This window comes from Paenibacillus sp. CB74 (assembly GCF_055687625.1).
In genome coordinates, this window is the sequence record NZ_CM146009.1 from 3,978,074 (window position 1) to 4,035,744 (window position 57,671).

General features: G+C 47.8%; 52 protein-coding genes (2 of these 52 running past the window's edge). 20 read left to right on the plus strand and 32 right to left on the minus strand.

Annotated elements, in window-relative coordinates:
* Together ACX9NY_RS17735 and ACX9NY_RS17740 are read right to left on the minus strand one after the other, a co-directional pair.
* Positions 1–24 carry the start of a hypothetical protein gene (locus ACX9NY_RS17735; protein ID WP_339240112.1) on the minus strand. 108 nt of this gene lie to the left of the window's left edge, so the window shows 24 of its 132 coding nt (coding positions 1–24); it begins with the start codon at positions 22–24; its stop codon lies off the left edge, out of view.
* A gap of 172 nt (positions 25–196) precedes the next feature.
* Positions 197–1,867 carry a PucR family transcriptional regulator gene (locus ACX9NY_RS17740; RefSeq protein WP_339240111.1) on the minus strand — a complete coding sequence of 557 codons (1,671 nt, stop codon included), beginning with the start codon at positions 1,865–1,867 and terminating at the stop codon, positions 197–199.
* 189 nt (positions 1,868–2,056) lie between these two features.
* Between ACX9NY_RS17740 and ald the strand changes: the two genes are divergently transcribed.
* Entirely contained in the window at positions 2,057–3,190 is a 1,134-nt protein-coding gene (ald, locus tag ACX9NY_RS17745; RefSeq protein WP_472474090.1) for an alanine dehydrogenase, read from the plus strand.
* A gap of 170 nt (positions 3,191–3,360) precedes the next feature.
* Here the strand turns inward: ald and ACX9NY_RS17750 are convergent, their stop codons facing one another.
* Positions 3,361–4,278: a PD-(D/E)XK nuclease family protein gene (locus ACX9NY_RS17750; protein ID WP_472474092.1), complete on the minus strand. Its 918-nt coding sequence runs from the start codon at positions 4,276–4,278 to the stop codon at positions 3,361–3,363.
* 722 nt (positions 4,279–5,000) lie between these two features.
* Between ACX9NY_RS17750 and ACX9NY_RS17755 the strand changes: the two genes are divergently transcribed.
* Complete coding sequence (locus tag ACX9NY_RS17755; protein WP_192132923.1) at positions 5,001–5,684, plus strand: serine/threonine protein kinase; 684 nt, start codon at positions 5,001–5,003, stop codon at positions 5,682–5,684.
* 270 nt (positions 5,685–5,954) lie between these two features.
* On the opposite strand, the gene ACX9NY_RS17760 is transcribed toward ACX9NY_RS17755, so the two are convergent.
* The gene (locus ACX9NY_RS17760; RefSeq protein WP_339259257.1) at positions 5,955–6,851 is read right to left on the minus strand and encodes an AraC family transcriptional regulator; all 897 of its coding nucleotides are present in this window, start codon (positions 6,849–6,851) and stop codon (positions 5,955–5,957) included.
* A 129-nt stretch (positions 6,852–6,980) separates the two neighbouring features.
* Here ACX9NY_RS17760 and ACX9NY_RS17765 point away from each other — a divergent pair, with 129 nt between their 5' ends.
* Both ACX9NY_RS17765 and ACX9NY_RS17770 read left to right on the plus strand, forming a co-directional pair.
* Positions 6,981–7,868 (plus strand): sugar phosphate isomerase/epimerase family protein, encoded by an 888-nt coding sequence (locus ACX9NY_RS17765; protein ID WP_472474095.1) that lies wholly within the window; start codon positions 6,981–6,983, stop codon positions 7,866–7,868.
* 39 nt (positions 7,869–7,907) lie between these two features.
* Positions 7,908–8,963 (plus strand): Gfo/Idh/MocA family protein, encoded by a 1,056-nt coding sequence (locus tag ACX9NY_RS17770; RefSeq protein ID WP_472474097.1) that lies wholly within the window; start codon positions 7,908–7,910, stop codon positions 8,961–8,963.
* Between the two features lie 296 nt (positions 8,964–9,259).
* On the opposite strand, the gene ACX9NY_RS17775 is transcribed toward ACX9NY_RS17770, so the two are convergent.
* A complete protein-coding gene (locus ACX9NY_RS17775; protein WP_472474099.1) occupies positions 9,260–10,579 on the minus strand; it encodes a glycoside hydrolase family 125 protein in 1,320 nt (439 codons plus the stop codon).
* A 196-nt stretch (positions 10,580–10,775) separates the two neighbouring features.
* Here ACX9NY_RS17775 and ACX9NY_RS17780 point away from each other — a divergent pair, with 196 nt between their 5' ends.
* On the plus strand, positions 10,776–11,837 hold the full coding sequence (locus ACX9NY_RS17780) for a LacI family DNA-binding transcriptional regulator (protein WP_472474101.1): 1,062 nt from the start codon (positions 10,776–10,778) through the stop codon (positions 11,835–11,837).
* Positions 11,838–12,067: 230 nt separating this feature from the next.
* Here ACX9NY_RS17780 and ACX9NY_RS17785 read toward each other — a convergent pair whose 3' ends face one another.
* The 3 genes from ACX9NY_RS17785 to ACX9NY_RS17795 form a co-directional block, all read right to left on the minus strand.
* Positions 12,068–13,687 carry a hypothetical protein gene (locus tag ACX9NY_RS17785; protein ID WP_472474103.1) on the minus strand — a complete coding sequence of 540 codons (1,620 nt, stop codon included), beginning with the start codon at positions 13,685–13,687 and terminating at the stop codon, positions 12,068–12,070.
* Positions 13,665–14,240, minus strand: coding sequence for an RNA polymerase sigma factor (locus ACX9NY_RS17790; RefSeq protein WP_472474105.1), 576 nt, complete (start codon positions 14,238–14,240; stop codon positions 13,665–13,667). Before ACX9NY_RS17790 ends, ACX9NY_RS17785 begins: the two co-directional genes overlap by 23 nt.
* A gap of 225 nt (positions 14,241–14,465) precedes the next feature.
* Positions 14,466–14,981, minus strand: a complete 516-nt coding sequence (locus tag ACX9NY_RS17795; RefSeq protein ID WP_124117162.1) for a mismatch-specific DNA-glycosylase — start codon at positions 14,979–14,981, stop codon at positions 14,466–14,468.
* Between the two features lie 120 nt (positions 14,982–15,101).
* Here ACX9NY_RS17795 and ACX9NY_RS17800 point away from each other — a divergent pair, with 120 nt between their 5' ends.
* From ACX9NY_RS17800 to ACX9NY_RS17815, 4 genes are all read left to right on the plus strand, one after another.
* Positions 15,102–16,022 carry an AEC family transporter gene (locus ACX9NY_RS17800; RefSeq protein ID WP_339242935.1) on the plus strand — a complete coding sequence of 307 codons (921 nt, stop codon included), beginning with the start codon at positions 15,102–15,104 and terminating at the stop codon, positions 16,020–16,022.
* Between the two features lie 305 nt (positions 16,023–16,327).
* Positions 16,328–17,395 carry a WXG100 family type VII secretion target gene (locus ACX9NY_RS17805; RefSeq protein ID WP_339240092.1) on the plus strand — a complete coding sequence of 356 codons (1,068 nt, stop codon included), beginning with the start codon at positions 16,328–16,330 and terminating at the stop codon, positions 17,393–17,395.
* Positions 17,396–17,411: 16 nt separating this feature from the next.
* Positions 17,412–17,870, plus strand: coding sequence for a hypothetical protein (locus tag ACX9NY_RS17810; RefSeq protein ID WP_339259241.1), 459 nt, complete (start codon positions 17,412–17,414; stop codon positions 17,868–17,870).
* Between the two features lie 59 nt (positions 17,871–17,929).
* Entirely contained in the window at positions 17,930–18,766 is an 837-nt protein-coding gene (locus ACX9NY_RS17815; RefSeq protein WP_472474108.1) for a hypothetical protein, read from the plus strand.
* Between the two features lie 124 nt (positions 18,767–18,890).
* Here the strand turns inward: ACX9NY_RS17815 and ACX9NY_RS17820 are convergent, their stop codons facing one another.
* Positions 18,891–19,142: a hypothetical protein gene (locus ACX9NY_RS17820; RefSeq protein WP_472474110.1), complete on the minus strand. Its 252-nt coding sequence runs from the start codon at positions 19,140–19,142 to the stop codon at positions 18,891–18,893.
* A 277-nt stretch (positions 19,143–19,419) separates the two neighbouring features.
* Between ACX9NY_RS17820 and ACX9NY_RS17825 the strand changes: the two genes are divergently transcribed.
* Positions 19,420–19,812 (plus strand): RidA family protein, encoded by a 393-nt coding sequence (locus ACX9NY_RS17825; RefSeq protein WP_472474112.1) that lies wholly within the window; start codon positions 19,420–19,422, stop codon positions 19,810–19,812.
* A gap of 158 nt (positions 19,813–19,970) precedes the next feature.
* On the opposite strand, the gene ACX9NY_RS17830 is transcribed toward ACX9NY_RS17825, so the two are convergent.
* Entirely contained in the window at positions 19,971–20,774 is an 804-nt protein-coding gene (locus tag ACX9NY_RS17830; RefSeq protein WP_472474114.1) for a nucleotidyltransferase domain-containing protein, read from the minus strand.
* Positions 20,775–20,799: 25 nt separating this feature from the next.
* On the minus strand, positions 20,800–22,293 hold the full coding sequence (locus tag ACX9NY_RS17835; protein WP_472474116.1) for a TROVE domain-containing protein: 1,494 nt from the start codon (positions 22,291–22,293) through the stop codon (positions 20,800–20,802).
* Positions 22,294–22,752: 459 nt separating this feature from the next.
* On the opposite strand from ACX9NY_RS17835, the gene ACX9NY_RS17840 reads away from it, so the two are divergent.
* Positions 22,753–24,108 (plus strand): helix-turn-helix transcriptional regulator, encoded by a 1,356-nt coding sequence (locus ACX9NY_RS17840; protein ID WP_472474118.1) that lies wholly within the window; start codon positions 22,753–22,755, stop codon positions 24,106–24,108.
* Positions 24,056–24,940, plus strand: a complete 885-nt coding sequence (locus ACX9NY_RS17845) for a WYL domain-containing protein (protein WP_472474120.1) — start codon at positions 24,056–24,058, stop codon at positions 24,938–24,940. Before ACX9NY_RS17840 ends, ACX9NY_RS17845 begins: the two co-directional genes overlap by 53 nt.
* Before the next feature lie 104 nt (positions 24,941–25,044).
* On the opposite strand, the gene ACX9NY_RS17850 is transcribed toward ACX9NY_RS17845, so the two are convergent.
* The 6 genes from ACX9NY_RS17850 to ACX9NY_RS17875 all read right to left on the minus strand — a co-directional run bounded on the left by ACX9NY_RS17850 (position 25,045) and on the right by ACX9NY_RS17875 (position 29,407).
* Positions 25,045–25,494, minus strand: coding sequence for an LURP-one-related/scramblase family protein (locus ACX9NY_RS17850; protein WP_472474122.1), 450 nt, complete (start codon positions 25,492–25,494; stop codon positions 25,045–25,047).
* Between the two features lie 409 nt (positions 25,495–25,903).
* Positions 25,904–26,644: a hypothetical protein gene (locus ACX9NY_RS17855; RefSeq protein WP_339259226.1), complete on the minus strand. Its 741-nt coding sequence runs from the start codon at positions 26,642–26,644 to the stop codon at positions 25,904–25,906.
* Positions 26,641–27,339 carry an ABC transporter ATP-binding protein gene (locus ACX9NY_RS17860; RefSeq protein WP_339259224.1) on the minus strand — a complete coding sequence of 233 codons (699 nt, stop codon included), beginning with the start codon at positions 27,337–27,339 and terminating at the stop codon, positions 26,641–26,643. Before ACX9NY_RS17860 ends, ACX9NY_RS17855 begins: the two co-directional genes overlap by 4 nt.
* A complete protein-coding gene (locus tag ACX9NY_RS17865) occupies positions 27,332–27,718 on the minus strand; it encodes a GntR family transcriptional regulator (protein ID WP_076331852.1) in 387 nt (128 codons plus the stop codon). The genes ACX9NY_RS17860 and ACX9NY_RS17865 overlap by 8 nt, the downstream gene beginning before the upstream one ends.
* Positions 27,719–27,938: 220 nt before the next feature.
* Positions 27,939–28,805 (minus strand): aldo/keto reductase, encoded by an 867-nt coding sequence (locus tag ACX9NY_RS17870; RefSeq protein WP_472474125.1) that lies wholly within the window; start codon positions 28,803–28,805, stop codon positions 27,939–27,941.
* Between the two features lie 44 nt (positions 28,806–28,849).
* Positions 28,850–29,407 carry an STM3941 family protein gene (locus tag ACX9NY_RS17875; protein WP_342572053.1) on the minus strand — a complete coding sequence of 186 codons (558 nt, stop codon included), beginning with the start codon at positions 29,405–29,407 and terminating at the stop codon, positions 28,850–28,852.
* 393 nt (positions 29,408–29,800) lie between these two features.
* On the opposite strand from ACX9NY_RS17875, the gene ACX9NY_RS17880 reads away from it, so the two are divergent.
* Positions 29,801–31,810: a S9 family peptidase gene (locus ACX9NY_RS17880; RefSeq protein ID WP_472474127.1), complete on the plus strand. Its 2,010-nt coding sequence runs from the start codon at positions 29,801–29,803 to the stop codon at positions 31,808–31,810.
* Between the two features lie 183 nt (positions 31,811–31,993).
* Here ACX9NY_RS17880 and ACX9NY_RS17885 read toward each other — a convergent pair whose 3' ends face one another.
* Positions 31,994–32,683 carry a stalk domain-containing protein gene (locus ACX9NY_RS17885; RefSeq protein ID WP_472474129.1) on the minus strand — a complete coding sequence of 230 codons (690 nt, stop codon included), beginning with the start codon at positions 32,681–32,683 and terminating at the stop codon, positions 31,994–31,996.
* 411 nt (positions 32,684–33,094) lie between these two features.
* On the opposite strand from ACX9NY_RS17885, the gene ACX9NY_RS17890 reads away from it, so the two are divergent.
* A complete protein-coding gene (locus ACX9NY_RS17890; protein ID WP_472474131.1) occupies positions 33,095–34,285 on the plus strand; it encodes a MalY/PatB family protein in 1,191 nt (396 codons plus the stop codon).
* A 208-nt stretch (positions 34,286–34,493) separates the two neighbouring features.
* Here the strand turns inward: ACX9NY_RS17890 and ACX9NY_RS17895 are convergent, their stop codons facing one another.
* From ACX9NY_RS17895 to ACX9NY_RS17945, 11 genes are all read right to left on the minus strand, one after another.
* The gene (locus ACX9NY_RS17895) at positions 34,494–35,105 is read right to left on the minus strand and encodes an ABC transporter ATP-binding protein (RefSeq protein ID WP_472474133.1); all 612 of its coding nucleotides are present in this window, start codon (positions 35,103–35,105) and stop codon (positions 34,494–34,496) included.
* Entirely contained in the window at positions 35,095–36,051 is a 957-nt protein-coding gene (locus ACX9NY_RS17900; RefSeq protein WP_472474135.1) for an ABC transporter ATP-binding protein, read from the minus strand. Before ACX9NY_RS17900 ends, ACX9NY_RS17895 begins: the two co-directional genes overlap by 11 nt.
* A 2-nt stretch (positions 36,052–36,053) precedes the next feature.
* Entirely contained in the window at positions 36,054–37,055 is a 1,002-nt protein-coding gene (locus tag ACX9NY_RS17905; protein WP_342572047.1) for an ABC transporter permease, read from the minus strand.
* Entirely contained in the window at positions 37,052–38,047 is a 996-nt protein-coding gene (locus tag ACX9NY_RS17910; protein WP_472474137.1) for an ABC transporter permease, read from the minus strand. The genes ACX9NY_RS17905 and ACX9NY_RS17910 overlap by 4 nt, the downstream gene beginning before the upstream one ends.
* 42 nt (positions 38,048–38,089) lie before the next feature.
* Complete coding sequence (locus ACX9NY_RS17915) at positions 38,090–39,751, minus strand: ABC transporter substrate-binding protein (protein WP_472474139.1); 1,662 nt, start codon at positions 39,749–39,751, stop codon at positions 38,090–38,092.
* A gap of 289 nt (positions 39,752–40,040) precedes the next feature.
* Positions 40,041–40,577, minus strand: coding sequence for a nickel-responsive transcriptional regulator NikR (nikR, locus tag ACX9NY_RS17920; protein ID WP_472474140.1), 537 nt, complete (start codon positions 40,575–40,577; stop codon positions 40,041–40,043).
* Between the two features lie 52 nt (positions 40,578–40,629).
* A complete protein-coding gene (locus ACX9NY_RS17925; protein WP_472474142.1) occupies positions 40,630–41,655 on the minus strand; it encodes an alpha/beta hydrolase in 1,026 nt (341 codons plus the stop codon).
* An 80-nt stretch (positions 41,656–41,735) separates the two neighbouring features.
* The gene (locus ACX9NY_RS17930; protein WP_472474144.1) at positions 41,736–42,851 is read right to left on the minus strand and encodes a hypothetical protein; all 1,116 of its coding nucleotides are present in this window, start codon (positions 42,849–42,851) and stop codon (positions 41,736–41,738) included.
* Between the two features lie 479 nt (positions 42,852–43,330).
* Positions 43,331–45,358 carry a hypothetical protein gene (locus tag ACX9NY_RS17935; RefSeq protein WP_472474146.1) on the minus strand — a complete coding sequence of 676 codons (2,028 nt, stop codon included), beginning with the start codon at positions 45,356–45,358 and terminating at the stop codon, positions 43,331–43,333.
* On the minus strand, positions 45,333–46,235 hold the full coding sequence (locus ACX9NY_RS17940; RefSeq protein WP_339240048.1) for an ABC transporter ATP-binding protein: 903 nt from the start codon (positions 46,233–46,235) through the stop codon (positions 45,333–45,335). Before ACX9NY_RS17940 ends, ACX9NY_RS17935 begins: the two co-directional genes overlap by 26 nt.
* A complete protein-coding gene (locus ACX9NY_RS17945; protein ID WP_472474148.1) occupies positions 46,228–46,617 on the minus strand; it encodes a GntR family transcriptional regulator in 390 nt (129 codons plus the stop codon). The genes ACX9NY_RS17940 and ACX9NY_RS17945 overlap by 8 nt, the downstream gene beginning before the upstream one ends.
* A 1,209-nt stretch (positions 46,618–47,826) precedes the next feature.
* Here ACX9NY_RS17945 and ACX9NY_RS17950 point away from each other — a divergent pair.
* On the plus strand, positions 47,827–48,642 hold the full coding sequence (locus tag ACX9NY_RS17950; protein WP_472479341.1) for a futalosine hydrolase: 816 nt from the start codon (positions 47,827–47,829) through the stop codon (positions 48,640–48,642).
* Positions 48,639–49,481: a 1,4-dihydroxy-6-naphthoate synthase gene (locus ACX9NY_RS17955; protein WP_339303764.1), complete on the plus strand. Its 843-nt coding sequence runs from the start codon at positions 48,639–48,641 to the stop codon at positions 49,479–49,481. Before ACX9NY_RS17950 ends, ACX9NY_RS17955 begins: the two co-directional genes overlap by 4 nt.
* Before the next feature lie 643 nt (positions 49,482–50,124).
* Here ACX9NY_RS17955 and ACX9NY_RS17960 read toward each other — a convergent pair.
* Complete coding sequence (locus ACX9NY_RS17960; protein WP_472474150.1) at positions 50,125–50,748, minus strand: pyroglutamyl-peptidase I; 624 nt, start codon at positions 50,746–50,748, stop codon at positions 50,125–50,127.
* 21 nt (positions 50,749–50,769) lie between these two features.
* Complete coding sequence (locus tag ACX9NY_RS17965) at positions 50,770–51,771, minus strand: Gfo/Idh/MocA family protein (RefSeq protein ID WP_472474152.1); 1,002 nt, start codon at positions 51,769–51,771, stop codon at positions 50,770–50,772.
* 650 nt (positions 51,772–52,421) lie between these two features.
* Here ACX9NY_RS17965 and ACX9NY_RS17970 point away from each other — a divergent pair.
* The 4 genes from ACX9NY_RS17970 to ACX9NY_RS17985 all read left to right on the plus strand — a co-directional run bounded on the left by ACX9NY_RS17970 (position 52,422) and on the right by ACX9NY_RS17985 (position 57,365).
* Positions 52,422–54,158 carry an AraC family transcriptional regulator gene (locus ACX9NY_RS17970; RefSeq protein WP_339259191.1) on the plus strand — a complete coding sequence of 579 codons (1,737 nt, stop codon included), beginning with the start codon at positions 52,422–52,424 and terminating at the stop codon, positions 54,156–54,158.
* Positions 54,159–54,257: 99 nt separating this feature from the next.
* A complete protein-coding gene (locus ACX9NY_RS17975) occupies positions 54,258–55,331 on the plus strand; it encodes a FecCD family ABC transporter permease (protein ID WP_339259190.1) in 1,074 nt (357 codons plus the stop codon).
* 2 nt (positions 55,332–55,333) lie between these two features.
* Positions 55,334–56,356: a FecCD family ABC transporter permease gene (locus ACX9NY_RS17980; RefSeq protein WP_339240037.1), complete on the plus strand. Its 1,023-nt coding sequence runs from the start codon at positions 55,334–55,336 to the stop codon at positions 56,354–56,356.
* A 61-nt stretch (positions 56,357–56,417) separates the two neighbouring features.
* Positions 56,418–57,365: an iron-hydroxamate ABC transporter substrate-binding protein gene (locus ACX9NY_RS17985; protein ID WP_339259189.1), complete on the plus strand. Its 948-nt coding sequence runs from the start codon at positions 56,418–56,420 to the stop codon at positions 57,363–57,365.
* 133 nt (positions 57,366–57,498) lie between these two features.
* On the opposite strand, the gene ACX9NY_RS17990 is transcribed toward ACX9NY_RS17985, so the two are convergent.
* A protein-coding gene (locus tag ACX9NY_RS17990; protein WP_472474155.1) for a macro domain-containing protein crosses the window boundary here: on the minus strand, positions 57,499–57,671 show its final stretch. The gene runs 250 nt beyond the window's last position; only the last 173 of its 423 coding nucleotides appear in the window; the start codon falls outside the window, past its right edge — the gene reads right to left on this strand; it ends in the stop codon at positions 57,499–57,501.

Below are 57,671 nucleotides of genomic sequence, written 5' to 3' on the forward strand. Positions count from 1 at the left end.
TGGCTGCTCCCTCTTCATTATCACTAGCACCGTCTTCTGGTCAAACGAAGCTTTATCGGGGCCGGCGCTCCACTTCCACCCTGCAACGCCTGCCTGTTTCATTACAACATACCCGGCGGATTAGTAAAAACTGCTAGACTGTGCACAAAGTAATGTAAAATCGATGCACAGTCTGTCTTGCATCCCTTTCACCGCATCAAGAGGATTGCCACTGTCCATTCTCGATCATCGCGTGTGCCAGTAGCGCCATCTCCAGACAGATTCTTCTCCCTTGATCCATGTAATCTGGCCCCATCAGTTCTTCCAGCTTCTCCAGTCTGTTGTACAACGTTTGCCGATGAATAAATAACTGGGCGGCTGCATCCCGTTTGGAACCAAAGTTCTGCAGGTAAGCATCCAATGTCTCTACCAATCGCAGGTGATGCGTTTGGTCATGTTCAATCAAGACACCCAGGTGATCTTGAACAAAGGGTTGAAGGAACGACTGGGGCAATGCCTTCAACATTTGATATATACCCATACGATCGTAAAAGTGAACATGTTCCATCTGATCTACCGACCTCGAAACTTCGATGACCTGATAGGCTTCCTGAAGGCTCTCCGGCAGACTGGTCAAACGGCTGCGGAACTTGCCAATTCCCACATGAATCATAACCTGCTTCAAGTTACGACTGGCAAACCGTTTCACGTCCAGGGCAATCCCTTCAAGCAATCGCAGCAGTTGATGACGTGCAGCAGCCGATACCGCTTCCTTGGCACAACACAGATATACCTGGTTGTTCTTCAGCATAATCAGGCTAGGCAGATTGTTCTTCTTGAGCAGGGAACGAAGCAGGACAAGAACATCCTGATGATTCGCTTCCATTCGCTCCCGGCCTGTGCCTTTCAATCGATGTTCAATCTCGATGACCCCACCTGCGAACCAGTACTGTCCCTTCACCAGCAATCGAAGCCCCATTCGAGTCTGAGCCTGGTCCTCCTGCTGGATGTTGCCATTCATCAGATCCTGGATCAGTTCATTTTGATTGCGGACCATCTTCTCTTCAAGAAACTGGGAACGAAGTGTGAGTGCTGCCGCTGCCTTCGCGGTGTAGTCAAGCAGCAGCTTGAGATATTCCACTGGAGCTGCCGGATGCACAATCATGCCTACAGCAGAAAAAACCTGGCCGAAGCAGACGACCGGATGGCACAGCAGAACTTTCTCTTCATCCATATGGAACCATAATTCGGTATCTGAATCATTCAAATCCAGATGTTCTACCTCTTGCTCATACCAGGTGTAGATGGTCTGTTCCACCTCCGGTACAAGTTCGGGCACAAAACTGCCCGGCTCCATGGACGAAATGTACACTACCGGTTTGGCAGCATACTCATGCAGCAGATTCAGCACAGCAGACATATCCGTACTCTGTAATGTTCGTTGCTGAAGCTGTCTTGAATAAGCTTCCAGACTTTTCAGCAACTGGTGTTGATGATTAATGAGCAGAGAGTGAATATCCTGTGTGATCTCGACAAAACGAACTGGTTGCTCGAATACGATCAGCGGAAACTCGTGTCTGTCCGCCAGTTCAATCAGTTCTTCCGGGATTCCGTGTATGCTGGTACCAAACTCCACACATAACCCCGCTGCCTCACTTCCAATGAGCTGGAGCAGATACTCTTCACGCCCTTCTTCCGATTGAAGCCACAGTCCAGTGGATAAAATAAGATCATGGGGGCTTACAAATGGAGATACATTCGTAATCTCGAGCACATGAACCCAGCCAACCTGACGGTTCACTCCATCCTTCCCTGCCGCTAGTCGCGCTCGGCCGAATACCGGACGTGCAAGGATATCTTTAATCGTAAACACGCGATCATTTTGCAATGGTGATCCCTCTTCGTGTTATTTTTTCTTACATTATAATCCATGGACAAATGTCCTGAATAGTCTTTTTCGACAATATGTTGAGTACTATTTCTAAAAATTAGACATCAAGTCTGGTGCAAAACAAATATGCAAGTCATAAACTTGTAGTATAAGCTAACAACCAATAAATGGACGAGGTGCATGGTGATGAGAATCGGAATTCCCAAAGAAATCAAAAACAATGAGAATCGTGTAGCAATGACTCCGGCCGGGGCTGCTGATTTCATCAGAGCTGGTCACCAGGTGATGATTGAACAAGGCGCGGGAATCGGCAGCGGATTCACGGATCATGAATATCAAGCTGCGGGCGCCGAGATTCGTCCTGATGCCAAGTCCGTGTGGACCGAGGCCGATATGATCATCAAAGTGAAAGAACCGCTTGCCAGTGAATATGGATATTTTCGTCCGGGGCTGATTCTGTTCACCTACCTGCACCTCGCAGCGGAACCTGAGCTTGCAAAAGCGCTTATTGCAAGTCGGGTAACAGCCATTGCCTATGAGACGCTGGAGGTTAATAGTACTCTTCCCTTGCTAACTCCAATGAGTGAAGTTGCAGGCCGCATGGCCTCCCAGATCGGAGCACAGCTATTGGAGAAGACCGAAGGTGGCAAGGGCATTCTGTTGTCCGGTGTACCTGGTGTCAGTCGGGGGAAAGTGGTCATTATTGGCGGCGGTACGGTGGGTACAAATGCAGCCAAGATTGCCATTGGCCTTGGAGCGGATGTAACCATCCTCGATCTGAATCTGAATCGACTGCGCCAGCTGGATGATATCTTCGGCAATCAGATCCACACGCTGGTATCCAGCCCGTCCAACATTGCGGTAGCTGTTGCGGCGGCAGATCTGCTGATCTGTGCGGTGCTGATTCCGGGCGCCAAGGCGCCAACGCTAGTCAGCGAGCAGGTGGTGAAGACGATGGCACCGGGATCGGTCATTGTGGATGTGGCGATTGATCAAGGCGGGATCGTTGAGACCATTGATCATATCACCACCCACGATGAACCGACCTATGTGAAACATGGCGTCGTGCATTACGCGGTGGCGAACATGCCGGGCGCTGTGCCGCGTACGTCTACGGTGGCGCTGACCAACGCCACCATGCCTTATGCGCTGCAGTTGGCCAACCACGGTGCAGCCGCCGCGATTCGCGGCAGTTCGTCCATTCGCAGCGCGGTCAATGCGCTGAATGGACATATCACGTATGAGGCGGTTGCCCGGGATCTCGGGCATGCCTATGTTCCTGTGGGCCAGGCGCTGGAGAATGCCGCCGCTGTCCAATAATCTGGATAGGATCGTTCCACCCCGGCGCCATGTCGCCAGGCCTGTGGAACGCAATAGAAGCGCGAGTCGGGCAGATGTTGTACCCGGCTCGCGCTTCTTGATTTTTTGCCACATATAAAATAGATCAATTCGGATAAGGCCTTGTCTTATGTTCATCCGGTTATGGCGCTTCAGACTGCCCGTTCACTGCATACTTCGCGGAAGTTGCAATCCCGGCAGGACCGGTGCGAAGGCATCGCTGTGAAATAGCTGACGTCCTTTGGACGGTTGTAATACTCATCCTCCACGCAGGATCGCATCTCCTCGATGTAACGACCCACGTTCTCCTCCACTTTTCGAATATCCTCTACTGTGGCTGTAAACTCCCGGTGTTTTCCCGTTAACAGGTACTCCACTCGCAGCTCAATCTGCTCCAAGGGAACACGGTAGTGCTCTCTTACATACGATGCGTACAACATGAGCTGATCAGAGAAATCATCCTCCTTGCCCGTCTTCCAGTCCACAATGACAATATTGCCGTTACTGCGCCGATACAATAAGTCCATCTTCACATACACACGTGTATCGTGCAGCATCATGGTATCCCATTTCTCGATCTCCAGAATGTCCGTGCTTGCCCGGGACAAGTCCTCCCACGTAAGCGTCTGGTACAGGTTACTGACACAGGCCGAAGCTCGCTCCTTAATCGTCGCGATTCGGTCATTCAACGTACCATCCCCGTAATAGATCTCGGACAGCATCGTGCGATTTTTGGGATTCATTCGCCACTGATCCGCATCCATTGATTCCACATATGCCTGATTCAGCAGTTTGCGTATCGTCTGTTCCAGAAAGTGTTCACGCGGCTTATCCTTGCCCTCTTCCCTGCTGCGTACCGCCGACTCACACATCCGATGCGCAAGGTCTCCGAAGACAAGGTACAGATTACTAAGTTGTTTCAGACGGTACAGACGAACCTGCATCTCATCAGCAGAGTCTGTCTTCCAGCCGTTATGGGCACCGTAATAATGATAATAATATTTGCGCAGGCACTCATCGAACATACTCGCCCGCGACTGCGAATAAGACCATTGCGGGTATTGTGCCATAAGGATTTCTGCCTTTCTGTATGCCGGATCTGCATGAGATCCCTTAATGCTCACAGTATAAAGCCAGGGCAACATTGCCGCAAGCGCACTTCCGTTATTTTCTTCTGACGCAACCGTTTCCGATTCGATCCGTATCGTTTATATAGTAACATCACCAAAAGATGAAATTGCGGAGCAGAACGCATAATATACTTCATAGAGGACAGTAAAAAGAGGACATTGAAACTGAAGAGCGGGATTAAAAATTTCTGTAGAGAACTGCCGGGTTGAGCGACCGGTAGGGTTACCGATAGGTTGAAGGTAGTGTGGCTATTGCCAGTAGAGTTGGAGGTAGTGTGCCTATTGCCGGTAGGGTTGAAGGCAGCCTTGACCGGCCGAACCTTTAACGAAGCTAAGCTAGTCTGGGCCCAGCTCTAACGAATCACATACACCTTATTACATGGATGTACAGCACGATCCAAATCTAACGAACTCCAGACACGTTATATAGTCTCATTCCGGCTGGATCACGTGTTTACAGCGTGCAAACGAGCCAATAACGTGCCTCTGATTCGTTACATTCTCAGAACTGCCGATTTCAGCAAAATAAGACTTATACGGTTCGTTAGAATATGCACACTGATCTTTATATTGCAACGCGCGTGATGGCCCAGTGGACCATTCAAAATTATAACTTATGCGTAAATTCTGTACAGGCATATCCAAAAAAGGAGGCACCACCTATGAATCGACCGGATTGGTTCCAGGCGGAAGAAGCATTACAACAGATCCAAGTCATCGGAAGCGACCGGAATGAGCTCGTGAACATCATCGGCGATGTAGAAGGATTGAATTGCATTGGCACAGGTACGGATGCAGCTGTATTTACGTATGACGGCTTGCCGCAGTATGCCTTCAAGATGTACTCGGATCATGCCTTGGACAAACTCGAAAATGAAAAGCAGGTATACGAACAGCTCAAAGGTCTGCCATATTTCCCTACCTATTACGGCAGCGGCCGAAATGTTCTCGTAATCAGTTTTGAACCCGGAGATACCCTGCTGGAATGTTTGGAAAAAGGAATCCCCGTCCCCGAGCAGGTGATGCTCGATGTGGACGCAGCGCGAGAAGCCGTTCGCAGCCGCGGGCTGAACCCCCGTGATATTCATTTAAAAAATGTAATTCTTCAGAACGGGCGCGGGAAAGTGATTGACGTATCCGAATACATTCAGGACGGCAATGACAATCGCTGGGAGCATCTCGTCTGGGCCTATCACAACATCTATCCGCGAATCAAAGGAACGCCCATATCTCCGCGCATGCTGCAGACGATCAAATGGGGGTACAATCAGCTCGATCATGCCAATGTCAAAATGGACGATCTCTCCAAAAAGGCGAATAGATTGTTCTCCAGATTTATGAAATGAGTACGTTGTACACATTATAGGACTGTCTTTTTATTCTGATTCTGCAATCCAAACAACCCGGAAGAACGCCTTGAGTTGGCCTCGATCCGGGTTATTCTTCATGGATGTAAGTCCAAGTATGGAGTATGGTGATTAGTACATTGATAGTACAGTAATTACTGCCGTACGCTCTGCTTCTGCTTATAATCATGACTGCGAGTTGTATAGGAATACAAACACCATGATGCCTTTTTATCTGAGACTGCCATTATGATTGCATACTAATTTCGCTTAACCTTCTGTTCTCCCCCGCCCCTGTGAAGGGGTCATGCCCTTGTACTGTTTGTATAACTTCGTAAAATAATTGGCGTTGTCGCAGCCTACTCTGGCGGCGATCTCCGTAATGGTCAGACTGCTGCCTTGCAGGAGTTGTTCGGCCTCACTCATCCTGCACCCATTCACGTATTCCACAAAGGTGCGTCCGGTCAGCTTTTTGAACATTTTGCAGAAATGATACGCATTCAGTCCAACATGGCTTGCCGCTTCCGTAACAGACATCTTACCTGTGGGGTCCGCTTCAATCTGTGCAATCAACTGTTTGAAACGTTCGCGGTTGGGAAAATACGATCCCACCGATCGATCCGGCAGCTGCTGCGGCATAAAGGTTCGCGCAAGCAGCGTGAATAAGGCATGCAGCTTGGACTTCACCACGAGCTGATAAGCCGGGGGCTGTAATGCCATTTCTTCCACGGCTTCATTTAGCAAAGAATAATAGCCTGTGCAGGCGATGTTTTCCTCTGCCGGTTTGACCGGAAATCTCACCCTTCCCTCCAGATACGGCGCGACATATTGCTCATGCACGGGATCGTGGGTGAAATCATGGAACAGCGCACGGTTAACTACAACAGAATCATAATGCACATCCCCCTCGTCCAAGGCATACCCCACATGCAACGTGCCTCCAGGAATGATGATGACCTCACCTGCGCTAACCACATATGGTTTGCTATCAATATGAAACAGCGCACTTCCCTTGCGCATGACAATCAGTTCAAAATGTTCATGCCAATGCAAATACAGAATGCATTCTTCCGCTTTCATATCTGAGCATCGATTTTGGAACAGTTGAAATGGATGTGATTTATGGTCAATTCGGGTGTTTTCGTGAAGCGCTTTCAGATCCAGCACGACTTCTTCCCCCTCTTCACAAGATCCGACTAATATTACACAAGATTGTGTAGAGCCATCCCATTAATGCACGGCTATAATGAGTGTGTCACGAAGTACTATAAGCCAATATTGGAGTGAAATACAACCATGAATAAATCATTACTCATCGGTACCCTTGTAGGCGGGCAGGACGCCGTCCGTGTTATCCCGCAGATCATGCAACATGGCTTCGAATCATTTAACCTGACCTTCTGGCAAACCACTGGTGATCTGGACCTGGCAGAGACAGCCAAACGTGTCCGTGAAATCGTGGATGAACAAGGTATTGTCATCTCTGCGGTGAGTGTATTTGGTAACCCGCTCACGGGAGCCGGGGACAACGCCGATACACTAGCAAGCTGGGAGCGGGTCATTGATCATGCACAGCTCTTCGGTGCAGATATCGTCTCCGGATTCACCGGACGATTAACCGATCAACCCATTAACGAGTCCATCCCCCGATTCAAGGAAGTATTTGGCGAACTGGCACGCCGGGCAGCAGACCGGGGTGTACGCATTGCTTTTGAAAACTGTGATATGGGTGGCACCTGGCAGACAGGCGACTGGAACATTGCCCATAACCCGACGGCCTGGGAGATGATGTTCGATGCTGTCCCAGATGAAAATGTTGGTCTGGAGTGGGAGCCTTGCCACCAAATGTCCAGCCTGATCGATCCGATTCCACAGCTGCGCAAATGGGCTCACAAAGTGTTCCACGTACATGGCAAAGATGCCACGATTGCCTGGGATATTGTCAAGGAATACGGCGTACACGGCCCACGTGAATTTGTCTGGCACCGTACACCCGGCTTCGGGGATAACAACTGGGCAGACATTATCACCATTCTGCGTCAGAACGGTTACCAAGGCACGATTGATATTGAAGGCTGGCATGATCCCGTCTACAAAGACGAACTTGAAATGACAGGACAGGTACATGCTTTGCGGTATTTGAAACAATGTCGCGGCGGCGATTTTGTGCCCAATCCGGTATAAAGTACTACACAACACAATCCATACGAAGGAGATGAGCTGATGAGTCATCCTTATCGGGTAATTATCGCTGGCTGCGGTGCCATGGCAAACACGTGGGCGGACTATGCCTTGCAAAGGCCGGATACAGAAATCGTCGGGCTGGTTGATCTGTATGAACAGACAGCCATTGCTTTTGCTACAAGACACGGCCTCACCTGCCCTACGTTCACCGATATCCGCGAGGCCATTCAAGCGACTGGCGCGAATATCGTATTCGATGTCACGATTCCGGCGAGTCATTACGGGATTGCCATGACAGCGCTGAAGGAGGGATGTCATGTATTTGGCGAGAAACCTCTCGCAGAGTCCTTCTCCGACTGCACAGATATTGTGCAAACCTCTCGCAGTACAGGACATATTCAAGCCGTGATGCAGAATCGTCGGTTCGATCCACGTATCCGCGCCTATCAGCATCTCATTTCCGGCGGAGCTATAGGGCAGGTAGGTTACGCAGGAGCCGACTTCTTCATCGGACCTCATTTCGGGGGATTCCGGGATCTAATGGATAGCCCGCTGCTGCTCGATATGGCCATACATACGTTTGATCAGGCACGCTATATTCTCGGAGCCAACCCGGTATCAGTGTACTGCCACGAGTTCAATCCTCCAGGTTCCTGGTATCAGGGCAATGCGATGGCGTTATGTATATTTGAGATGTCCGACGGGTCCGTATTCAACTATCGCGGCTCCTGGTGCGCGGAGGGTGTACCCACATCATGGGAAGCAAGCTGGCGCGTAACGGGTGAAAAAGGAACTGCGATCTGGGATGGTCATGATGACATCTATGCTGAGGTGGTTGCTACGCAAAGCCTGGATGCTGACGGCAAACCATCCTTTTTCCAGCCAAGTGAGCGGATCGAAGCGGAACTGCCTGTCATGGACAAAACAGGTCATCATGGCTGCCTCGAAGACATGTTCGCTGCACTCGAATCAGGCCGATTGCCTGAAACGGATTGCAGCGATAACCAGTTCAGCATGGCTATGGTCCTCGCATCCCTCGAAAGCGCACGCACAGGCCAGAAAGTATTCATCGCCGATCTGCTGAAAAACACATAGAAAAGCCTGTGTACATCAATTAAACAAAGCCCAAACTGTCAATTTCAGCAGTTTGGGCTTCATTGTTTTTTACCTACTCTCCTATTCTAAAAATGATGTCAAAAAAAGGTCATGCCAAATAGCAGAAGTAGTGTAGGGGACGAAATCGATTCTGAAGAAACGAAGTGTTCGCCTTTATCCCCGGATTTCGACTTTACAAGAGTCGATCAAGAAATCCGGGGATAACAGCGATCGAAAGAACGATTCGTAACCGGAACGGCCACTTTGCAGGCAGTTACTTTTTTGAACTAAATCATTTATAAAATCCCTTTCTTCATTGCCTTATACACCAGTTGCGAGAACAGGCTGTTGGACCAAGCAAACCATGGTCTGGTGAACGTGTTGGGATCATCGGCGTGGAAGCCTTCATGCATATATCCCGTATCCGCATCCGTGTTCTCCAGCAATTCAATCATGGCCAGCATTTCCTCGTCATTGTCTGCGGTCAGACCCTGCATGGATAACGCCATGTGCCAGATGTATCCCGGCGGGGTGTGCGGGCTACCGATCCCTTTGGCTGCCTTCCCTTCATAGTAGAACGGATTCTCCCTACTCAAAATAAATCGGCGTGTGTTCTGATACACAGCATCCTCCACCGAAGCATACTCCATATAAGGGATGGACATCAGCCCAGGCGTACCCGCATCATCCATCAGACAAAAGTTGCCGTAACCGTCCGTCTCATAGGCATAGATCTGTCCATACTCTGGATGACGATAAGTACCGTACAGAGAAATGCCATGTCGAATGTCTTCCTCCAATCGAGCCATCCGGCTCACCAGTTGTTCATCCCGGAACACCCACTTCGCGACTTCCCCCATCTGGCGCAAGGTTACCGCAGCGAACATGTTCGCCGGAATATTATAATGAAAATCACAGGCATCATCACTCGGACGGAATCCGGACCAGATCATCCCCGTATAATTCACAGGCATACCCAACCCCTCATTACGCAGCGTATCATGGGCTGGACAATTGCGACGCATGAACCGGTAAGATGAACGCTCTCCGTGATGCTGTTCTGTCTCCCACAGGTCTACAATATTTTCCATCACTTTCTTGAATCGCTCATCGAATATATCCGTCAGTTCCGTCTCCCTCCAATATGTATAAGCCAGCTTCATGGAGAAACATAGAGAATCCAGCTCAAACTTCCGTTCCCACACCCATGGTGACATCTGCGTCTCATCATTGGCATCCCAATGCCATCCATTCGCCGTTTCATTGAACGCATTGGCATAGATATCCTTATCAGCATAAAATGTATGTTTTTTGATCAGGCCTCCGATGATTCGCTGTAACTTCTCGTCATCCTTCGCAAGTGGAACATAATGCATGACCTGCTCTACCGAATCCCTTAACCACATGGCAGGAATATCCCCAGTAATCACAAAGGTTGTCCCATCATCATGCAGCTTCGTAGTCGTTTCCAGCGTATTGGGAAAACAATTACGAAACTGAGTCAGCAATCTCGGTCGATGTTGCAAACGCTTGTCCGCCTCAGTCAGAATATCCTGCACAGCTTGTGGCAACTCCAGATGCGGCATAGGGATTTTCGGTAATCTGAACTGTTCCATGGATGTCGTCTCCTTCAAATTGAAGTATATGAAATGATTTAGATTGACTATATGACCAATTCTATTGTTATTTTTGTTATGATAAATTATAATAACATTATTATTGTAAGTGTACTGTGTCCGAAGATGATCGTCAATTATTAGAGGTCATCTCAATGGATTTATGCAGCTCGCTCACATACGAAGGAGTAATGATATGTCACGCAAAGTATCCATTCAGACGCTGGCTGACCAGCTCGGATTATCCAAATATGCCGTCTCCCGCGCACTCAGTGGCAAGACGGGTGTCAGTGAAGCGACACGTGCTCGGGTACTGGAACTCGCCAGGGCTTTGGGATATCGCCAAAGTACCCCGGGGGCTACTAACAGTTATACTGCCGCAAACCATGCGGACCCTTCCGATCCCCCGTTTGTTCTCATATGCATGAATCAGCTTAACCGCGGTGAACCCCACTACTGGCAACGTGTTCTGTCAGGCATGATCTCCGCTTGTAATGAACGTGGTTGGCATCATGCCATTGTATCTCCCTCACTCGGAGTGACGGACGAGAACACCTCTCCCGAAAAAGCTATTGCTCCTCATTTGGACTGGGAACGTTGTGCAGGAATTATTGTCATGGGTGCTTTTCCTCATACGGTTCTGCAACGCCTCTCTCAGACGGGTCGGCCTATTATTCTCGTAGATCATCAGGAGCCGCTGCTGAATTGTGATACGATCAGCCATGATAATCTGGAAGCTGGCATTACTGTTGCGAGATATCTAATGTCTATGAATTGCCGACGGATCGGACTCATCACAGATGATGGTCGTGCTGCAAGCTTCGCGCAGCGGAAGATCGGGATTGAGTTGGCCTTGAATCATTTCCATGTGGATACCAGTCATACGACCAGCTTCAGAGAATGGAATATTCCGTATGAGAACGGGGAATGGGTTAACCAGTTAGCCACTAGCATTCAAAACATGCCAGATGACGAACGTCCCGATGCCTGGATTGGTGTTAATGATGATATTGCCTTGCAGTGGATGCACAAATTACAGGAGATGGGCATCTCCACACCGAAAGATTGCCTTGTCATCGGTATCGACAATGTACATTCTGCAGTGACTTCCTCCCCACCCCTGACAACGGTTAATCTGTGCAAAGAGGAGCTTGGACAACGTGCGGTTGAAGCTTTACAACGCCGGATCGAACGCCCGGGAACGCCGAAAGAAACGGTAATGTTATCGACCACCTTGATTCCAAGGGAATCGGCGTAATTCGGAAAGGTAATCGCTCTGTTCTTAAGATGAATTCGTTAGGCATTTGCTCTCCCCGTAAAGTCCGGTGCATTCGAAAGAGGCCCCGCATACCATTATGCAGGGCCTTTTTTTATATATTTGGCTTATATCCTTATATGTCTATACATCCACACTTAAATATGTCGATCCATCCTTATACATCCATTCGAAGATTTAATTTAGTTCATGTCTGAGAAATGTACTAGTGATCATTTCAGCCAAGGCAGGCTACTGTACGACGGAAGATCCACTTCCCAATTTACATCACGGACCTCTCGGTTAACTGCGGTTCGTTTCAAAGTGAATTTCGTTCCATTTTCTTTTTTAAAACCATGGATAATCAACCTGAGATCATCTACGATGTATTCTTCGTTTTTGTTAGGCTGATTCGTAGTTCCCATTACTTCAACGGGATACTCCTTTCCTTCACGATCTATAGCCACCCATTGATCCCCATTAATATCATTTTGGAATGTCCCCACTCCCTCCAAAACAAGAGAAGAAACCCCTTCAAAGTTTCTTTCAGGTAGCTTTAATGATTGCTGCACTGGCCAATAATTGTATCTGGAAAACAAAATTTCATCTCCAAATTGTTCAAACTGTAGTACGTAAGTGTAGAACTCAGCATCCTTACGCATTTTTTCCAAATCCACTTCCACGGACTTCTCCTCCCACACCGGGATGGTGTAGCCATCAAGGACAAAGCGAATCTTCTTCGCATCCACCGTGACATAAGCGGGGTCCCATGTCTCAGAAAGCCTCATCTGACCATCATTATTCTCACTCAGTTTACTCATATCTCGTAACCGAAATTTGGCTTGACGGGCATTGGGTTTGTTCTCGTTAAAAATTCGATACTCATTCGTCTCGGGAATTTCGATATGATACATGAAGTCCATATCATCGGCCCAATTCTCTCCGACACTGGCACGAAGTTGATCGTCCAGAGTGATGTTCATGTCAAGACGTGTCCCGTTTGGCGTGCGTACAAGCTGTGTCATATTCAGTTTCAAGCCCTCAGGAGTGGTGTAGGTGTTGTTCATGGGAGCCTCAACAGCCATTAATTTGGCTTTGGTCATATCGATCTTGAATTGGAAGCTCCAATCCACCGTTGTATTACTTGCTGTAATTTTTCCAGTATCAAGATTATAATGATCAGGAATTTTTAAATAACCTAGTTCTCCCTGTACAAATACGTGATCTGGAATATCATCATTCAGTTGGAATACAAACCTTTGATACTTCCAACTGCTAAGTCTCGTATCCACCGCCATGGAAGCAACACTGTTCCCTTTTTCATCTGTAATATGAATCCTTCCCATTTCCGGATAAACAATCGGTATTGTGCTTCCTTCAGGATTGCTTTGTTCTGTTATAATAATAATTTGTGAACGATCCACTAGGACATCGCTAATCTTGAGTGTATACCCCTGATCTAGAATTTGAATATTCGGGTTAATTACAAGATCAAGTGGTTTCAGACGTTTGTAATCGTCCGTCAGATAACCAGATCTTATCTCTTCTGGTACAGGTATGTCTGGAAGCCGCTGATCCACAGCATTTACCGCGGGTTGTGCTGGCTCTGCTGTTCGGTCAAAAGCAAACCAGGCCCCTCCGGCAAGTATTACAACTGCCGCGGCGGCGATCCCCGTCCGGCGCTTCCAATGCGCTTTTATGGATTTTTTTACGAATGGACTTCCGTCTTCGCCACTTTCCATGGACACGCTATCCAGCTTCTGCATGAGCTTCAGCGTAAAATCGGAGTCCGGCTCCTCTCGATACAGATGATCTTCCCACAACCGATCTTCATCCTTTGAAATAGGCTTCATACGTAGCTAAACCTCCTTTGCGTTCCATCTGCTTCCTCAGCGTTTTTTTCCCGCGATAAAGGGCGTTACGCACTCTGGTTGAACTCAAACCCGTAACATCCGCAATCTCTTCATAGCTCAACTCGTTTGTGTACTTCAGTAATAACACCAGCCGATACGAATCAGGCAACTGTTCGAGATGTCGATATATTTCACGCTGCATCTCTTTATGCAGCACACGTTTCTCCGGTGTTTCATTACTGACAGGTTCGATCCCCTGATCGACCGGAGACATCACAGGTTTCTTTTCCCGTATAAAATCCCGCATCCGATTCACCGCAATGGTGTACACCCACGACGAGAAACGACTCCCCTCCCGCCGTGACGGGAGATAGCGATAGATACGAATAAACGTATCCTGAGCGAGATCCTGTGCATCCGGATGACTCGCACCCATTCCGCGCATAATGCCGTAGACTTTATTTTTATATCGATCTACTAGCACAGAGAACAACTGCTTATCCCCTGCAATAATGCGCTCAATAAGCTCCTCCTCCGGTATCTGTTGAGTCATGTAATCCCCCTTCTCTACAGCTTCCATGCATGGTTCTGTACTATATAGACGGAAGCCGTTCCCGAAACCTCTCACTTTATCCAAAAAAAAGAATTCTTTCTCATCGGCGAAGCCGACCGGGTGAACTCTGCGTACCAACATTCTGTGATTGTCGCTGCACATTCTCTATAGGTTTCGTGGTAGCCTATTACTGCTGCTATCTTACCTCTCCTGTCTTTCTTCCTCTTAATTCTCCCTGTTCTTGTCCGCAACAAAATCAGCAAGCTGTGAATAGATCGCCACAATCTCATCCATCGACATGCGCACGAGTCCACTGGACGATGGAGCGACGAATTCCTGAATTTCCTTGACGACCGGATCATCCTGAAATCCCCACTGCACTTTGGAACGTTTGCTGTACTGGGTGTATACCCCTTTTCCTACAAAACAGGCGATGTCCGGCCGGTAGTCCTCCAGCTTTTGCCGCAAAATCTGGCGTCCTTCTGCGTACTCTTCCTTCGTAATATCTTCCACGCCTCTGGTGGGGCGGGCCACAATATTCGTGAATCCGTATCCCAGCTTCAGCAACTCTCCATCCTCCTGTGCATCATATAAACGCGGCGTTAATCCCGACCGTTCAAGAATGCGCCAGAACCGGTTTCCTTTGTACGCGTAATGATGCCCCGTCTCTCCAGACGTAATGCTCGGATTGAAGCCAATAAACAATATCGATAAACCAACATCCAGATGATCTGGAATCATGATGCAACACCTCCTGATCTTTTTTAGCCTATTCCCACATTTGGTTGTGTATAAAATGATATAATAAGCAAAGCATTTTCGAAATCGGATGAAATTTTCATGAAAAAGGAAGCTGAACTAATGATTGCAGACATCATGCTTGAAGTCGTCCTACCCGTTTTTCTCCTGATCGCCGTCGGATCCTGGATGCAAAAGGTGTTCAAGCTGGACTTGTACACCCTCGCCAAAATCAATTTCTATTGTATTACCCCCGCAGCCGTCTTTATGAGCATGTATCACTCGGATATGTCGGGCGAATTGCTCGGGACTGTGACATTATTTTACGCAATCTATGTATTGATTCTCTATATTATAGGTTCAGTCGTTTCCCGTTCTCTCCGGATGAATAAAGGCATGAAGGCTGCCTTCAACAACAGTATTATGCTGGATAACGCAGGCAACTATGGCCTGCCCATTAATGCACTGGTATTCCGCGGTGATCCACTCGCCTCTTCCATTCAGGCGCTGGTCATGTCTTTACAGGCATTACTGACATTCACCTATGGCGTGTTGTCCATTCAGGGCGCGAAGCTTAAAGGTAATTACCGTGCGGTGATTATTGGATTTCTTAAAATGCCTGTTCCGTATGCGCTCTTGCTGGGGATTCTATTTCACATGTGGAAGCTTCCCTTGCCGACGTTTCTGTCCATGCCACTGACCTATGCGCAGCAAAGTATGGTTGCCGTAGCATTACTGACACTAGGGGCGCAGATTGTAAAATACCCAATCCGGCTGTACCGTCTTGATGTGTATATTAGCACATTTTTGCGACTCCTGATCGGCCCCGCGATCGGTATTTCGATTGTGCTCATGTTAGGGTTGGAAGGCATCGCTGCACAGGCTCTCATTATCGCTTCGGGTATGCCGACAGGTGTCAACGCATCCATCCTGGCGGAAGAATACGATAACGAACCTGATTTTGCAGCCCAGACAGTGCTGATCTCAACGCTCTTGAACATCATCACGATTACGGCACTGATCTCTTATGCCAAAACGTTCTAGATGAGGATTGTTCATACGTATATCCCTCCGTTAAGACCAAAATAAAATTTACAAGTCCACGCCCTTATAAAAGGTTGTGGGCTTCTTTGTTTATACTGTTCGTCCCATTTGCAGGAACAAAGTATTACGAAGAGCACATATTTAACCCGACCAAAGGACTGTTTTGCGCGTCAATTGCTTATTATCCGTTGCGAATAAACGTTTCGACCTTTAAAATTAGTGGGTAAATATTTCACAGCATTTCATTTTTGATCTATACATAATCTGTAGAAATTCTTAATTTTATCTTCCACGAGGTGAATGTCGTGACCAGGATTATTGTAACGCCTGAGCAGCTTCATGCAATTTCCAACCAATTTGCTCAAGCTTCGGAACATAGTCGTAGCATGATTAACAATTTAAGCAGACATATAAGTACGTTACAGGACCAGTGGTCAGGAATCACACAGGAGCGTTTCTTTCAGAACTTTCAGGTGGCTCATCGGCAAATGGAGAGATTTTCTAGCTCAGTCTCTGCGATCGGCACGGAACTACATACCATCGCAACTCGTTTCTCACAAGCGGATCAATCTCAAGAGCATGGTGTACAGACCAGTTCAAGCCAATCCACTTCTGGGAAAGATGTAAAAACGACGCTATCGGATATATATGATCAAGGAAGTAAGTCTTGGAATAAAATGAATGGGATTCATGGAAATGTAGGCCTGATTGGAACAGGACTATATTCTGCTATGGCTACATCCATGGTACTCTCCAAAACGGTTCATTTCAAAGTAGATCCCCGGAACTCCAGCCGTGCCAAAATCCATAATGCTCCTTGGGTGAAGGGAAAGGGGAATTCCTTTCTGAGTAACATGGCACGGAAACTGGATAAACAATTCCGCAGCCCGGGTCTGGTTATGAAAGGATTGAAGGGTTTCGATCGACTTGCAGGTAAATTAAAAGTAGGTGATATCGGGCTTGGTTTCAACAAAGCCAACAGCTTCGGTCAATGGACCCGGAATGTTATTGCTGGTGTGAATAAAGGTCAATACGGTATGAAGATTTCCAAAATACCTACAATGATAAGCAAAAAACTGTTCCCTATCAACGTAGGACTTAATGTTTGGGATGAAGGGGTTAAAACGGTTTCCAAGTATAAGGAAGGAACATTAACCAAAACAGATCTCGCCGTGTCCACATCGAATATCGTGATCAAGTCTGCCTCTGCAGGAGCGGGGGCTATTGTTGGCGGGACCCTATTATCGTTTGCCGGGCCTGCAGGAACAGCAGTTGGAGCTTATGTAGGTGGAGCTATAGGTAGTTACGCAGGAAAACATATAGCATCAGCGGCTGAAAAAGGAATTCGATGGGTTAGTAAACTCTTCAAGTAACACTTAGGAGGTATCCATGCAGCTCGTTACATACCAACGCAAATATGCAATTCGTCATACGTTGATATCTGCTCTTTTTATCATTGCTGGACTTGTCTTGATTGGAGATGTTATCTATGGTGACAATAGCGTACTTCAAACCTTGTACTTTACTAGTGCGGCATTCTTAAGCTTTTGGTTTGTGGGACGTCTGTTTATCTGGAACATCACGAGAGTATTTGGAACAAACATCTTATTTTCCTTCGATCTGTCTGGTATTAAGACAAATACAGGAATACAGATATCTTGGAAGGATATACGCACCATTGATTTCGTAGCACCGGGACTAAACAAATGGATTCAACCTACTCCATCCTATTACTTATTCAAAATGGTTGATGGAAAGAGCTATAAAGTATATACGTATAGTCTACTGAAACATCAGGAAAACGATATTCTTAAATTACTTCGGAAAACCTGGAATGAGCACAAATGACCTTCTAAAAAAGGTAACTTGTATCTGTCAATCTACATGGAAAGTAGGCGGTTAAGCTTATGAATAAACCACTTGTCACCTTATCCATTGAAGAATTCGGATTTGCGCTGGCCACACTTGGCGCGGAGGACATTGCAGCCGGTCTCCTAAAACCGATGTATGGCGAGTTATCTGAACAACACTGGGAACTCGTTCTAAGAGCTGCCTCTCACGGTCTTTTATCCAAGGGGCTCATCTTACATATGGAAGATACTACGATAGAGATCGAGCCGGAGTTCCTGAAAATGCTTATGCATTTTACCCAAAGTCACAGCATGATTAGAGCATACTCAGACAGCCTTGAACAAGAAAAGGTATTAACCATTCATAAAAGTACGGATAACAACGATACATACCTCTATCATTTGGCAGTGGATCAACGTGTGCATTTGTTCACCTGGACAGAACCTGAGGAATGGGAAGAGGAATTGTTCCAATTTTACATAGGGCAACACACACCTTTCATTGATCAACCTACTCAGTTCACGATAACAGAGGAACAATGGGCTATCCTGACGAACGAGGAAAACCATATGCTGTTAGATAAATTCATGGAGGATTGGGAGCTACCTCTAGAAACACGCGAGTTGTTGAAGGTATGGCATAACTCTTTTGAAACCTCTGGATGTAGTGTGGATAACCTCAGTATCATTAATTATGCCGAAGATGTAATTCCTCTGCCCGATCAAGCTCTCCTGCTGCTTCATACCGAACAAGGTATCTGGAGCATGACTAGCAAAGATTCCACCAGCGAAAATGATTCTAACATCGAGATTGACCAGCATACCAATTCCTCCTTTCGTAAACAATTGCGAGAATGGATCGATCGTTTCGAGGTCCCTGTCTCCCAAACTTAAATGTGCAGCACACGCAAAAAAAGTCCAAGAGCCACTACCTTTGGTCTCTTGGACTTCTTCCATTATTTAACCCATGAACTCTCACTGCCTGCTCAGCCTACTTGTCATGCAGCCTGCCATAGGACTATGTTTCAAACGTCGTTCGTTCCGGGAACTTGCCGCCTTCCCTGAATAAACATCGTACCAGTCGCTGCGCGGCTCGGTTAAAGAAAAAGCTTGGACTCACCCCATCCACTTGGACAGGTTCCAGTTCTCTCACACTTTCCTTGATCTTATTCATCTCAATGAGCCCCATCTTACGCTCATTCGGTCCGAATCGATAAATAACCTTCTCCTCGTCCTCCGTCTGTTTCACCAGCAGAATTACGGATGCCATACAGGTTACCCCCTATCGTTACGTTATGAGATTCCATCAATCACTTGCCTACTCTAATTATTACCCAGATTCTAGGGGAAGGATATAGGACTTAAGTTAGTTATATCTAAATTAAATATCCTGATATAAAGATTTCCCAAAATGAGTCGTTAGGCTCACAAAACACCGTGTTAATACTATCCTTTTGGATAGTCACTGTCATGAAAGTGCGTACTGCCCAAGTTGTTTTTCTCCGTTTATACTAGGGCATATCTTGAATTACAAAGGAGAAAAACATATGACTACAACTCAAATTTACAGCCACGGTGTCCCGTGGGAAGAAGCATTCAGCGTGGCTCAGGGATACAGCGTTAACGGTATGATCTACATTGCAGGGCAATTTTCGCATGATATGCAGGGGACGTTTATTGGTGTGGATGATATTGAAGCACAGGTTCGCCAGACACTGGATAACCTGGATCGCGTACTCGCAGGGTTCAGCGTGACCAAGTCGAACATTGCTGAACTGGAGATTTTCTTGGTTCATCCTCAAGAGCATCTTGAGCCATGTGTTGCCGTGTACAAAGAGTACATTGGTACGCATCGTCCAGCAGTTACGATGGTCGGGACATCGGGTCTGGCTTTCCCTCATCAACTGGTTGAGATTCGCGCGGTTGCACATACCAACTGATCCGGCTCACCTCATACGTCCCTGCTCAAGATACGACGTGCGATGAGAATCGCCTCAAAATAAATGCATGTATAACTACAATAGAAGAAGCAGGTTAGGATTAGATCCCAACCTGCTTCTGTATGATTTCTTATTTTTATTCTTTCACTTTCTCTCTCTTATTCCCCTTCACCCCACACCTCTTGCAATGCCAAACGAAAAATCCGATCCAATTCTTCCAATTGAATGATTTGCTCATTATCCATCTGTCCGGCCAGTTGTTCAAAATGCTCGATCTTCTCCGCCAAAAAAGTCTGTATTGCCGGCAACTGCGACTCCAGATCCAGTTCCTCGCCCGCCTTTTTACGGCGTAGCAATTCAAGAATCTCCGTATACAGCGGTGTATTCGCAGGTATAAGTTCTTGCACCAGCTCTTCGAATGCCATCGGTGGCATCGCATCATAACGTTCGATCCAGCCACAAGCGAGTAAGGGACGCAGCACATAGAAATACTTTTTGATCTTCACATGCTCACCTTGTAAATAATTCCGGAAATTGCCCTTCGCCATATTCAGATAATGATACATGCAGGACTTGGGCGAGAAGGTCAACGGTGAAAGTGCACGGATATGCTGTGCCACGTTGGATTGTTCATCATACTGGATGGGGGATTGCAACCACTCCAACAGGGGCGGATTTGATTTGCGAAACAGCTTCAACGCCTTGCGCAGATCCCAACCATTGATATCGAGCTGATCACTGATCGGGCGTTCAATAACATCCCTTCGATCCTCAATCGACAAGTACCATTCCAGCGGTCTCACATACAGAAAACGCACATCATAATCACTATCCTGGGAAGGAAATCCCCACGCCCGGCTGCCCGATTCACAGGCATAGATGATTCGTACCTTCTCCTCCTGTTCAATCTGCTTGAGCTGTTGTCTGATCGTATCTTTCATTTCTTCATGAACATAGGTCATGATCAGTCTCCTCCAAATTCCCACATTAAATATCTATCGCTCTAACCCGGTCCGCGAGTGTATCATATCCGGCCACAGTCTCGGCAATATACGTCAATACCGTTTCACTCCAACCATAGATGTAAAAGGTTTTGCCATCTCGTGGCGGTACCATTGCCTGCTGATAAGGTGCTATATCCACAATAAATGCCTTTAGCTCCGGATTCATCATCCGCCGGTATCGCTCAAGCTCGGCATATAACGGGCTGCCTTCATTCTGCTGTTCATCGGTAATCATAATGATCTGATCCACTTTCTCTCCGATATCCCGTAGTTCCCGCACGGGTCGCCCCGTGTCTGTTCCTCCTTGTGCGCGAATCCGATGAGCCTGGGAAAGAATGCTCTCATTCATCTTCGGCCGAGCATCCTCAACCAAATGGTCGAATAACCAGAACAGTGCGTTACCTCTCGTTTGTTTATAAAGTGCCAACGCCAGCACCGAACCAATGCGTAAATAATCCCCTTGCATGGAACCGGAACGATCCAGGAAAATAGCCGTTCTTCCCGGTAGCGTTGGCAGGTTGCCAATGGATAGCTCCACCGCTTGTCGCAAAGCATCCCGCAGCTCTTCCCTAGCAATCATTTCATACGCACTGGCGAATCGGAAAGGCAGTATTCGTGACTTACGTAGGGCCTCCACATCCGTTAGACGACGTGTAACGGCATCGATATTTTTTGCTTTCTCAAAAACCCCTGCCCGATCCATTGCGTTCAGATGACGCAGCAACGCAAAGGTCGGCATTTGTGACATTAACGCCTCCCACACCGTGCGTGTCGGTTGCATGATCGAGGTGACCACCGAGTACGGAAGTTTACCTTTCTCGATCAGATGCATCCGGCTTGCGGGGTTGGGCGTAGCTTTCAGTTCTTCCAGCGCTTGCAACTGTGGCAGTTCCGTAAGATCCACCTCATGCCCGCGCAAATAACGAAACAAGGCTCGCTGCTTCATATCTATCGGTTTGGGGTGTGCTGTAGCGATCATATCACCCAGACTGTATCCTCGCCCGCGTCCGTTGTATTTGATCGCCCAGTATTCATTGATCCCGTTCAAAAAGAGACTTACCTGACGCTTCACTGCTCGACCGCCCTGCCCTCGACCCATTCCTCTCAGAATGGTCAGAAAATCAGCCAAGTCAGCCGGTGTCTGTACGACTTGGGAGAACACCTTTGCAAACTGATCCGCGTCCACTTTGGACAATAGTGCCAGCCCATATATAGGCTGTAATCGCATCAAACCTTCATTACGAGCATAGACCAGTGCCCGCGCCATATACCCTGCATCGACCGCAGCCATCTCCTGATGACTGACTATCGCGTCATCCATCAGTTGCTGGGTATCTGCATAGAACGTATTGTTCAATGTATTGGTCATCAACATCTGTATATATTGTTCCTCCACCAATCGCTCATAGGCTCCGTAGCCCCCATGATTACGTGTCGTTGGCTGAGGTTGATTGAATAATTGTTTCGCTCTGCTCATCCCTCATGACCTCCCGGTGTGAGTCTAATTACTGTTCTTTCATAATAAAATGTTCCGAGGAAAAAGGTGGGAAGGTATAATACCCGCTCTACCGCTGAGCTACACCGCCATGGACGGCGGCGATTGGATTCGAACCAACGACCTGGTCGATTAACAGTCGAAGTAACCCTCCCTGGCGCCTCGGAACCTTGATCCACAGTGCTTGTTGCTGCCCCGCTTCACAACCTCATTATGCCTCACACATCTACACGCGAACATGGCGAAAGTATGACGACGACTGAATTTTTGCGATGGAGTCAACCTTTATAAGTTTAAAATGAAACCTGACACTCTTCCTGCTACAATAAAGGGATATCGCCAATGGGAAGTTCAAGAATGTTCCTATACCGCAGAATTGTTCTGCCAACATCGTCGTCCATTATATCCGCCTGACTCCAGGCCACCAAGGAGTGAATACTCATGGCTAAAGAGAGTTTTGACAAAGAAATTCAGTTCTTACGCATGTTATCCCTGACCAGTGGTGCATATACCCGCAAACAGTACGCCGAGCGGCTTGGCATATCCGTACATACCTTTGATAAAACCAATCGCAGGTTAAAAGAAATCATGCAGACCGTCGCTGATCAACGTTTAGGTGCCGAAGCAAGCCGGGAAATGGCAGACCTCGTGCGCTTCCAGTACGGAGAATCCGCAGAGCCCATGCTGCTCTTCCTCTTCCGCGCCAAGTCGATGAAAGAGACTGAAGTTCAGCGCCTTTCCTTCCTTTTGCATACCCTACAGAACACAGCCCTGACCGCAATGGAACTGCTGGACGCCTGCTGTGCTGATCTGCCGGAAGATCTGGCGTTACCTGACGAGAAAACCATTCGCTCTGATCTGAAATATCTGGAAGAGGTTGGCGTTATTCGAAAAGAGCCGGGTGGCAGACCGTATCGCTATGCTTTGGAGCAAGATGTCCTTACCGAATTAACCGTGGAGGAACAGCTGGAGTTGTATGATTTTGTGGATATAATGGCAAATACCCAGGTTCCTTCCGTACAGGGGTACTTATTGCGGGACAGTCTGAAGAAGGCTATTACCACAAGTTTTCCGCAAGAAGAAGCGACCGAACCCTATATCTACAAGTATCACTATTATTCTCGTATCCTGGACGAAGCTCATCTCTACACGCTGCTTAGTGCGATTCGTCAGCGCAAGCGTGTGCAGTTCCTATACTATTCACCGAAAAAACCATCCAGCTACAGTTCACAGAATACGAATCCACGCTTTGAGCGAGAAGCAGGTGGGCGATCCAACCGGATCGTGCCCCTTGAAGTGGTCTATGACCATCAGTATGGTCGTTGGTATGTCATTGGATTTCAGGGCCGCCGGGGCTTCGTGAAATTCCGCATGGAAGGCATAACCCAACTGGAGGAAGAGGATTCCGTAGAAGAGGAATACATGCTCGAGTTGAAGCAGCAGTGGACTGACATTAGTCGCTACAGTTGGCTGGTAGATACGGGAAATACCGTGACAGTTCAAGCTCGCTTTTTCCACCCGGAGCGTGGTCAGCGCAACTTCATTCTGGATCGTGTTCGTCTGCAAGGTCAATGGGGCAAGATCATACCCGAAACGGACCATACCTTTCTCTACGAAATCCAGGTTAACGGTACCACCGAGATCAAACCGTGGTTACGAAGTTTTGGCTCAAGCTGCGAAATCATCGCACCTCAGAGACTACGCCAGGAGATGATCCAGGAATGGAAGGAGATTGCGGAATATTATGAACCTGTTCGAGAAGATGTTCAATTACCAGATGATGACCCGACTGAATGAAACCGGACTGTTTACCTGGACCTCACAGGAACGGGCCTGGCTTCGCATGATGCTGAATCACCCTGCCGCAAGAGAAGCCCTGAGCGCTGTAACATTGGATAAAATGCACAACATGCTGAACGGTGAGCAGGATCTGAATCTTCAGGACTATCTGACCGAAAAAGCCAAAAGTGAGGAAAACAGTGTCTCTCATCCACTACTTAGACCGTTACGGCTAATCATTCTGCATCGCCAGGGCTTTCGACTGATTGGTCGCGTCCGTAATGGACGCACAAGCCAGGATGAATGGGGGTTCCCGCATAAACTGGAGTATTCCATGGTCAAAAAAGAATGGTACGTGCTCTGGTACGCGCCTCGCATCGACAGGCTCATGTCCACCAAGCTGCACAGCATCGTTACCGTGGAGGCCCAACCGGTGGAGCCGGATAGCGCTTCGGGTTACATTGCCCGAATTGCTGCCATTACGGAGAAGCGCAAAACGAAGATCACCATCGAGGTTCTGCCCAAGTTCAATCAGGAGCTGTCCCGAATCCTCTATGCTTTCTCCTGCTTCGAGAAACAGGTCGAGTACATGGAAGCCAAGCAGACGTATCGAATCGAGCTGACCATCCCGCGAAATGAGATGGATTATGTCTTATCCAAAATGCGTTTTCTCGGCAAACGGGTTCGAATCGCTGACCATCCAATGTTGCGGGAGCGAATGTCCGAGACTGCTGCGAAGGCATTGGCCCGTTATGCGGAAAAAGAGCCTGATAACCATGCCGAACACTCCAATGAAGCTCAGCACCGCCAACATGAGGAAAAACCGCTTGCAAAAGCCGATGGTCATTGATTACGTAAGAGTGGATTAACCCTAACCTTTTGCCCAAAAATAACCCCATATAAAAAAGGTCTGGATGATCTCATCCAGACCTTTTTACTGTTCATGAGCCTAAACTAGGTTCCGCCACTGCTGGCAGCTGAATTTCGTCTCTTGTTGATCGCATGCACACCCATGACGACTGCAATTAATTCATATGTGTCCAGTTGTTCAGACTGGTTATCCAATACAAATGCCCCTGAACTAAACCAGCCGCTGGTGCGACGGAAACTTGCCACGATGCGTCCACCACTTCCACTGACATCATATTCCTGCGAAAATGCGGGAGCAGACACATCGTATATACCGCGCGATCCTGCATCATACTCATACTTTTTGCTGAAGAAACTAAACCTCGCTCGCAATACGCCCAGATGTCTCCCATCGGCTGCAGTGATATCCCAACGATTGGTTAACATGCGGAATTTGCCGCTACAGACCAATCCCGAGTGATCGGATACATCGAGCGAAGAGCCAAAAACACTTTTCAAATCCAGATGTCCGGCCTGTTCCTGATTCGAATTCATAATTTCGGTGTAACCCGCATTAAAAAATTATCCCTGAAGTATAGCTCCATATTACGTTCTCCTTTCCCTTACATGGCCCCTTTCGTTCTCTTTAACCGGGTTTAGCAACCAATGAATACGCTAAAGAATATTTACACTCCACACTCCGATGACAGAACAACCTTCCGATCGCTGTTATCCCCAGATTTTTTTGATTCCTTCTATGAGGGGAAATCCGGTGATAAAGGAGAACGCTCCGCTTCTTCAGGTCCTTTCTGTCCTCTCCGTTTTGTGTAAATGTCTAGTTCTATTTATATAGAATTACGTGTGTTCTTCGGGATGCGATTCAAAAAGTGAAATCTCGGTATGACAAAACGAGCAACTCTCGTCGCCCGTGTCGTTTTATTCTAACCTGCTTATAGCGCGGTCCTTAGACTTCAACTTTTTTGTTGTTCAGGTAAATGGTAGCCCACACCAGAATGATCGCTACGATCACTTCGAATATAGTGCTTCCCCACATGCCATCCGACCATAATACGCCATTGGCTGTGATTGAAATCCCTGTACTATTTTCGGTGTAACGGAACATCTCATTTGGACTGAAGCGTCCTGTCATAATCATATTCTCCAACCAGCCAATCAGATTAACGAGGACCAAGAATGCAACGATTCCGATCCATGGTCCGGTTCTCCAACGGAAGCTGCCTGCAATCGAGATCGAAAGGAAGATGATCACGGTCATGAATACGATAACCCATGCGATAAACAGTAACAAACTAACATAATCCGATACATGCAGACCCGAAAGATCAATATGGGTAGCCATGTTCATTCTGAGCTTCATTGAAATATAAATGTAGGCATGGGTCGTAAATATAATGACTAATCCCAGCCCGCAAAGAGCTCCAAAGATCAAAGGAGACAACACATGCGATAGGCCTGTTACGGGTAAAAGACGGCGATTATAAGAGCGGATATTGGACGTGTATGTTTTGATCATTTTCACATAAATAGCCACACCTACTCCAACATAACCCATAATGCCAAGCACAACCCCTGTGACCTCAGACATGAAAAGGGATAGCGCCACTTGCGCAATAATCAAAATAACGAGCCCCGCCAGCAGTGTATTCCAGTTCCTTCTAAAGTCATACTTCAATAATGTCATCATTCCGCATAGACCTCCTTGAACATCTCATCCACACTTTTCCCATATTTCAGACGGAGCGTTTCCACTTCTTCCCGCATCACCAGTTGACCTTCACGAATGAAGACCACTTCATCAAAAATCCGTTCGATATCATTCACCAGATGTGTGGAGATAATCAGACTGCTGTCTTCATCATAGAATTTGACGATCGCATCCAGAATCTTGCCACGCGCAACCGGATCTACTCCGCCAATCGGTTCATCCAACAGATATAGACGAGCCTTGCGGGATAGCGCCAGTGTTAGTTGCAGTCGTTCATTCATCCCTTTGGATAGATGCCGCACCCGATCACTCTCCACAAGATTCATGAAATCTAGCATCTCCCGGGCTTTCTCCTCGTCAAAATCAGCATAGAAATCGCGGTAGTACGCAATCGCATCCCGCACTCTCATCCACTTCTCGGTTAATGGGCGATCCGGCATAAATGAAACCAATGACTTCGTATCCAGCCCAACAGGCTTACCTGTCACTTGAATCGTTCCGCTGGTAGGATGCAGCAAACCTGCAACCAGTTTCATGAGTGTGCTTTTGCCACTGCCATTACTACCCAGCAGGCCAACAATTCGGCCAGGAGCAATATCCAATGTAATATTACTGAGCGCTCTCTTATTGCCATAAGTCTTGTTAATCTGGTTCAGTTCAAGGATGTTACTCATGCGTTGTTCCTCCCTTTCCTTCCGCAACGGCATCGGCTACGATGGATAAAATATCCTGCTCTTCAATCCCCAGTTCCTGCATTCCGGTTAGAAAGCGTTCCAGCAACTCACTGGCCATCTCTTTTTTGATCGTCATAATCTTCCGCTCCTCACTTGTCACGTATCTGCCCAAGCCCCGTTTGGTTTCGACCACTTCTTCTCGCTCCAGTTCCTGAAATGTCCGTTGTACTGTATTGGGATTGATCTGTAATTCAGCCGCCAGTTCACGAACCGAAGGGATTTTGTCACCTGCCTGAAGTGTCCCGGTTACAATCTGTCTCTTGATGTACTGCATAATCTGCAGATATATTGGTAAGTTGTTATCAAATTCCATAGTCACAAAGCACTCGCTCCTCTCTGTACTGGTGTGTTAGTTACATAGTACACTAGTAATATAGTGTTGTAAAGCCCATTTGTCAAAATATATATTCGCTTCGTTGATGGACATGCTTCCGATTTCTGTGCACATACAAAAAAGAGCAGATCGTATAGATCTGCCCTGCATCGCTCAATATTCGTATTTTCACCTTACTCACATGCTTATCGTTCAAAGATACCATCTACACGATGTCTAAAGGTACCTTGCCTTTAGGTGCAGGGAAAGCCTCATCCAATCGGGTCCGTTCCTCTTGTGTCAAAACGATATTCACTGCTGCTGCATTGTCTGCCACATGATTCAGCTGTACCGCCTTGGGAATCGCCAGCACATCTCCGTCCCGGATCACCCAGGCTAATGCGATCTGAGAAGTCGTAACTCCTCGATCCTGCGCAATCTCCTGAATGACCGGATGCTCCAACAATTCACTCCGAAGTCTGCCCCCCTGAGCCAGTGGACAATATGCCATAACAGGAACGCTACGTTTCCGCATCCAGGGGAGCAAATCATGTTCAATACCACGCGAAGTTGCATTGTACAGTACCTGATTCACCATGCACAGAGAACCCTCTGGCAAACTCCATAATTCCTGCATATCCCTTGTGTCCAGATTCGAGACACCCCATCGCAGAATTTTACCGGACTGTTTCAATTGCTCCAAAGCCTGAACCGTCTCTTCGAGCGGTACACCTCCACGCCAGTGGAGCAAATACAGGTCCAGACGATCTGTTCCCAATCGCTTGAGAGAGCGCTCACAGGCCGTGATCATCTGCTTGCGATCTGCATGATGGGGATACACTTTCGATACGAGAAAGACTTCATCACGAAGGCCTGAGATAGCCTTTCCCGTAACAACTTCTGCCCCACCCTCTGCATACATCTCTGCCGTATCAATCACGGTCATTCCCAGTTCAATACCGGAACGCAATGCCCGTACTTCTTCTTCTTGGCTGGATTGCTTCTCTCCCATGTACCACGTGCCTTGTCCGATCGCGGGCAGGACAGTTCCATCTGGAAGCAGAATCGTGCGTGTCTGATCACCATGCATCATCTATATTCCTCCATTCTGAAGACTTTATGGACATTGTGACCTCTCTAACGATGACTATACGAATCATAAATCATGCCATCGCTTACATGTCTCCAGTGCCTCATCATCATGATATACAACTGATCCAGTGGCATGGTAAGGCTACTCTGGGCAACGCTGATGGTCGCATCGACCATATTGCTGTTGACCGTCATCAATTTGCGTTTCATCCCATTCTGACGATCCAGAAAGGCTTTCTCGTCCCGCAATTTAACCCCGATCATTTTCTGTCCCATCAATTCATACATAAAAATATTCTCAACGTCTTTCCAGGCCACTGCCCCTCCTGCGGTATAAGAAGATGCATCTACAAACCCATCCTCATTGATCACAAAAGAAGGTTCCTTCTTAATCATCTTTACCAGACTGTAGCAGAAACATAGCCCAAAAAACAAAATGGATAGTATTCCAATCACCCCCGAGAGGATGGAATCATTCGTAACTGAAGAACGATCAAAAATCAAAAAAAATCCGGCTGCCACAAAAAGTGCCGCCCCCGCCGTAAGCCACGCCATTCGTTTCCGGTTTGGATATTCTACATGCTGTTCATAGGATGTGCTCAACGTGACGTTCCTCCTTCATTACGACTGAATCTTACGCGTTCTATATAAACGAATGGCTATGAACCAAGTACTTAAATGTAGAACAGGAATTGCATTGTACATTAAACCAAATTCACCAATGTTAAACATTGAATTAAGACCATTTTTCGTCATTTCTGCGGTTATTCAACATTAGGATTCGTCATCTTTCGAGCAATTCCTTTAACACACTATATGAATTGAACTAAAGAATTTTTACATGGGTCACTCCGATGACAGAACAACCTTCCGATCGCTGTTATAAAAGTCTCCCCTCCCATCCTTGGTCATATTGTCCTGTCCCTTGCTTTCCGTTAATATAAATGGAAAGGTTAGGAAAATAACCAATTCTAATTCATGGTGGGAGGACAAACAATGATAAGTCAGCGCGGCATAACATCGGAAGATCTTTATCAGATTACATGGGTTAACGATCCAACTCCGTCTCCTCAAGGCGGACAACTGGTATATGTAAGCCGGAAAACGAATGAAGCACGTGACGGTTATTGTTCTCACCTGAGACTGCTGCATCTGGGGAGTCAGAAGGACAGGCCCTTTACCTCTGGAGAGAAGGATCATTCCCCTGCCTGGTCACCGGATGGGTCCCAACTTGCCTTTTTACGAGAGGTTGATGGGAAACCCCAAGTGTGGATTATCGCAACAGATGGCGGAGAAGCACAGCAGATCAGTCACCTGAAACATGGTGTCAGCTCCTTGCTCTGGTCACCCGATGGCCATACCCTACTTGTGAAATCATCCGTGGATATAAGCGGAGAAGACGAATCAAAACGTACCGATTCTAACGACGATGACCATAAACTGCCGCAAGAACATGTTGTGGACCGCATTCGCATGAAATCGGATGCTGGCGGATTGTGGGACGGAAAACGATCCCATCTCTTTGCTCTTGCACCCATTGATGCGGAAGCCATTCCTGTAACTACGGGTCACTATGACGTTGGAGACTACGTTTGGTCCCCGGACGGAACATCCATCGCATGGATTGCACAGATGCCCGAAGCAGGTGAGGAACACAACGATTACACCCTGACCAATCATGTATACCTTGCCAAGGCAGACGGTTCGGATGTGCAGCAGTTGACCCCGGAAGGATATACATTCAGCCGACTGACATTTGCACCGGATGGACAATCCCTGGCCCTGCTCGCCAGTGACCGTTCTTATGGAAATGCCACGCTTACGAAGCTATATACCCTTCCTATATCAGGTGGTGAACCTGTATGTCTAAGCACGGATTGGGACGTACAGCTGAATCACAGCATTGTTGGTGACATGCGATCACATCTGACAACCACGGGACCTGTATTCAGTCGGGATGGTTCATCCATCTTCTGTCTGGCAACCATTCACGGTAGTGTACGCATCGCCAAATTCGCACGAGACGGCAGCAGTGCCGAGTATATATTGCCTGACGAACGGGAGATTTATCAATTTGCCGAATTGGAAAACGGACAGATCATTGCCGCTGTTGCCGATACGCGAAGTCCTGGTGACCTCTATATATATGAACAGCCAGAAGATTCCGGTGTAGCACCAATTCAGATCACCCGCAGCAATCCACAGCTTGAGGATGAGATCCATCTTAGTGCACCAGAGACCTTCTGGTTCAATTCCTCGGATGGCCTGCGGCTGCAAGGGTGGATCATGAAACCTCGTGGCATGGTCGACGGGGTCAAAATCCCGACTATTCTTGAGATTCATGGCGGCCCGCACATGATGTATGGTTTTACTTTTATGCACGAATTTCAGATTCTCGCCGCACAAGGCTACGCTGTTATATACATCAATCCACGCGGAGGGCTCGGATACGGGCAGCAGTTTGTAGATGCCTGTCGTGGCGATTACGGCGGTGGCGACTATCGCGATCTTATGGAAAGCGTAGATTATGCCCTGTCCCAGTATGAGTTTATCGATGAGTCCAGACTGGGCGTAACCGGTGGCAGTTATGGAGGCTTCATGACCAATTGGATTGTTGGGCACACCGACCGCTTCAAGGCTGCTGTTACTCAACGTTCCATCTCCAACTGGTTATCTTTCTACGGCGTCAGTGACATTGGCTATTTCTTCACGGAAGATCAGATTGGCGGCAACGCGTGGGATGACACGGAAAAACTGTGGAAACATTCCCCGCTCGCTTATGTCGGCAACGTGAGTACTCCGCTGCTCATTTTGCATGGTGAACAGGATCTGCGGTGTCCGATTGAACAGGCCGAGCAATTATTCATTGCGTTGAAACGCCGCAAGCAGACGACTCGTCTCGTTCGTTTCCCAGGGGCCAACCACGAATTGTCTCGCGGAGGTCATCCCCACTTGAGGGTACGCCGTCTGGAGCATATTGCCGGTTGGTTTAACGAGTACCTGTAACGGACTGTCAGTTCCATGCATAGAACCAGATATGAATTAAACATAAAAGCCGCCCGCAGAAATCTGTTTCGATTTCAACGGGCGGCTTTTGGCGTTACCTTTTGAATAATAGAAGAATACGGATCACTATACTTTGAACGACTCAAGCAGGGTAGTATGAGGACATGTGGTTATAATCGTCGCTTACTCTTCGCCCCACACCACGGTGATTTCATTCAGATCCTTGTTGGTTGCAGACACAGAACCCGTAATCGTTACGGCATATTTACCATCTTCACGACCCACGATGCTGAAGCCGTCTTCCTGTATATCCTGAGTATTCTGAGTCAAGTTTTTGGTCTGATAGTAGTCTTTGTAGGAGGTTCCAACGGTTAGCAACGTTTCTTTTGTTGTGTACGTGAGCACCACTTTTTTGTTGCCATCCATGATGTTCTCAACGAGACTTGTCGCCTTCGCATCCTTCGGTAAAGGGAAATCTGCTGGCAGATACTTGGACTTCACACCTGAAGCCTGAGTGTTAGTACCTGTTGAGGGGGAGGTTGATCCGCTGTTACCTGTGGATGTCGACCCACCGGAGGAACTTGAGGAGCCGATGCTTACTTTATTGTTCTGGGAATCATACTTTACTTCGGTTTTCAACGCATCCGCAATCGAACGAACGGGGAGATAGGTACTTCCCTGGTATGTAATTGGCGCAAGTTTCTTGCCCTGGTCACCTGTCGGTGTGAATTTCTGCCCGTTCACTTCGATGGCGAGCCCATGGTTCAGATAAGCTTTGATCGTCTCCAGTTGTGTACCTGCATATACGCCTGCCGAACCGGTCAACACCATGCCGAATACACTTGCAGTAATCAACCACTTTTTGCTTTTCATCTCTAAAACGCCTCCTGAGTTCAAATGTAAGTCTTTGGCATAATACGATCCAAGGCGATCGCTCGATTTACGCAAAAGACTCATGTCGTTATGCTCATCATGTATGGGTACGAGCTTATTCGGATAACAGCCATTTGTCCCATCAAATGTTAGCAATATAATAGCATCTGACAAGAGCTTGTAAACGATAAATGAACAAAACAGGACCAAGGGCGTACAAAAATAGTCTTTGTCGTATTCCTGCTGTTCTCTGACTCGTTAAGTTGTTCTTATATGAATAAAGTCCTGAATTCCAGACCATACCTATGAAGCTAATCATACACGCACAACAGTTGCGAAATGAACCAATGTATTAGATAATGATATGTCGAATTGTGGTCGAAGGAACGGAACTCAAGGGGGATTTATACGATGAACAATAAAAGTACATTTGATCAGTCTATTAACCGGGTCTCTACCGGATCGGAGAAGTGGGATGCACTTGAGGATATCTTCGGCGTCGCTGATGCGCTTCCGATGTGGGTGGCTGATATGGATTTCGCTGCTCCACCGTCCGTAATCCAGGCCCTGCAAACACGGATGGAGCACGGAATTTTCGGTTATACAGTGCGGACCGAGGCGTATCATGCAGCCGTTGCAGATTGGATGCAGCGGCGCCACAACTGGAAAATTAACGATGACTGGATCGTATTCACGCCAGGTATTGTGCCTGCACTCAGCATTGCTGTACAACGATTCACTGATCCGGGAGATGCAGTGGTCATCCAGACTCCGGTGTATGCTCCCTTCTACGAGGTCGTACGTGGTCAAGGCCGTGAACTGATTACCAATCCTTTGGTAGAGAATAAGGGTCATTACACGATGGATCTGGAACAATTGGAATCCAGCTTGCAGACCGGTCGGGTCAAAATGCTAATTCTGTGCAGTCCACATAATCCGGTTGGACGTGTATGGACTAGGGAGGAGCTTGAAGGCCTTACGTCGTTATGTCTGCAATACAACGTACTGATCGTTTCGGATGAAATTCACGCCGATCTTGTTCACCAACGCGGAGCTCATACACCGCTCACCCTGATCTCGGACGCCGTCTCTGATCTAAGTATCATCTGTACGGCTCCAAGCAAAACGTTCAACATTCCCGGCCTCTGCACGTCCAACATCATCATCCCCAATGCCAAGTTACGGGAATCTTTCGCGCAGGGTGTAAGAACGATGGGACTTGCCGGTATCAGCACACTGGGGGCTGTTGCGACCGAAGCTGCTTACAATGATGCAGAGGAATGGCTGGAGGAGTGCCTGGTATATATCCGCGGAAATATGGAGTATGTACAGCAATATGTTGCAGAACATATGCCAGAGATCAAAATGCATCTGCCCGAAGCAACCTATCTGTTATGGATGGATTTTCGGGAGCTGAATATCCCACATGCACAACTATGCAATATGCTGCTTCACGAAGCAGGACTTGCCTTCAATGACGGGAGCTCCTTTGGAACCGAGGGTACAGGGTTCATGCGTATTAATGTAGCCTGTCCGCGTTCCACGGTGGAAGAGGCGATGCGCAGATTATCTGTGTTGCTCAGCAACTTGTCGGACAAATAAGCTGACAGTTAACTCTATGCACGTTGCGAACAGAACGTATGCTGATCGATAAGACGAATATCTGTAAAATGGAACAAGGGGTGCCCCATAGTCAAGTCCATGACTCACATTCATGGTCAATGACAGTACTAGGGGCACCCCTTTTCGTTTTCTTTTCTATTCTCTTTTTTTCTATTCAATCCATATATTTATTGAAACATAATTAACCTTACAGTGACATCGCAATCGGCATCGGAATAATTTTATCGCACAGCCTGTTTAGCAGTTCCCGATCATGGCTTATGATCAGTAATCCCAGATCACGCTGGCGAGCCACGTCCATCACGGTATGCCAGATCTGTGCCTGCGTGATCGCATCCAGCATTGTGGTCATTTCATCTGCGATCACATAACGTGTCGATGTACCGAGTGCTCGCGCCACACAGAATCGTTGCAGTTCCCCACCGGATAATTCACCCGGTCTGCGGTCCAGCCAAGCTTGCTGAATCCCCAAAGCTTCGAGCAACTGCTCATCCTGTACAGCCGCCTCCTGAAGGACACGACGCATCCGCCAACGTGGATTCACAGCTTTCTCCGGGTGCTGATACACCAGCTGAACCGGACATACGCCTGTACGAGGGAGTCGTTCACCATCCAGTAATACTTGTCCTGCCACGGGTTCGGCATATCCTGCAAGGATGCGCCCAAGACTTGTTTTCCCACAGCCACTCGGTCCCCACAAGCCAACGACTTCGCCTTGTTGAACCTGCATGTTCATCTGCTGAAACACCCACGATTTCTGATCGTAACGATAACTTACATCCTGTGCTTTAAGTGACATGGAGACACCTCACTTCTCCGCCTCGTATCTGACGAAGCGGAGGACGTTCAGAGATACATGCAGCGGTTGCTGCGCTACAGCGGGGAGCAAATGAACATCCCCTAATGATCCCTTGACCTACCAACGGCTGGGAGCCCGGGAGTGGCTGAAATCCATTCTGCGGCAGCGCATTCCAAAGGGCTTTCGTATACGGATGGCGCAGTCGTTCTCCATTGCCCGTAAAATCATCCACCTTCGCTGTCTCTACATTGGCACCCGCATAAAATACAGCGATGCGATCGGCCGCCGTCAGGGCAGTCGTAACATCATGCGTAATCCATAAGATGCCTACGCCTTGATCTGCGAGTTCGCGAAATTGCTTCATCGTCTCGGCCAGCACTTCGGGATGAATGCCTGGTGTCGGCTCATCGGCAATGATCAGCTTGGGCTGGCCTGAGGTCGCTGTAGCCATCAGCACCCGCCTTGCCATACCTCCGGACAACTCAAACGGGTATTTCTCGCCCGTTCCCCATGGGAGTTGATAACGCTCCGTCAGCTCCTGCTCCGACTTTTTCACGTGGGATTGATTCATGAATCTGCGCTTCTGTCCGGCACCCCGGCTTACCGACTGAACCTGGCTCCCCACCTTCATCAGCGGGTCCAAATAACTGACGGATTGCGGAATTAACACCAGTTCGTCTCCACGCAGATGAAGCTGCCGCTCTGAGGTCAAGGGCTCGCCATTGTAGCTCATTCGACCTTCCAACTTGGCATTGGCAGGCAGAATACCCATGATGGCCTGCGCAAGCACACTTTTACCCGATCCGCTTGCGCCTACAATAGCGACAATCTCGCCCTCGTTTATGGAAAGATCCAGATTCTGAATGACATCACTCCGTTCATGTCCAAACCAACCACGAGCGCGTCGAAATGACACCGATAATCCCTGAATATCAAGAAGAGCCATAGCTACCTCACCTCCCTTGAACTACCTGTACCCGTCAACGTCTTCAGACTGTTGCCCAATACATCAAACGCACGAACAACCAGCAACAATGCCAGTCCCGGGAAAAAGGCGAGCCACCACATGCCAGCAGATAAATATCTCATCGACTCTGACAAAATAATGCCAATTGCCGGTTGCTGCGGGGATAACCCCAGCCCCAGAAACGTAATGGCTGCCTCATGCAGAATCGCATGGGGGAAAATTAACAGTACGCCCACAAACAGTTGCGGGACTAAATGTGGCAGCATATGCTGCACCGCAATCCGTAATCGTGATTGACCCAACTTGTGTGAAATCTGAATGTACTCCGCGGATTTCAGTTGAATCATCTCCGCTCGTACAATCCGGGCCAGATTCGGCCAGTGCGTCAGCGCGATGGCTGCCGCCACTCCTGCCAAACCCCCACCAAATACAAAGGCCAACATAACCAGCGATACCAGATGAGGCACACTCAGGAACAGGTCGATGATCCATGAGATTACCCGGTCAGCAACTCGGCTAGAAGCCGCCCCCAAACCCAGCAGTAGTGCGATCAATCCGCCACCACATGCAGCAAGTAGTCCCACTTGAATGCTGGTTGCCAGTCCTTTTAACGTACGCATGAACATATCTCTTCCGAGCCAATCTGTGCCAAATGGATGCGCCCAGGTTGGAGACAGATTTCGATCCATTAATGAAGTCAGCGTAGAACCAGCGGGTAGTAGCCTTCCCGTCGACCACACAAGGATAATCCAGATCACTGCAAGGCTTCCCCAGATCACCGCCCTTTGGCGAGGATTGCGGAAATGTTGGTCTTTGGTACGAGCATATCCTCCTCTTCTAGTTTGGCTTGTTTCTCGTTCAGCCCCCACTTGCAGAAATTCCGAAGTAATGTTGTACCTTATCTCTTGTTTTGCAGTTTTCACTTTCTGTACTTGGGCTGTATCTGCCGTCTGCTCAGAGGAACGTTCTACAGTCTGCTTCATGATATCAGCTCCTCCTTCATTCGTGGATCGATCAAGCGATACAGAATGTCGGCAATCATATTACCCGTAAAAACAAAAATCGCACTGCACATCACAAGTCCAAGCAGCAGTGGAACATCTCCACGCAACCCCGCTTGAACCGTTGCCTGACCAAGGCCAGGGTATGAAAATACCTGTTCTGCCAGCACAGCCCCGCCGAAAAGTTCACTGAACGAAGCAAACTGCAGCGTGATCGCTGGCAAAACAACATGTCTGAACCCATGTCGACGAAACAGCTGAAATCCACGCTCACCCCGTGCTCTCGCAAATAGAATATAATCCGAATCCAGCACATCCATGAGCTTCTGCCGGGTATGCAGCGCGATGGAAGCTACCCCGGTCAGACTGAGAGTCAACGCTGGCAGAATCATATGAATAGCCCGATCTCCCCAGGTCACCTGATCAGCCGACATCCCTGCAGGTACCCCAAGTCCAACTGGAAGCCATCCGAGCCACACCCCAAATACCATCAGCAACAACAGCGCAATCCAGAATACCGGCGTGGAGGCCAGAGTGTAACAATACCAGCAGATCAGACGATCCAGCTTCGAGTCCCGTCTCATCGCAGCAACTACACCAAGAGTGAATCCAAAGATACCCGATAGCATCCAGGCGACAGCCATAAGGGCGACAGAATTCATGAATCGTTCCTGGATAATATCCGCTACAGGCTGCCTGTAGATCATTGATGTTCCCAAATCTCCCTGAATCAGTGCTTGTCCCCAGGTCAGCAATCGTTCCATTGGGGATTCATTCAATCCCCAACGCTCTTCGATTAAACTGCGCTGTTCGGCACTTACCCTGATCATATCTCCACCAATGTAAGCTTCGATCGGGTCCACAGGGGAAAATTGCATTAATATAAAAGACACCACACTGACTCCAACCAATAGAGATACGAGTCGCAACACTTTATTACCAACAAATCTGGCCCATCCATTCCTGCCCGTCATCCAATCTCTCCCCAATTCAGGCTAAAGCTACCGCTATACTTCTTATTTCGCGCTGTTATCCCAGGACCATTCCTCCAGATTGGATGTCACTGGCCAGCCGTGACCATGGGGGTGAATCTGCTGCTCGCCAATGTTTAATCCATTCGTAACCAGATACAGATGGTCTATATTTACGAGCCACGCCCAAGGTGCATCCCCCTGATAACTGAAACCTGTTGTGCCATCCCATTCCGCTTTTTGCCAGTAGGGCAATGCCTCTTCCTCACTGGTGGCCTGAAGGGCCTTCTCCATCCATGAATCCACGACAGGATTACTGTACAGTCCTACATTGTAATATCCCTCTCCCTTGTGGGTACTGCTATAGAGGTTATAGGTTTCCAGTGGATCATGACTGCCCCAACCAAATAATACAGCGTTGGAGTAAGCCATCTTTTTCGTCTCTTCACGGCTTTTGCCTTCAACATTGATTTTAATTCCCGCCTGGGCAACCATATCCGCAGCAGCTAAGGCCAGAGATTGTCTTGTTAAATCCCCTGCAAAATAAAGCAGATTGAACTCGGCCTTAACCCCGTTTTTCTCGACGATACCATCACCATCTGCATCCACCCAGCCACCAGCCGCCAGGATGTGCTTCGCTTCTTCGAGATTGGCATCCTTAAATACAGCTTCTGCATTGCTCCAAGGCAGATCATCACTGACGGAATAAGCGGGACGACCATACCCTTCAAGTACACCCTCAACCAAAGCCTTACGATCAATCACAACATTCACCGCTTGGCGAATCGCCAGATCGGATGTCACATCATTCCCTGCGGGGAGACCATCGCCCGACTTGGCACCAGCAGGCTGCATGGGGAACATAATGCCCCGGTTATCTACCGTTTTTACGGCCTCTAATGTCATGCCATTCACCTGTTGTTTGCTAAATGCTGCCGGGATCGCAGCGATATCCACTGTACCTGCCTGTGCAGCAGCATAGGCCGCATCTTCATCCAGATAGAGGAAGGTGAGTTTGTGGAATGCAGACTTGTTACCGTAATACTCTTCATTGGCTTCAACGATGGCCTGTTGTCCTTTGTCCCACTGAACCAGCTTGTACGGTCCTGATCCAACCGGATGCTCTGCATAATCAGCACCATAGGCGTGTTCAGGCACAATACCGAGTGTCGTCAGCAGGCTGATGAATGTTGACTGCGGCGACTTCAGTGTGAATACGACCGTTTGATCATCAGGTGCCTGCACATCAGCCATATTCGTCAAATCAATCACAGAACCACTCTGAGCAGCCGTATCAAACGTAAATTTCACATCCTCAGACGTCAAAGGTTCCCCATCAGAGAACTTCACATCATCCCGAAGCGTAATCTTCCAGGTTAACCCATCTTCACTAACGGAGTATGCCGTAGCCAGATCGTTAACCAGTTGAAGCTTGGCGTCTCTCTTCAGCAAAGTACTCTGGAAAAGCGGTGAACCATATTGCCCCCATCCGGTTGTCGGATCAAACCCGCCTTCCGGCTCGGTACCAACAGCCAGCACCAATTCGTCTTTAGTGGGGGTAGTCCCCGGTTGTCCATTTTCTGCTGATGACGCTGCTGGTGCTGCTGTCCCCTGCGCACAACCGGTTAATCCAATAGAACATACAAGCAGGATCCCTAATCCTGTTCTAACTTTTCGTTTTCCCCATCTCCATGAAAATCTGCCCATTCTGGTCGTTCCCCCTCTATTTTTGTGCTACTCTGATTCATTTCGTGTTACTTTTTACGGAAATTGTAGCACAAAACACAAAACTTATGTCAATAAAGTTAACTCATAAATCCAAATATTTTCATATTAGAAATAAAATATAGGGTAAACTCCATAATCGAGCCTCTGGATTGTTTTTATAAAGTCAGGTATTATAACAAACAACAAAAAAACAGACGGTTGGCATCTAACCAATGGTCTGTTTTTTAGATTCGCTATATTTTCATAGAAATTAAACTCACACTTCATCTTAATCGGCAGAACGATGATGATGACTGTGACCATGCTGATTCACACTGTGACTGTGATCCTGACTTTGATTCGCATTGTCTTCCTGATCTAGACTCTGAGCATGAGCCAGTTTGTTGAGTTCATCCACATAAGTCACAGAAAGCTCAGCATACAAGACCCCTTTTTGCACCTGGATCTGTTGATGCAGATGTCGCAAACGTCCCAGGTTTCCCCGTACTGCAATGACCTCCAGGCATTGGTCATGGTTCAGGTGTACATGCATATTGGAGATGATGTCATGATGCGCCTCATGTTGGAGCTCCATCAAGCGAATGGGAAGATCACTGATATGGTGATCATAGACCATCACAATGGTGCCAGCTACATCCTGATTGGATTGCAGTACGGAAGGTTGAAGTAATGTTTTGCGAACAAGATCACGGAAAGCTTCGGATCGGTTTTTGTATCCCTGTTCCTCAATATACTGGTCAAACTGCTCAATTAGAGGTGTCGGAAACGCCACCCCGAACCGGGTCAAATCTTCTTTGTCTGCCATGCTTTTCCTCCTGCGCCCTCATTTGCTTCGAGTGTACCACAGACTTGTCTGCTCATCGACTATACTGTTGCATAAATCGTACTGCCGAACGTATTGCCTGTTGACCAGCATCACTCTTCAGATCAAATTGATAATCATGTCCCAGCTTCTCTAAGGAGTTCGAGAAAAATAACGTTTCCGTATCAACATCAAGTCGCTTCAAGACTTGTGCCAGCTCAATCGATTGACTGGTCAACGGGTCATCATTGCCTGAGGTAATAAATGCAGGCGGGTACGCTTCGGTAGTCTGTAGAACGGTCGACATTTCATTCAATCTTGGGTAGTCTTCAAATGTTTTGACTCCCGTATATGACCAGAGAAATGTACGTATGAGTGGAAAGCCTGTTTCCGCTACTGTGCTCAGATTGTAAGGACCACAGAATAGAAGAACCCCACGTAATTCTTCTGGCTGAACGGATGGTGTTATATTCATGAGCTTGGCGAGGGATGGATTCGTCACCACGGCCGCAGTCTGACTTGCAATCTGGGCACCTGCCGAGTTGCCTGCGAGAAATATGTTTTCCGGGTCACCCTGATACTCGCTGACATGGTTCTTCACATACATCAAAGCCTGATTCGTCTGGATCACGGGAGTGGGATATGTCGTATCTGGTGCGAGCGCATAATTCATACTGAAGACAACGTAACCCTGCTTGGCTAATTGTACGGCATAATCTGCGATGTCCGCTTTGTCTCCCAAGACCCATCCACCGCCATGAACCCACAGCACGACAGGCAAAGGTTCCGATGTTGCGGAAGGATAATAGATATCCAGCGTACTGTCATTACGGCCTTCGTCTGCATAGGGCACATTCGCAACAAGAGTTACATCCTCCGAGATCATACGATCTTTGCTGTTCGTATCTTGATTAGCAATCTCAATGAATGATTTTAATAAAAATACCGTTATTTTGGGTGTGAATTGAGCACCAATTCCAACAAAACCTATGATGAAAATGAGTACAACGCTGGGAATCCAGTACCGTTTACGTTTAAACCCTCTTGCCCCCGTACGTTTTGCCTCCAACTTGGACTGCAACAGCTTCACCTCGTTCCATCATCATCGAAGCGTCTTTACATCTAAAGTGGTGTACGTTGCGGAGAGGACCGGGTTTCCTCTTATTTGGATCTCTTGGCGATTTCCTGTCTGACTTTCATATATGTAGTGGATACCTTTTGCTCCAAAGTGTGGATATGTTGTTTTGTGCCTGCCCACTTCTCTGCTGCAGAAGCCAATGTGTTCAATGAGCTGAGTACACGCGACGTTTGGCCTTGCTTTGTATTCTGTTTGAACTGTTGTAGCGCGCCCGAATATCGTTCTTTTGCCAGAGTTGCCTGTTTTTTAGCCGTTTGAATCTGTTTTTTCGCCGAGTCGGCCCCTGCTAGCATAGCTCGTAAACGTTTTATTTCAGTGCTCTTCCGTTTACGCGCTTCAGCAAGTTCCTTTTTCTTGATCCGAATGTCTTCTCTGGCGAGCTGCACAACGGGTTTTAATGTCTCCGCCTGCGTACGGATTGCTGCACTCCATTCCTTATTTTTGATGGCTTTGGCTGCATCCAGCTGTCGATTGACTGAACTATAGAGGGCGAATAGAGGTTCATATCGGGCTTGGGTTTGTTTTACCTTTTCAGTTAGAGCTGCGATCTTCGCGTCATCAGTTTGTCTTATTACTACACGCAATCGCTCCAATTCCGCGGTATTGGCGGCATGAAGTGTTTTTATTTTTTGTTCCCAAGCCTGCTCTTGAGCCTTCCAGTTCCCTACTTTCTCATACGTTTGCTTCAAGGTTAACTTGGTTTTGGCATCGGCTTTGTTCAAAACGGAGTCCCAGGCTTTCTGCGCGGTTACACCAAGATCTATGCCCGCCGCCTCGACTGAAGAAGCAAAATAGCTCATGCCTGCGCCGAACAAAATCACAAGTCCTATAAGCAGGCGTGATCCAAATAAAAGAGGAGCGAATGATCGCAAATGAGATCGTTGGACTTTACGTTGACGTGCTACGTGACTACCGCTATATCCCGTTATAACACGAGATGGACCTACACTTGTCTCCATTGAAGCCATGTCCTCTAAAGCTAAATCTTCGATAGGCTTTCGGCCCTTCGTTCCTTCCAAGAAACCATGATGGTCTATGAAGTGATGTGAGCTTGATCGTTCCAATAGGGAACAACTATATACCATCGCTAACATGGCCTCCTGTCCATTTATCGTTTCCTTCCATGCTTCTGTTTGCATGCGTCTCTACACCCTCTCTTCTAAAATATGTAGCAGAATCGCCAACGAAATCAGCGAACGACAAAAAAGCACCCGCAAGACAGGCATTTGCCTGCTCTTACGGGTGCTTCCCTCATAAGCCGTTCCATATGAGATTCGATTGAACGAGTCGCTCGAACCTTCCCTTTTTCTAATATATTCCATTCGCTGTATCTGGTCAAGTCGAGTCTATATAAATTGAATTAAAGAATATTTACACTCCACACTCCGATGACAGAACAACCTTCCGATCGCTGTTATCCCCAGATTTTTTTGATTCCTTTTATAAAGGGGAAATCCGGGGATAAAGGCGAACGCTCCGCTTCTTCAGGTCCTTTCTGTCCTCTCCGTTTTGTGTAAATAGTTTAGTTCAATTTATATAGTTTTCCTGGTCTAATATCAACCCTTTAATCAACGGGAGAACCCTTCCCGCTTATGGTTAACAACCTATATAACTCAACTTATTGATTGACCAGTATAGCTTTCATTGCCTCTGTTAGGTCTTCTTCTTTCAGCATCATGTAGATGTTCTCGCCACGAGTCACATTCAACTTAATCTGGTAGATGGTATCTTTCTCTGTTAGATAACCAGACCGTTGACGTTTGAGCAAATCGCTAATGATTTCTTTATTTTGGGTTGCGACCTGCTTCTTGATACTTAGACTCCCATCGATATATTCGGGCTCCGGGTTCGCCCACTGAAGCGAACCCGGACTGTTGATCTCCTGCTTCACAAACTGTGCGGAGACAATCTCGTCTGCCTGGACAAGCAACTGGTCGTATAAGTTGTTCTCCTTCAACCAGGCCAGTACCCGATCATAGCTAGGTTTGATCTCAAAATTCCACATCTCCCTCGGTTGAGTTGGATCTTTCGAATACGAGTCCTGATTCATCTCTGCGTAAGCAAACGACTGCCACGGAGAGCGCTGTTCTTCGTAGGTCTGATCCAAAATGTCCTGTCTCAATAGTTCCTTGAACTCACGGACTTGCTCCGGATTGCTGATGTACACCTTTCGGTATGAACTTGTGGAAGAACGAATGCCAAAACTTAATGCATCTTCTTCCAGCTTATACGTTTCAAAGGCAACTCTTTTGTAGTCCTGGGATTGTTTCAGAGCCATCAATTCCTGATGGAATTCAGCTTCTGGAATATAGTATTTACGTTTCATCACCTTGCCGTTATCCAGCTTGTAGTTAATATATACATACTCATCGTTACGCATCCCTGGATTGATCGGATCATTCAATAAAGGAAGATCGGAATCGACAATTTTTTGATGAAGAGCGATAACTGCCCCCATGTATTCCGGATCATTGGAATAGAGATGACCGTCATCCATCTTCTGATTGACACCATTACTATAGATATAACGATCCCCGCCAAGCTTGATACTTTTAACCTTATTCAGTTCAGGCACTCGGGCAGCGTATCCATTCCAATCGGCAATAGGTACGTACAGTATCAGACCAGCGATAATACCATATAGAATCATCTTGGGTAGTAACTTGCTGCTCCAGATCAACCATGTTTTACGAATAATCATCTCGGCAATGATATAACCTACAATTCCACCAAGAATATATCCGAAGATTCCCCATCCGGCTGATTCTCTTGGAGCAATGATCGTGAAGTAAGCTCCGCCAATCAGAACAAGCGTAAACATTAAACCAAAGCGGAATATAGGTTTCACTAGAGTGAATGTAACTGCTTGTGTAGCGGATTCAACCTGTCTCTTTGCATAGAGCACATAAGTCAGCGGAATAAACAGGATTGTAAATATCGAATAGATTATAAGTTCTCCATTAGTGACAGGAGAATAACTGATTGAAGCTACACGAAGAACAAGTGACATTTCTTCCGCATTACGTCCCAATTCATCGTACGGATATCCAAGCAAATAATGCTGGAGATGAAGTGACATAATGAACCACACAACAACAGGTAACAAGAGTAGCGCGTACACGGTGAGCCCCTGCAATACAGATTGACCAATACACATGCCGACTGCCACAGTTAGCATGAACATAAACAACGAGTAAATACTCATGCTCAAGCCCCACATCCAGATCGCACTGCCATCGAACAGAAAAGCAGGTTGGTCCAGCACTGCCCATACCCAGCCGGTAATCGCAGTTGTAATCCAGATTGGAAGCAGGATCATGGCATATCCAGTCAACAGATTAACCGTTAACAGATGTTTACGACGTAAAGGCAAACTATGGAACAGATCAGAAGGTGAACCGGATTGAATATATCGAAAAAGAAAGATTCCAGCCGCTACGGGTAGTGTAATGGCGAACAGAATCTGCACTTCACCATTGGCCTGAAACAGACTTGTAATCTGCTGTGGCACGTCCCTGTACTCCGTAGCGATATATAACGGTAACGAGAACAGCAACGTGATTAGATATAAAATGCCGATCCATCCATGCTGTCTGAAATTTTGGATCAGGATGCCCCGGTTACAGAACAATCGGTTGAATATCATACCCTGCGTCCTCCATTTCGTAGATAAAGATTTCTTCGAGCGTCAGAGGCAGTACATCCAGCAGATAAGGATCATGTATACGGAATTGATCCGTTACCTGTTGTCGGTTGCCTTTGACAATGTACAGAGATACACTTCCCCGTTTTTCTTCATGCAAAATATTAATCTGTTCATCCATGGCTTTGGCATGGTCCGGGTGGCGGAAAGCAACCTGAATTTTGTGCGTATCGGCCTTCAGATCATCGAGATCCTTCTCTACAATAATTCGGCCTTTGTGCATAATCGCCACATGGTCACACAGATCTTCAATCTCACGCAAGTTGTGTGACGAGATAACAATGGTTACCTGACGCTCAGCTGCTTCCTGGAAGAGCAAGTTCTTGATCTGCTGGCGCATGACCGGGTCGAGGCCGTCAATCGGCTCATCCATCAGCAGTACTTCAGGCATGCAGCTAAGTCCCAGCCATACGGCTGCCTGACGGCGCATGCCTTTGGACATACGATGCAGCTTGCGTTTGACATCCAGTTTGAACACGGTGGCCAGTTGCTTGAACCGATCCTCATTCCAGCGTGGATATACGGAACGATAGAATGCAGCCATCTGTGTTATTGAAGATTGCGGGAAAAAGTAGGGCGAATCTGCCATAAAGATCGTGCGGCCTTTGAGATCCATATTTTCATAAATCTCATTATCTTCGATACGAACTGTCCCGCTGTCCTGACGGTAAATGCCAGCCATCATTTTGAGCAGCGATGTCTTGCCTGCCCCGTTGGAACCGAGCAAACCATAGATCGATCCCTTATGTATATTCATCGTTACGCCATCCACTGCCTTTTCCTGTTCAAACGCTTTGACGACTTGATTCAGCTCAATCATGAGGCTCCTCCTTCTCTATACGGGCCATCGCTTCCTCAAACAAAAGCGTCATATCCGCTTTGGTCATACCGGAATACGAAGCTTCTGCAATCAACTTCACCAGAGACTCTCTGATCTCATCTCTCATGGCTTCATTCGGATGTTCCACTGACGATGATACGAAGCTCCCTTTTCCCTGCAAAGAATAAATGTAACCTTCACGTTCAAGCTCGCGATACGCTTTCTGAATCGTATTCGGATTCACAGTCAGCTGCGTGGATAACGCACGAACGGAAGGAAGCTGCTCGTTGGGCTTTAGAATACCGTATACGATCATTTCTTTGACTTTGTCCACCAGTTGCTCGTAGATCGCCTTACGGCTGCGTACATCTAATTCGAACATCCCGCACCTCCTTTCTGTAAATGTTTGAAATAACCTATGGGTTTAAATGATTGTATCTGAAGTGTATTAGGTGTATTAACTGTACTACTATTATTAATACAGTTAAATCGGATTGTCAACCGTTAACTTTGACTTCCTGTTTTATTCGGAGTACGTTAAAAGAGATAACATATGGTTTATTTGACATATCAAATATTTGAAGTAAGTTCGTCTCGACTTAGGACGGGACATAATTAGAGTGGCATTCATATGAGGTCAGGTGAGATAGGCTTACTGAAGTGATACGTCTACTTGAAGCGTTATGGTTATTTGATGTGATACGCCTACCCAAGACCTTTGCTTGACGCTTATGACAGAATTACATGCAAAGGTTGTTCAGGTCTTTCCTCTTCCGTTATGATGGAGATGAACTATTGTTCAATAATCACTGTATCTTGATTACTATTTTGTGCACGTTTAACCTGATTGATTGTTAGGTCTGTTATGAATAAATATGTTGCGCTGCGTCATAGATCTATTGTCTGCACGGTGGTTGGCTGTTCAGCAGGCATCTACATTAGAGTAGCAAGACTATGTATTGGCTTTAAGTTTGGGTTTGCACAAATGAGCTACTATGAGGAGTCAAGTGTAGAGCCGCCCCATTATTCGTTAGGCTTGTTGGTATGAAATTTGAAGATTGATATTTGTCTGTTCATATGAGGTGCCAACTCGTGTTGTCCGCCCTGCGAATACATATTGTAGATATGTCTTTCAAAGGGTGGACACGGACATGTGTAATCAAACTGAAATTAATATTCTGCATATAGATTGTTTACATTTCTTTTACAAAAAAACTTCTATATGTAGTGTTTCATTTATTTGGAGAGGTATAGTACCTTTTTAGAAAAAGTGTCCACTCTTTGAAAGACAAAATCGAGATAAATGTTCTTTTGTAGTGGACAAATATATGATCGTATTTAACGGATACAAGTTGAACTATACATTCACAGAGAAATAAATAATCAGAGAATAAATATTCAAAGCAGGAATACAGCCGAAGAAGTGTAGCTGAAACATTCTGTAGGAAGCTACCTCCAAAGCATCTGTTACAACCTTAATACCTCACAAGGAGAATTCGAGATGAATGAACATAAACAGGATGAACAGCAAAGTAATAAACCGAACGCATCACTCGAAGCTAATGGACACCCGGGGGAAATAACTGGGGAGATGATCACTTCAGATATCCGGTCGGTCCAAACAAATTCATCACAACGTGTGTTAATTGTCACTGCGGTGGATGCGGAAAAAGATGCAGTTCTCCGCGGCTTGGGCGACACGGCCGCGGAACGTTTTGACGTCATTGCTGCGGGCGTTGGCCCAGCCTCGGCCGCTGCGGGAACAGCCGCTACATTGGCATATGCCGTAGCGGATGCGAGCACAAGTGCGTTGGCGCACGGTTCCACCGCGCCAAGCCCATCGGATGTGGCACAGACATCTGCCACATCTTCAAGGCCGGGGCCCCTTGCCGGGGCCGGATATTCACCAGCCTACAGGCTGGTGATCAGTGCCGGCATCGGCGGCGGGTTCCCCGGCCGGGCGGACGTCGGCTCCCTCGTGGTAGCCGACGCCATGGTTGCTGCCGATCTGGGCTCGCAGACGCCAGACGGCTTCCTTAGTGTGGACGAGCTCGGATTCGGCTCGTCCATTGTGGCGGCGGACGCGGAGCTTGCCGCTCGCCTGCGCCATGAGCTGCAGCGGGCCGGGCTCGCTGTCAGCGGAGGCACTGCGGTCACCGTGTCCACGGCGACCGGAACAGCGGAGACGGCCGCGGAGCTATTGCGCCGCGTGCCGGATGCCGCCGCCGAAGGCATGGAAGGCTTCGGCGTGGCAACAGCTGCCCAGCAGTTCGGCCTGCCAGCACTCGAACTGCGGGCCATATCCAACGCGGTCGGTCCACGCGACCGCGACGCTTGGCGCATCAAGGATGCCCTCGATGCGCTCCAGGCTGCAAGTTCCATTTTACGGGAGGTTATTACATCATGAAAATTGCATTTTCCCCTTGTCCAAATGATACATTTATCTTTCACGCGTGGGTGCACGGGCTGATCCCGGGCGCACCTGAGCTGGATGTCCGGTATGCTGATATTGATATTACCAATGGTCTGGCGGCAAATCCGGATGGACCCGACACACCTGAAGTGATGAAAATATCTTATGCAGCACTGCCATACGTGTTATCTGACTACGCTCTGCTTCCTGCTGGAGGCGCACTCGGCAGAGGATGCGGTCCGCTGGTTCTGACCGCAAACGGAACGACCGATCCAGCCTATCTGTCTGGACGACGAGTTGCTGTGCCGAGCGAACGCTCAACAGCATATCTATTATTTCGTCTGTGGGCAGCACAAAATGTTCCTGGCGGCGTAGGTGAGATTGTGGTCATGCCATTTGACCAGATCATGCCTGCTGTGCGGGACGGCAAGATCGATGCCGGACTTGTCATCCATGAAGCACGCTTCACGTACCAGAACTATGATCTCAAACTGATGACGGATCTTGGTAACTGGTGGGAAAGCGATACCGGTCTTCCGATTCCGCTCGGAGCAATCATTGCACGTCGCGACATGGATGCTCACGCCCTCGCCGGATGGGCACGCGCCTCCGTTGAATATGCATGGGCGCACCCGGATGAGTCGAGAGCATACGTGATGGAACATGCTCAAGAAATGGATCCTGACGTGGCTGCACAGCATATCGGACTGTATGTTAACGAATTCAGCGCTAATCTGGGCGATGATGGATATGGTGCGATTACTGCACTACTTGGACGTGCCATGAAAGAAGGACTCGTTCCCGAGTTCGATCTTGATCTGTTGCGGATCTAATATTTGATTTTTTTCAGCTATTTCTTAACTGTTTCTTTAGTTATTTCTTTAGTTATTTCTTTATCTATTTTGTTAGCTATAATCTGTACGCTCTAAATCTAACGAACCCTACGCACCCTATTTAGCCTAATATCATGCGTTGAGAATTCTAACGAATCTCAGACACTCTATTCATCTAGAAATGGGTCATATCACTGAAATTTCGCTTATTTCCACATAATAACGCTTCTACGATTCGTTAGAATTGGGTATGTGCAAATTTTAAGCGAATAGCGTGCGCTGGGTTCGTTAGACTTGAGCGACACACGATCTCGACATAGAAGCAGAAAGAGCTGCCCCCTAACGTCAGATTCATGACGATGGGACAACTCTTTTTTTGACTTTATATACAATTCTATATTCAACTTCTTATTTCAACTTTTTATTCCACTTCATGTTCAACTTAATATCTATCACTCTACTCAACCCAAGATCAAAGCAGAAAGAACCCCATGCAACTCCAAGCTCTCCACGTCATCTTGAACCCTACTGTACTCCATTATCCCAGCCCACTGCTCTCCCATTCACAATTGCGGTCTACGATACAAATCCAACCATCGCCTACGATCTGCTGCAACCGCAACCGAACGATAGCAAACCTTCCCTACGATTCAGCCACAATGGTGCGGATCATCATCCGCAGCGCATCCAGCATCACGGGTATAGGTAGCGAAGGGACGGAAGGCTGCAACACAGCCATCTCTGTCGAGGCCGGAAAGTGTACAAATCCGGCACGGATCGGAAGTTGCCCTACTCGAATGTGATCGAGCAACCGGTACATCGTGTTGTTGCAGATATATGTGCCTGCTGTATTAGAGACGGCTGCGGGAATGCCTGCTGCTGACATGTTATTCACCATGGCTCGGATCGGCAACGTGGAGAACAAACCATCTGGGCTGCCGTCTACAATGGGCTCGTCCACGGGACGTCGCCCCTGATTATCCGCGTAGGAGCCAGGCGGAATGTCTTTGACATTCACGGCAATCCGCTCCGGTGTGATGCATGTTCTGCCCTTGGCCAGCCCACAGGCGATGACAACCTCTGGCCGATAGGCTTCCATCTCTGCGATGAGCAGGTCTGCACATTCATCGAAGTGCACGGGCAACAGTACTGTTTTTAGCTCAGCCCCCTCCACCACCTCGTTCGTAAGAGCTTCCATTAACGCTCCAGTCGGATTCACTGTGTCCCCGCCAAAAGGTTCAAACCCGGATATCAGAATCTTCACCATTACACGTCAGCTCCTGTCTATTTACTCTGATTTGTAACGCAATCCCCACTGCCCCCGTATCGTGTCCATCAGTTTCATAATTTCCAGGGATTCGTCCAGTTTAATCGTATTGCTCTCCGTCCGACCTTCGAGGATACAGCGTCCGGCTTCTTCTGCCTCAAAAGCATAACCAATACATGTTCGATCATCCGTGAATTTCTCCGGCTCGTCCTGACCGTTCACATGCAGATAAGCTTCTTTGCCCGCGAGGAACAAAGGCAGACGAATCTTGCCCTCCGTACCGTATATGACCGCTTCATTGCTGAGGTTCAGACGAATGGCAGCACTCAATGAAGCAGAGCGTCCCTCGGAATAGGACAACAACACGGAAAACTGCTCATCCACACCCGTCTCACCAATATTTGCCGTACTCCATACATGCTGGGGCTGTTCGCCAAAGATCATCGAAGCAAAGGAGATCGGGTACACCCCTGCATCAAGCAAAGCTCCTCCACCCAGATCCGGATTAAGCAACCTTCCTTCCGGCTCCCAACCGGCACGGAATCCAAAGTCTGCCTGAAGCAAACGTACTTCACCAATTCGACCTTCTGCGATCCATGCTCTGGCTTGAGCAATCGGCGGCAAAAAGCGTGTCCACATCCCTTCCATCAGGAAAAGATTGCGCTCCCGTGCCGTCTCCACCAGTTGCTCCAACTGACGCGCATTCATCGTAAACGGCTTTTCACAGAGCACCGCCTTGCCTGCCTCGAGGCAAGCCATGACATTCTCCTTATGCACAGGATGAGGTGTTGCCACATAGATAATATCTACCTCAGGATCTTGAAGCATCTCATCATACGAGCCGTAAGCGCGTGCAAAACCATATTCAGCTGCAAACTTCTCCGCGCTTCCCTCTGTCCGCGAACCTACCGCTGCTTTCACTGCGTTCCCGGCATGCTCCAGATCCTTTGCAAACTGGGATGCAATCCATCCCGTGCCCATAATGCCCCAACGTACTTTGTTCCGTTCCACTACTTCTTTCATATCGAAGCCTCCCTACTGCAATTTGGGTTGAAAATGTTCATGATTTAGATCAGGCCAACATGTTATCCCCTTTATTTTACCAAAAAGAAACGCCTACGTCAGAAAACGGTTTCGATTATTTACTTTTATTTACGTTCATTAGACTTCCACCTCATCAGCACCTCGAACATATCTGTGTACATTTCAATTCTCCAATAGATTTGCTAAGATTATCAGCAGGCTAGGGCCAAGAGGTCTTGTCCTATGCATGCTTGTAACCAGTAATAATCCGGTTAAATTAACCATCACACCTGATTAACAACATCCTATCCCTGTCTTACGGGTATAAAAAATATCTGACTATACTGCGAAGGCCCAGACAGCAACTCAGCCAATAATTATACTCCAGCGTCTCCGAGCTGACGGTAAGCTCTTGGTATAGTTATCACAAAGCGCGATCCAGAATCTGCACATGTGTCCACACGGCATGATCCGGGTATATGCCCCTATTCAATCCATACAATTCTTGCCTCATGCCACGCGATCAATGGATGTTCAACAAAGACGTTCAGGTCCGCCAAAATATCGTACGTTCCCGCTTCAATCATGACCTAAATAGCTGTTCAATGATTACCTAATAACTTTTCAAAAGAGAGGAGGTCACAAGCACCATGACTACCATCCCTGGTACGGCCCACAGCGGCATCAATCCATACCTGTTGCATCAGCAGACAAATCCCCGTTCAGAAAAGGAACCCTCAAACCGGGCAGATCTGGATGCATTCCTGAATGATACCCTGATCGAACTTCGTCAGGCAGAACATATAATAACCCATGGAAAATGGCGCTGGTCCACTACTGAACTTGCTCATCATACCTTTATATACATGCACAAATTCACAGGCCAACTGATCATGAATGGGACCGAATCCCACGTGGTTCGCAAATCAGCTTGTCTGTGCACACCCGACGCTTCAATTGAACTGATCGGAGATGAAGAACATGATATTGAACTATATATCATTCACTTCGATCTATATCGGGCTACGGAGAAAACCAAAGCCAGACGCATCTACGAACGTGAACTCAGTTCACCGGTTACAGGCTGGATTCAGGGCCCATTTTACGGTATACAGCGCATTGCCGTGCAGCTTACACACCTTAACAACGAAAATGCACAAAAAGACTTGAAGGCGCAGCTCTTCCTGACGGAACTGTTACATATGCTCTGGCCCCAACAACAAGAAGATCAGACGGACGCAGCGGCTGGGCAGGATGAACCAGAACAGTGGCTCAGGTCCACCCTGCAATATATGCGTGAAAACTATATGCATGAGATCAAGCTGGAAAAGCTGGCTGAACTGGCCGACATGCATCCGTCCTATTACTCACAGCTATTCAAGAGCCGCATGCAGAAGAATCCCATTGAATACATCACTCATCTGCGTATGAACCGGGCCAAGGAATTGCTGCTCACTTCCGATCTGCGTATCCGTGATGTGGCTCGTGAAGTGGGTTACCGTGACGAATTCTATTTCAGCCGACGTTTCCGGAACCATGCTGGTTATGCGCCAACTTCCTATGCGAAGCAGGTCCACCGGAACATCGTGTCGCTCTCCTACCCATACACGGACCATCTGATGACACTTGGCGTCACACCATGCGCAGCTCAGATCCAGGGGCACCTGCCTCATCTGCCCAAATCGCTGGCACTGCCCTTCCATGCTTACGAACCGTGGGAACAAGGACGTCAGGCATTCCTCAATGTGAATCCTGATTTGATTCTGACCAAGGACAATGCCACTGCAAAAGCCATGGAGCATATTGGCGATGTCGCCCCTATCATCACCATTCCCTGGAACCAGACAGACGTCTTCGGTCATCTGCATCAGATCGCATCCATTGTGGATCGTACCCAAGCCGCGACAGATTGGCTGGATCGACATGAGCGCAAAGCGGAGCGTGCACGCAAAAAAATGAAGGAAATCGTCGGAGATATTACCGTTGCCGTTGGCACGTTAACGCCTAAAGGCCCACGGATGTACAGCCATCGCAACTTCGGACATGTCTTTTACCGCAGTCTGCAATTGGCCGTTCCTCAGCGCATTCAGACCGAACTGGCTGGCAAACCTCCCGGCGTCGGATTCAACTGGTTGCCCTTCACACCAGGAGAGTGGGATGGTTTGGAGGCAGATGTGCTGGTACTGGCGATTAATTCTATGCATGAAAAGGCAACACTATGGAAAGAGATGGCTTCGAATCCACTATGGAACAGCCATCCCGCGGTAAAAAACGGACGTGTGCATCTCATCGACTGGAACTCATGGGTCGTATATGCTCCATATTCCATCAACATCCAGCTCGATGAAGCGCTCTCTATGTTGACGAACAAACCTTCACTTTTGTAATCTAAAAAATGTCCATCTCCAGAATCTTAATTTATGCCATGTACGGGCCTGAATTAAGATTCTATAATGATGACTAATTGATAATGATAATCAATAACAATGAAATACGTTGTTGGTACCAAAGGAGTGACCCGTATTCAACATCCGGGACTGCCACATCGTCCATCTAATTCAAAAAAATCTGCGGTGACCGTTGGGCTGACGTTTTTGTCTGCCATAGCCATACTGCTGCTAAGTATGTTTGTCGCCATCTCGTTAGGTGCCAAAGGGCTAACGCTGGAAACCGTATGGGCTGCCATATTTCAGTACAACCCGGCTTTGACACCACATCAGATTATTCATGAACTGCGGCTGCCTCGTGTGCTTGCAGCGGTTATCATCGGCGCTGCCTTTGCTGTTGCAGGAGCTTTAATGCAAGGCATTACACGTAATCCGCTGGCAGACACGGGCATTCTGGGCATCAATGCCGGAGCCACTTTTGTGGTAGCACTGAGCTTCGCCTTTTGGCCCGGACTGCCCTATGGCTGGATCATGGTTTTATCATTCGTGGGGGCTGTCTTGGGCACACTGCTTATCTTCCTGCTTGGAATGGCAGCACCGGGTGGTCTGAATTCCATCAGACTGACGGTCGCAGGGGCCGTTATTGCAGCCATGTTAACCTCGCTCAGCACAGGCGTTGCCATTTATTTTGACCTGAGTCAGGATCTGGCCTTCTGGTATGCAGGAGGTTTTGGCGGAATTGAATGGCGGCATCTCAAGCTGATTCTTCCCGTGCTGCTCGCAACACTCGTCCTGATTATGCCACTCGCCCGGCGTGTATCCCTTATGTCACTCGGAGAAGAAGTCGCGATTAATCTCGGGATCAACCTGCGCTGGACGAGGTTTCTCGCCCTCGCAGCAGTTGTTGTGCTGGCTGGTGTGTCCGTGTCGGCAGTAGGCTCAATTGGATTTGTTGGACTCGTCATCCCCCATATCTCACGCAAACTGGTGGGTGTGGATTATCGACTCATCATTCCGATGTCTTCTCTGCTTGGTGCGATATTACTGGTGCTCGCCGATCTGGGCTCACGCATCGTGAACCCGCCGGAAGAACTCGCAGTAGGCATTATGGTCGCCTTTGTTGGTGTACCGTTCTTCCTCTATCTGGCCCGTAAAGAAAGGAGGGCCTTGTAGCGATGAATTTCAATACACCTTCACGATCACGAGGTAAACGTTCGTTAGTCGTCAGCATCACACTGCTCTGCATCGCCATTGCCGTTATTGTGATCAGCCTGAACACGGGAACCATTCGCCTCTCCCCAGTAGCTGTGTTACAGACCTTGCTTGGTCATGGCAGTTCGGATGATCAGATTGTACTGTTTGATTACCGACTGCCTCGCATCCTGGTCACTGTACTGGCCGGAGCGGGACTTGGTATTGCCGGGGCAGCCTTGCAAGGGATTACCCGCAATCCGCTGGCGGACCCGGGCATTCTGGGATTACATGCAGGGGCAGCGTTTGGACTAATGGTGTTTGTTAGTCTCTCCTTTACAATGGATGGCTCTGTAGCCTTGCTGATTCCGTTGTTCGCTTTTGCAGGCAGTGTTGCCGCCGCCCTGATCATCATGCTGTTATCTTATGATCGCCATAACGGCGTATCTCCCATTAAGCTGATTCTGGTGGGAATCGCGGTAGCGGCCGGGTTCCATGCGTTGACCCTCTACTTATCCCTGCGTTTGGATGAAGACACCTATTCCTTTGCCGCCCGCTGGTTGGCAGGTAGCGTCTGGGGCCGGGATTGGATTCATGTGCAAGCGTTGCTTCCCTGGGTGGTGCTATGTATCTCGTACATTTGGAGTCGATCCAAAACGCTCGATGCCTTCAACCTTGGAGATGCTGCCGCAACCAGCATTGGGACGCCTGTTCGATCCCAGCGTATTATTTTGTTGCTCTGTGCCGTAGCCTTGTCTGCCGTCAGTGTATCGATGGCCGGGGGGATTGGCTTTATCGGTCTGGCCGCACCACATCTGGCGCGCAGACTTGTCGGTCCGATGCATCGGCATCTGATCCCTGCTGCCGGACTCATTGGGATGGTTATTCTGGTGAGCGCTGATACGATCGGGCGAACGATCTTTCAGCCTAACGCCATTCCGGCAGGTGTAGTGGTTGCCGCGATTGGCGCACCTTACTTTTTGTACCTGTTAGTACGAAGCAAGTGATCTTTTTTTTACAAAAACAATAATTACATCCCAGAGATGTTCAAGGAGAATGTGACTACCCATGTTAAAGAAAAACCTTATGCTTGTCATGAGTATCTGTCTGGTGCTTGTGCTCGCTGCCTGTGGAACGGCCAATAACTCGTCATCTGCTTCTGGTGGTTCATCCACGGATACTTCAACCAACAATCAGGACAACAGTGCAGGTTCAGGGGAACCACGTATTGCCTCCATGTCGATCCATCTGACCAATGATCTGCTATCACTCGGGATTACGCCAGTTGGTTCTGTTATCGGTGGTGAAGCCAAAGGCTTCCTGTCTCACGTTGCTGATCAACTTCAAAATACAACGCCACTTGGTCCGGTTAAAGATCCGGATATGGAAGCTTTGCTTGCTCTGAAACCCGATGTAATCTATCTGGACGAAGAATTCTCGGGTGATGATATTGCCAAGTTCGAAAAAATTGCTCCGGTGCATGTCTTCAACCTGGATGACGGTACATGGCGTGATCATCTGAAAGACATTGGCAAACTCGTGAATCGCGAGAAGGAAGCCGAGCAGTACATTCAGGACTACGCGACCGAAACGGAAGAAGTGAAATCTCTGATTCATGACACGATTGGTGATGGTACCGTAATGGCGATTCGTGTTACTGCCAAAGAATTGCGTGTGTTCAGTACACGTCGTCCCATGGGTCCCATTTTGTATGAGGATCTCGGTCTGACTCCTGCCAAAGGCATCACAGATATCGATTCAACGAAACCGTACCAGGTCGTCTCCCGTGAAATCTTGCCGGACTATGATGCAGATGCAATCTTTGTGGTTGTGAATTCGGATGATGAAGCCCAAACCATGTTTAAGGAGCTGCAAAACAATCCGATCTGGCAAGGTCTGAAAGCAGTCAAAGCCGGTCATGTCTACCCGATTGGGGCACAACCTTGGCTCGATTACTCATCGATTGGTAATAAAATGGCCATGGATGAAGCCAAAGAAATGTTCTCCAAAAAATAACAAAAAAAACCTCACTTTGAAATCGGAACAACGTTGGTATGAATCATACTGACGCTCTATTCCGGTCAAAGCTGAGGTTTTTTGTTTTGAATCTGTCAGCAGGCTGCGATCTACCCTTTTCCACTCTTCGTACTCACACTGTACAGACAATAATCTCAACATCCGTATCAGCAAAAGTTGCCTGGATAATTGGACTGACCTTCTCCCACTTCAGCCTGTCCAACCCGCATCCTATTCGGGGCATCGCCAGTTTCGTAATCCCTTCCATCACACATACGTCCCGCATGGATTCTACCGCATTCGTCA

Coding starts and splice junctions, on each gene's coding strand:
- ald (WP_472474090.1), top strand. CDS start 2,057: ATGAGAATCGGAATTCCCAAAGAAATCAAAAACAATGAGAATCGTGTA.
- ACX9NY_RS17750 (WP_472474092.1), bottom strand. CDS start 4,278: ATGGCACAATACCCGCAATGGTCTTATTCGCAGTCGCGGGCGAGTATG.
- ACX9NY_RS17755 (WP_192132923.1), top strand. CDS start 5,001: ATGAATCGACCGGATTGGTTCCAGGCGGAAGAAGCATTACAACAGATC.
- ACX9NY_RS17765 (WP_472474095.1), top strand. CDS start 6,981: ATGAATAAATCATTACTCATCGGTACCCTTGTAGGCGGGCAGGACGCC.
- ACX9NY_RS17770 (WP_472474097.1), top strand. CDS start 7,908: ATGAGTCATCCTTATCGGGTAATTATCGCTGGCTGCGGTGCCATGGCA.
- ACX9NY_RS17775 (WP_472474099.1), bottom strand. CDS start 10,579: ATGGAACAGTTCAGATTACCGAAAATCCCTATGCCGCATCTGGAGTTG.
- ACX9NY_RS17780 (WP_472474101.1), top strand. CDS start 10,776: ATGTCACGCAAAGTATCCATTCAGACGCTGGCTGACCAGCTCGGATTA.
- ACX9NY_RS17785 (WP_472474103.1), bottom strand. CDS start 13,687: ATGAAGCCTATTTCAAAGGATGAAGATCGGTTGTGGGAAGATCATCTG.
- ACX9NY_RS17790 (WP_472474105.1), bottom strand. CDS start 14,240: ATGACTCAACAGATACCGGAGGAGGAGCTTATTGAGCGCATTATTGCA.
- ACX9NY_RS17795 (WP_124117162.1), bottom strand. CDS start 14,981: ATGATTCCAGATCATCTGGATGTTGGTTTATCGATATTGTTTATTGGC.
- ACX9NY_RS17800 (WP_339242935.1), top strand. CDS start 15,102: ATGATTGCAGACATCATGCTTGAAGTCGTCCTACCCGTTTTTCTCCTG.
- ACX9NY_RS17810 (WP_339259241.1), top strand. CDS start 17,412: ATGCAGCTCGTTACATACCAACGCAAATATGCAATTCGTCATACGTTG.
- ACX9NY_RS17815 (WP_472474108.1), top strand. CDS start 17,930: ATGAATAAACCACTTGTCACCTTATCCATTGAAGAATTCGGATTTGCG.
- ACX9NY_RS17820 (WP_472474110.1), bottom strand. CDS start 19,142: ATGGCATCCGTAATTCTGCTGGTGAAACAGACGGAGGACGAGGAGAAG.
- ACX9NY_RS17825 (WP_472474112.1), top strand. CDS start 19,420: ATGACTACAACTCAAATTTACAGCCACGGTGTCCCGTGGGAAGAAGCA.
- ACX9NY_RS17830 (WP_472474114.1), bottom strand. CDS start 20,774: ATGACCTATGTTCATGAAGAAATGAAAGATACGATCAGACAACAGCTC.
- ACX9NY_RS17835 (WP_472474116.1), bottom strand. CDS start 22,293: ATGAGCAGAGCGAAACAATTATTCAATCAACCTCAGCCAACGACACGT.
- ACX9NY_RS17840 (WP_472474118.1), top strand. CDS start 22,753: ATGGCTAAAGAGAGTTTTGACAAAGAAATTCAGTTCTTACGCATGTTA.
- ACX9NY_RS17845 (WP_472474120.1), top strand. CDS start 24,056: ATGAACCTGTTCGAGAAGATGTTCAATTACCAGATGATGACCCGACTG.
- ACX9NY_RS17850 (WP_472474122.1), bottom strand. CDS start 25,494: ATGAATTCGAATCAGGAACAGGCCGGACATCTGGATTTGAAAAGTGTT.
- ACX9NY_RS17855 (WP_339259226.1), bottom strand. CDS start 26,644: ATGATGACATTATTGAAGTATGACTTTAGAAGGAACTGGAATACACTG.
- ACX9NY_RS17860 (WP_339259224.1), bottom strand. CDS start 27,339: ATGAGTAACATCCTTGAACTGAACCAGATTAACAAGACTTATGGCAAT.
- ACX9NY_RS17870 (WP_472474125.1), bottom strand. CDS start 28,805: ATGATGCATGGTGATCAGACACGCACGATTCTGCTTCCAGATGGAACT.
- ACX9NY_RS17880 (WP_472474127.1), top strand. CDS start 29,801: ATGATAAGTCAGCGCGGCATAACATCGGAAGATCTTTATCAGATTACA.
- ACX9NY_RS17885 (WP_472474129.1), bottom strand. CDS start 32,683: ATGAAAAGCAAAAAGTGGTTGATTACTGCAAGTGTATTCGGCATGGTG.
- ACX9NY_RS17890 (WP_472474131.1), top strand. CDS start 33,095: ATGAACAATAAAAGTACATTTGATCAGTCTATTAACCGGGTCTCTACC.
- ACX9NY_RS17895 (WP_472474133.1), bottom strand. CDS start 35,105: ATGTCACTTAAAGCACAGGATGTAAGTTATCGTTACGATCAGAAATCG.
- ACX9NY_RS17900 (WP_472474135.1), bottom strand. CDS start 36,051: ATGGCTCTTCTTGATATTCAGGGATTATCGGTGTCATTTCGACGCGCT.
- ACX9NY_RS17905 (WP_342572047.1), bottom strand. CDS start 37,055: ATGAAGCAGACTGTAGAACGTTCCTCTGAGCAGACGGCAGATACAGCC.
- ACX9NY_RS17910 (WP_472474137.1), bottom strand. CDS start 38,047: ATGACGGGCAGGAATGGATGGGCCAGATTTGTTGGTAATAAAGTGTTG.
- ACX9NY_RS17915 (WP_472474139.1), bottom strand. CDS start 39,751: ATGGGCAGATTTTCATGGAGATGGGGAAAACGAAAAGTTAGAACAGGA.
- nikR (WP_472474140.1), bottom strand. CDS start 40,577: ATGGCAGACAAAGAAGATTTGACCCGGTTCGGGGTGGCGTTTCCGACA.
- ACX9NY_RS17930 (WP_472474144.1), bottom strand. CDS start 42,851: ATGCAAACAGAAGCATGGAAGGAAACGATAAATGGACAGGAGGCCATG.
- ACX9NY_RS17935 (WP_472474146.1), bottom strand. CDS start 45,358: ATGATATTCAACCGATTGTTCTGTAACCGGGGCATCCTGATCCAAAAT.
- ACX9NY_RS17940 (WP_339240048.1), bottom strand. CDS start 46,235: ATGATTGAGCTGAATCAAGTCGTCAAAGCGTTTGAACAGGAAAAGGCA.
- ACX9NY_RS17945 (WP_472474148.1), bottom strand. CDS start 46,617: ATGTTCGAATTAGATGTACGCAGCCGTAAGGCGATCTACGAGCAACTG.
- ACX9NY_RS17950 (WP_472479341.1), top strand. CDS start 47,827: ATGATCACTTCAGATATCCGGTCGGTCCAAACAAATTCATCACAACGT.
- ACX9NY_RS17955 (WP_339303764.1), top strand. CDS start 48,639: ATGAAAATTGCATTTTCCCCTTGTCCAAATGATACATTTATCTTTCAC.
- ACX9NY_RS17960 (WP_472474150.1), bottom strand. CDS start 50,748: ATGGTGAAGATTCTGATATCCGGGTTTGAACCTTTTGGCGGGGACACA.
- ACX9NY_RS17965 (WP_472474152.1), bottom strand. CDS start 51,771: ATGAAAGAAGTAGTGGAACGGAACAAAGTACGTTGGGGCATTATGGGC.
- ACX9NY_RS17970 (WP_339259191.1), top strand. CDS start 52,422: ATGACTACCATCCCTGGTACGGCCCACAGCGGCATCAATCCATACCTG.
- ACX9NY_RS17975 (WP_339259190.1), top strand. CDS start 54,258: ATGAAATACGTTGTTGGTACCAAAGGAGTGACCCGTATTCAACATCCG.
- ACX9NY_RS17980 (WP_339240037.1), top strand. CDS start 55,334: ATGAATTTCAATACACCTTCACGATCACGAGGTAAACGTTCGTTAGTC.
- ACX9NY_RS17985 (WP_339259189.1), top strand. CDS start 56,418: ATGTTAAAGAAAAACCTTATGCTTGTCATGAGTATCTGTCTGGTGCTT.